Raw genomic sequence first — 57671 nt, forward strand, 5'->3', positions numbered from 1 at the left:
GTTAGTGTACAATGGGAAGGGATTTATGGAGCTTCTCTACGTCCTACTACTGGAAATTGGTATGTTGGTACTGTAACCTTAAATCAAACTTGCGCTAATTATGACAGCTGGAGTTCAAGCATTGTTGTTAAAAATGATCCTGCTAATCTTGGCGCGGCTCCAACAAACAAATTCAATGTTTTAGGATATGACGGAACCATCTCTGGATCAAACTATGGCTTAGGATATTATTCTTATGATATTTCAACACATATTATGACTCCTTCTAAAGCAATCGTAATTTGGAAAAGCGATGAAACTGGTCTTAATTCAGAATCAGTTACAGATCCTGCATTAGCAACAGAAGCTTATTTAGTTAAAGTTACCAGCGTTACTCCTGGATCTTCAAGCAGTGCAATAAGCTACACTTGGACTCAGGTAAAATAATAATTAAAACCAAAAAAAACATGGGATTACAAAATGAATAAACAAAAATGCAATAAAAGCTGACCGGCGATCGATTGCATTATAAACTTGCTTCAAATTATTACCCCATGACTGTAAAAACGGCTTTAATTACCGCAGGTATTGAAAACACAGACATTTTAAAAAATATAAAAGTCCATAATCAATAGATGGCAAAATTAACAAAATAAAAAATCATTTAAAAATTAAATAACCAATTCAATCATGCATAAAAAAATGAAAACCAATAGCTTTTTAATTGGAATGCTTTTTTTATCAGTATTTTTTTTCTCGTGCGATACCGAATATATTGATAAAGTAAATACAATTCCAGGCGATGTTATTCAGGTGCCGGGCTATACTCATATAGAATCTTTTACTTTAAAGGATACTGAAAACAATACGATCCAAGCAGCCATAACCGAAGAGAATATTATAGTGACTTGGAGTAATCATATCGTGATGCCGAAAAAAATCAAACCTGAAATCATTTTAGGAACCGAAGCCGTAATTACGCCGGCATCAGGAACAGAAATTCCGTTTAAAGACGGCGAAGTTTATACGGTAACTTCTAAAGCGGGAACAACAAAAAAATACACTTTAAAAATAGATTTAAGACAAAAAGAACCTACAGCGTGGAATTTCGAATATGGAAGTACTTTGATTAAAAGTTCACTGCTAAGCATGACCAATCCGGCAAGAGGAGGTTCTAATTCTATAGATAATTTGTGGCTGAAAAAAGAACAGACACGTGTTTTTCTTGTAGCGGCAACAGATCAAAAAACGGAATATACCGCTGAAACAGTTTACGTAGGAACTGGAACTGGTGTTCAGCCCTTTGCTAATTATGGTGCCTATTATTTCCTTCCAGATAATATCCCTGCGGGAATGTATGAACTGCGTATTAAAAACGGAGCTTATACCATACAAAATGCCAGCGTAGAAAACAGATACAAAATGGAAGTAGTTGAACCAACTACATTTAAGGTAGAACTATATGGTACTGCATCTGAAAAACAAGCTGGCGATACATTCGAAGTACGAGGAGGACTGCTTAATACTGTGACTTCTGTACAGATGTACAACAGCGCTGCTGCAACAGTAATCTATACTTTAGAAGTTGTAAGCGCTACAGCATATAAAGTTGTATTGAAAATTCCTGCGGGAACTCCTGCCGGAACTTATAATAGAATGAGATTTTACAGAGGAACTGCCAGTACACTATCGGCATATACTATTACAGTAAAATAAACAGCAATAAAATAGATTTACGTTAATTACTTTTTAGAAAAAAAAGCGGTGAATAATCCAATTATTCACCGCTTTTTTTAATTCGATCTCGAAAAGTTTTTACTATTTCAAAAATCAATTATTTAATAAATGCTGTATCGCTCAGCGTTTTCATAAAAGCAATCAGGTTCGTTTTTTCGTCTTCGGTAAGTGGGATTCTGTTACCATTATTCTTAAATATCGGATCTAGATTTTCGGCTTCTAAAACACCATTATCAAAATAATCCAAAACCGATTTTAAAGTCGGGAATTGTCCAAAACTTCCGTAAGGCGCTGTATACTCAATATTTCGTAATGTTGGAACTCGAAAACTCATAAAATCGGCTGCAACTCCGGTAACTCTGGCTCTACCTGCTTCGTTCGAATTCGTATTTAAAGGAAATCCGATATTCCTAAAACTTTGATCGGTAAACAATTCTGTACTGTGGCAGCTCGCACATTTCTGCTGAAATATTTCGTAACCTTTTGCTTCGCTCGCTATAAAACTTTCACCTTCTTTTCGTTTTACTTTATCATATTTACTGTTGGCAGAAATCAAAGTATATTCAAACTGTGCAATACTTTTGTAAATTCTTTCGGGCGTAATATTCTGATCTCCAAAAGCTTTTTTAAACAAATCGGCATAAGAAGCATCATTTTGAATTTTACCTATTACTTCCAAAATAGACGAATCCATTTCCTCGTGCGTTATTATAGGTACTAATGGCTGATTTTCTAATTGAAGTTTACTTCCGTCCCAATTATAAAACTTCATAAACATCAAATTCTGAATCGACGGCGTGTTTCGAAGTCCAACTCTTCCTTCAATCCCGATTGCCTGTGTTTTTGCATCTGTAAAAGCATGTTCCTGAATATGACAGCTGGAACACGAAATGGTATTATCGGCACTGAATCTTTTATCCGAAAAGAGTTTTTCGCCCAACTCAACGCCATATTTTGTCGGTTTATTTAAACTAACAAAATCATTGGTTTCAGGAAAATCCGCTGGAATATTTAACGCAATTTCAGGATTATCAATAGCAATTGTCTCCTCATTATCAGCATTACAGGAAGCAAATAACAAGACGAAAAACAACAAACCAATTATTTTTTTCATTTTAAATGAATTTAATTTCTAAAAGAGCCTTCTTTTATAAGCTCAAAAAAATATTCTAACACATAGATCGTGTGTAAGCCCGAAAAATGGATTTCATTTTGATCAATTCACATAGTCAAGTGATAAAAAACTAAATCTATGTGCTAAAATATTTTATACATTTATTTCTAATTTTCTACAGCCGTAACCGAAAACATACCGCTGATATCGTTAGTTCCGTTTCCACCAAGATTATCCACAAATTTTACCATTTGCGCCGCAGTATGAATGTTTGGAGTTGCATTGTCGCTCATGCCTGTTCCTGTAGAAAGCGTAATTGTGTTTACTTTTCCGCTCAGCATTTTATCAAAATCGGCATTGATTTTAATTTTTGGTGCTTTGCTGCCTACAATTGCATTTGTAGTAAGATTTAAAGTAATATCTCTATACGCATTTACACCTTGTGTATAAGCGCCTGCTGTTCCTTCTACCGTACTTCCGGTATGTATAGACATCGTTTTATTATCGGTATCATAAAAACCTTCAACTTTTGTAAAACGATATCCTGTTCCCCATTCCCACATCATTTGAGTATCATTGGCACCAGCCAGTGCATAAAATTTAGGAAATCGAACTTGATCAAGCGTATTCTGCTCTTGTTTGATTCCTAAACCAAATTTTATTTGTTTATAAGTCGCCGAAGGAACGTTACTCAAAACATAACTCAATGTTGCCGTTTTTGACTGATCGATAACCGTTGCACCTTTGTCTAAATCGTTAACATTGTACGGCACTTCGCTCCCGTCTTCTTTTACAAGACGAATGTTGCTGATTACATATTTCAATTCTGAAAAATGATGAACTTGCCCCGAAGCAGAAGTATTGGCTGTAGCCGAAGTAGAAGCTGCGTCTCCCAAAACAATTGTAGTCGTTTTAAAAGTATTATTAAATTCTAATGTTAAATTGTTTGAAGCTGGATTATCATCGTCACTTGAACAAGAAACGAATGCCAAGGCAGCAGTTGCAGCTATAAAGTATTTTTTAAAATTTTGCATTTTTTTTATTTTGTAAATTATCTTTTGATTTTTATTGATTTAAAACTCGTTGGGTATTATTCAAAACGTGTAATTTTCTAACACATAGAAACATAGATTTTTATCTTATAAAAAAGAGAATTGAAAGAAACTTGTTTCTCACACATAGCTATGTGAATTAATTAAAAGTGAAACGCCTTTCTTAAAACTCAGAAAGCTATGCTTCTATGTGTTAAGAATAATTGCACCCGACGGATTAAAACTGATTATAAACAAAATATAAAATGGGCGGCGGTACAAAAATTTCTAATGAAGGTGCAGATTTTCCCCATTCTTTATAAAAAACTTTTTTTGAATAATGAATGATTTTTGAAATTTCTAAAGAAAATTCAAAGCTTTGAATCATATTAATGTCGATTTTTTTTCCAATTCCGGTTAATTCTAAATCGCTGTTTTTATCTGATTTCTCAAGCTCTTTTTTCAAATGACACTGACCGTGGCACTGCATTTTTGGTTTTGCTTTATTGACACAAAACTCTTTTTCTATATTTTTTTGATTCAGTTTAAAGTGTACAATAATCAATGCCTGCTGGAAAGAAACCAGCAGAAAAAGCATTGTCATTGCGATACCAAAAACTTTTCTCATTTTTTAAAAATTGACTTTTAAAGAAGTAAAAATATTGCGTCCCATTCTCGGGATATTTCCCCAGTCAGCATACGTGCTGTAATATTCATTCAGTAAATTCTCAGCTCCCACCTGAATGGTACTTCTTACTTTATTGATTTTGAATGTATAATCGGCAGAAAGATTCCAAATTGTATACGCCGGAGTTTGGTCTTCTCCGTATTCTGGACTGTAATTAATTTGTTCAAAATCGCCATTTACAGAAGTCTGGATTCCGAAGTTTTTATGCATAAAATGAAGCGAAGTCAAATAACTTAATGGACGTATAAAAGGTAAATTTCCGCCCTTATCATCTGTTCCTCTTGCATACGTAAGCGTTCCGCTCCAGTGCAAATGCTGTAGAATGTCATAAGAAGTATTTAAAGACATATTAAAAAGTGTCGCATGATCTAACGAAGTATATCCTTTTACCCCAATCGACTGATAATTCATCGGACTTCCCATGCTTAAAATTTTTCCGATAATGTAATTTTGGATATAGAAATAATTTACTTTTCCGACAATGCTCAATCTCTCGTTTTTGAAACCTGCGCTTGCGTTCAGCTCCTGCGAAATTTCATTTTTCAAATCAGGATTTCCGATATAGTCATAACGGTCAAAACTGTTGTAGATATAATATCCGTAACCTTCAGAAACAGAAGGCGCTCGCTCGCCATAACCTGTTCCTACAGAAAAATTAAAATGCTCCAAATCCAGCTGATATCCCGCATGCAGACTTGGCAGGATTCTCGTTTTTTCCTGAGGTGCTCCAGGATGGAAAATCCAATTGAACTCTACAAATTTTGAGTAATTATAATTTACGCCCAGCGATCCGCCCAAATTGACTTGGCTTTTTTCTGAAATATCCCAGAAATTATTCATCGAAAGTCCAGCAAAACGAGTTGTAACCCAAGGCCAGCTGTAAGCAAACATGGTTCTTTTACTGCGATCCTGCGGATACATTCTCATCTCAGCAATCGACAGATTATCATAGGCATTCAATTGAATTTCTGACGAATAACGATTCTTTTGTAAATTGGCTTTAGAAACCAATCCGTAAGTCGTGCTCCAACCCGGCATATCCATGTGAACCAGATTTTCAGGACGCGTTGTATCATCCATATAATGTTCAATCGCATTATAATAAATCTTAGTATCTACGGCTTTAAACCAACTTTCTTCAAATAATTGTTTGTACGAAGCCGATGTAATTAAAGCACGCGAAAGCCATAAATCCATAGGAAGAGCAGGAAAACCAACATCTTTCGCCTGATCAAAAATAGCATCAAGACGTACCGAAGACAATTCACTTGTTTTGTAAGCCAATCCAAGCGCTGTATTGAATTTATTGTATTGGGAATGTTTTACCTCATCGTTATTTCCGTCATGATAATTATCGGCAGTTCGGTACGAAATACTGGCGTCGGCAACAAATTTATTACTGGAATAAGAGACATTTCCAAGATTAAAAAACTGTTTGTTGTTAAACTCAAAACCCGTTTGATACGCACCGTTCCATTTTCTCTCTGGGCTAAATGCTGTACTTCTTCTTTTCAAATCGATACTCCCTGCAACCGTTGCACCGTGCAGACTTCCTTCTTGTCCCGATTTTATATCGATAGACGCCAGATTATTACTTTCTACGTAAGACGTTATTGGATCCATTTTATCGGTACAGGCACCAAAAATATGCATCCCGTCGATCGTAACCGTCGAACGTTCAGTTGTCATATTATTTAATAAAGGTTCCCATGCATAGGCGCCTCTTTTAATAAAACTGATATTGGTTGCAGAAGATAAAAATTCATCAACCGAAACCGCCATTTTCATTTCAGTTTCTATTTTTTTCTTCGAAGCATTTTTAACTTTTACTTCTTGTAAATTTTTGATACTGTCGTGATGCGCATGATTATTTTGAGCCGTTACAGACAATCCCAAAAAAAGTAACATTATAATATATTTCATGAGATTAAAATAAAGTATCAATATAAAGTTCGCTTTTCACGCCTTCAATTCCGGGCGTAAAATCGGTCGGAACTACTGTTCCTTTCAAGATTAAACCGTTTTGGTTCAGTAAGATTAGATTCAGTGTCCAGTTTCCGGTCATGGTATAATTGACCACTCCATGATATAAACCGTCTGTTTGCTGTGTTAAATCTTTATTATTGGGCGAAGAATGATTTCCCATAGAAGGTTCCGGCATTCTCGGATCCAGCTTTAAAGTATAGCCCGTAACTGCCGAATATGAAAACTGTGAAGGATCAGGAAAAGTTCCTGCTGCTGCAGTTGGTTTATTGTATTTATAAATTCCCGCAGTCAAAGCATTTTCAGCTACTTTTGGTTTCTGCGGAGTCACTAAAGCTATAAAATACTGTTCGCCGTCTTTTCCTGTAAACGCCGTCATGTTTAGGTTTTTATTGTCTTGTTTTACAACCGAAACATCTTTACTTATTTCATATTTCTGATTATCAACAGTAAAACTGATATATAATTTCCAGCTTGTACTTTCATTCGTAAAAACTGAATAACCCGAAAAATACTTATTTACAGCATCAAACTGCATATTGTATTGGTGCGGACAAGAACTTTTGCTTTCGTCAGCGTTTGTTAGTATCGGCAGAAAAGTAACTTCAGAAGTAGTGATATTTTGATTGGTCTGTGTATTGACGATTTTTAAATGAAGTTCGTTATAGCCTTTATAAAAAGTACCGTTTAACGCCTCAATGCTTATTTTGAAATTGCCCGAGTTTAAAGAAACGGCTTCTTTAAATTCATAAGTTTCAGGAATTTCTAAGCCAATTTCAGCTTCATAATCGGTTTTGTCGAGTGTGCAGGAAACAGCCGCAAATGCGATTGCCATTGCTAAATAATTAAAAAATCTCATTTTAAATGAATAGTTAAAAACTGTGTAAATGCAGTAAAGCAGCGTTTTTGGTTAAAAACCAAAACAACAGTTTACCATGAATTAACCAAGGATATGGGAAAGGGAAAAGATCAAAAATTCAGTTCGCAAAATAGGCGTATGCACCATTTTATTAAATCCTAAAACGTGTGAATACGTCAGTCTACTCCAATAGGATTTGGAATTTGGATTTTAAAAATTGAAAAATTAAAACTTTGACCTATACGAAATAGACCGGAGGGTGAAAAGTAAGATTAGAAGCCCCGATAGGTTTCTTTTCGAACAAAATAGAAGATTTCTCTTTTGTTTCGATTACAGGAATGATAGTAAAATTTATTTCTGTATTGTTTTGAATGTAGACTACCTCTAATTTATCTTTTAGGCTGTCTTGCATTTTTCTTTCGTTATCGGCGTATTTTTTGATGCTTTTTTGAAGTTCACATCGACCGTTACAAGTATTAAAAACAGATTTACGCTGCACACAAATAGTCTGCGCAATTTCTTTCTGATTGATTTTGAATGAAGCATAAACAAACAAGCTGCCAAAAGATGGCGATAAGATTAAAACGGAAAGTACTATGATTAATAACCTTTTCAATTGCTTGTTTTATATTTCGCCACAAAAGTAAAGCATTTTTGTATTTGTTTGAAATAAATTCTGAAAAATTCCAAGTTTCAAATTCCAAAATCCACAAATCCAAATTCCAAAATCCAAAAAATCCAAATTCCAAATTCCAAAAATCCAAAATCCAAAATCCAAAATCTAAAATTTAAAATCTAAAATCTAAAAAAAAAGCTGTTGAAAGATTCAACAGCTTTTTTTTAAACTCGTGTTTGTTTATTTTAAGGAAATCGAATCTAAAAGATTCTCGGCATTTATAAACGCAGTTATGTACTGCTGTACTTCGTTTCGCTGTCCCGCTGCAGTCTCAAAAGTATTGATATGAAATTCATCGTCCTGATCAAGAATATGAATAATCTCAGTATAGCCTTTTGATATCAGGCTTCCTTTTAATTTGATTATAGTGAGCTGTTGGTGCGGATCCAAATCTTTTCTCACTTTTAATTGTATAATTTTTTCCATTGCAAAAGATTTGTTAGTTGGACGATTAATTTTATGTTCAAATATAAATATACAAATCCGTAAAACACTGTACTACAGTGTTAAAAATTTCATGTAAGATGAAAATTCCACAACATATAAATAAAATTATGTAAGGTATTATTTGGATTTTTTCTTAATTTTATTAGAACTTAAACTTTACTATTAATCTAAAAAAAATTATATGTTAGCTAAAAACTCCCACTATTCTGGACAATCGCGTAACGTTGATCGTAACTATCTGCCAAACAACATTCAAGATTCAAAGCCAAAAAATTATTTCTCTCTTAAACTTAGCGATCTCGAAGATCTTTATATGACTGATTATCTAAATTCGGAATACGACGAAAATGACTGGGAGGAGGAAGAAATTGACTCAAATGATATTGACGATGATCTTACCGAGCGTTATGACGAAAATGACAAAGATGTAGATACATTTTCCGACGACGGTTTTAAAATTGACTAAATAAAAAAAACTGATGAGCTAAACCTCATCAGTTTTTTTTTGTTTTATAAGTTATAATCTTCTTCTGGCTTAAAGCTTCCGTCATCGGGATATTTGATAGTGCCTTTTAATTCTTCGATTCTTTTTGGATCAAATTTAGGAACCTGCAATTCGTTATTTTCTTTCCATTTTTTTACGGTTTCAGAAACGGCTTCCGATTTTTCATTGGACAATGGCGTTTCGCGCGCAACATAAAGTGTCTGAGACGGATAAGCTAAAGATGCACCGCTTTTTTCTATAACATCGATCATTCGCAGCAAAATATCTTCCTGCGCTTCTTGCGATATATCAAAATTTGCGGCCTCGATATAAGCATTAATTTCAATTTTTAATGCATCTGTCGTAATACTTGTAAAACGCACATTTGGCGTTGGAAAATTGAGTACAGAAGGATGTGCATACAATAAAGATCGTAGTTCTACCAACAGATATCGAATTTGGTCGGGAGTTGTATCCAGCCTAAAATTAAATATGGGATTTAATATAAAACGATCACGATGCGCAAAATTCTCAATTTTACTAGCCGATAATTGTCCATTCGGAATCGTTACAATAGTTCTTCCTGCAGTTCGCAGTGTCGTAGAACGCATTCCGATAGATTCTACAGTTCCTTTAATATCATCCACTCGACAATAATCTCCAACTCTTAATGGCTGATCTGCAATTAAACTAACACTTCCAACAAAATTTTCTATTGTTTTTTGTGCTCCTAATGCGAGCGCGATACCTCCAATTCCTAATGCGGCAAGTCCAGCTGTAACATCTACTCCGATAATTCCGAGTATCGCAATGATTCCGATAAAAACAATAGCAACTTTGGTCGCTCTGCTCAAGAATAAAATGGCAGAAACAGCAGAGATTCGCCCTCTCCTATTCATTCTGCTTCGGGTAAACATGGTCACAAAATCGGTCATTCTCCAAAGCAGTATTAAAAAAGCTAAGATTCCGATCGTGATTATAATGATACTGAAACGCTGGCGAACTATTATCGAAATTCCCATTCGCTGCGTTAAAGCGACAAATACTATTACAGTAAGATACATTTGCACCGGCAGTGTAAAAGCTTCTATTATGGCCGTACCTTTTTCACTCGCAGCGTTTCTCCATAATTTCTGTATTAGAAAAACAAACAAAAAAATTAAAAACCTCGAGAGTAAATAACAAACAACGGTCATGACGACAACAACTGCCCAATGCCCAATGGGAACATTTCCGAGTTTTTTCTCTATTAAAATATTAGGCAATATTCGATCTAAAAACGTCTTCTCTCCTTTAATATCAGCAGCCATAATTGCTTCTATGGTTTCGGCAGAAAAAAGCCATAAAGCAGGCTGGCTGTCATCGGATTGGTTTTCTAAATAAAGCTGAATCGCTGTTTTGTCGGTAGAAATATTTCCGACAAGATCGACGCCTGTAGATAAATCATCATCTATTCGTCCTAATTCTTTATTACTAATAATAGAAGACGGAGAAAAATTACCACCCTGATCTAAAAGAAGCTGAAAAGTTTTGGCAATTCGTATTCTTTCTGCAGTTTTTCGGTACGAGCGTTTACTTAAAACAAAATACTGGCTGGCACGCAGGTAATTTTGATCTCCAATAGCTTTAATAAATCCGTTAACAGTTCCCTGGGGCGTTCTTCTTCCTAGAGAATCCTCTGGAGTTTTGGCAGGTTCTTCTACAGCAGTTTTTGCAGAGCCTAAAAGCTGCGCTGTTACCGATTCTGGTTTTATCAGCAAGGTCAAGAGTAATATAAAAGACAATAATCGCTTAACAACTAAAATCATACTTACTTATTTTAGTATTTAGTTTTCTAAAAATAAGAAATTATGACCAAAAAGAAACTTCTAATGCGTAAAAAAGAAGTTATATAATTACCATTTTAACAGACATGTAAATTATATAACGCCACTCCGCAATTATATAAGAGTGTTTGTCGAATTAGGATTACATTTCACTCACCAAAAAACATGCTTGAGAAAATTCTCTAAGTCTATTTGCCAGTAATTTGAATAAAACTAAAACCTAAAAGTCACCTTTTCTGTTGTAGCACTTGCAGATTTTAAATCTTAAAAAAATTGTATGTCTGTCATTTGTACTAACAGCAATTATAAGCCGTTTTTTACCTTTTTCAAAAACACAACGAAATTTAAAACAATGGTTTACAAAAACATACTGCAGATTGATGACGACATGGATGACTGCGAATTCTTTATGGATGCGGTACATGCTATATCCAGCGCTTCCTATACGGGAATACAAAACCCTCTCATAGCTCTTCAAAAATTAATCAATATGGAAGTAATTCCCGATGTGATATTTTTAGATCTAAACATGCCTCTTATGTCTGGCTTTGAATTTTTAACCGAAATCAAAAAAAGAGAGAATGTAAAAAATATACCCGTTATCATTTTTTCTACTTCACAATACGATGAAATTAAAATCAAGGCCAAAAATCATGGCGCCAGCGATTATATTTCAAAACCGAACAATTTTGATGAACTAAAGAAAATTTTAACGCACTACATTGCCTAATGAATCTAGATGCATTATTAGACCATTATCATCAATTTTGCTTCTTAAAACAGTTATTGCGCTGCTGTTTTTATTATAAAATCTTATTGTAATTGTAGTCAGACAATGAAATTATCAACACAAATAATAGTAGCGTTTACAATCATAATCTTACTATCTGTTGCAGATTCGTATACCAATTACCGGCTGTCTCTTAAGGTGCAGCACAATTCGCTGTATCTTTCAAAATCAGAAGCAGTTATTCGAAATTCAAACAAAACCCATAGAGCAATTCTGGAAATGCAGAGTGCCGTTCGCGGTTATCTATTAACAAATGACAGTACCTTTTTAGAATCTTATTACACCGGTATCAAAAAAGTCCCTGAGTTTCTAGCTGAACAGCGTCTTCTTATAGATGATGAAATGAAACAGCGTATGATCTTAGATTCTATCAATATTCTTCATACTTACTGGCTGAACTATACTACCGAATTAATTCGTGCCCGAAAGGAAAGTCCAGAAATGTATCAAAATCTATTAGACAACAAACTCAAGAAACACGTTGGAAAAAATATCAATGATGCTATTACACAAAAATTCAAAAGATTTGATAAAATAGAATACAAAACACGAAGACATCACAGCGAAATGCTTTTGGATTCTCTAAACAGAACACGAACCTATTCTTTAATATTTCTTTCGTTAACCATTGTAGTAGGAATCTGCAGTACGACATATATCGTCTTTACAATCACAAATCGTATTAATTCGATGGTTCGTGTGGCCGATACTATATCAAAAGGCCGATTTACAATTGTTGAAGATCATAAAAATGACGAATTAAGCGCTCTTGCTTCGTCTTTAAATATAATGTCACGACGTCTCGAAAAAAACATTCTGGATCTGGAAAACAAAAATGCAGAACTTGAAAAATTTGCTTATGTCGTTTCTCATGATTTAAAAGCCCCGCTTCGAGGTATTTATAATGTTATTACTTGGATCGAAGAAGATCTGTCTGAAGAACTTTCTCCCGCATTAAAAAATTACCTCAACATAATTCCCAAAAGAACCCAGCGTATGGAAGCGCTGATTAATGGTCTTTTAGATTATGCACGTATCAGCCGGAAAACAGCTTCGGAACTTGTTGACACTAATACTCTCGTACACGAAATTACACAGTCTATAGTTCCTCGAAAATTTAAACTTGAAATAATTGATCTGCCTCAAATTTTTACAGAACGCTTAAAACTAGAACAAGTTTTTTCTAATCTGATAAGCAATGCTGTAAAATATGCGAAAACCGAAAATGCTTCGATTATCATAAAATGCGAAACTTTTTTAAATGTCTACGAATTTTCAATAAAAGATAACGGCTTAGGTATCGAAAACGAATATCATCATAAAATTTTTGAAATTTTTCAGACTTTACGCGAAAAAAACGAAGTTGAAAGCACTGGAATTGGATTGGCAATTGTCAAGAAAATTATTGATGATCAAGGAGAAACTATACACGTAAAATCTAAACCCGGAGAAGGAACTGAATTTACTTTTACCTGGCGAAATAATAAAACAACATGAGAAAAGCGAACATTTTATTAATTGAAGACGATGAACTGGATACTATTTCTGTAGAACGTTCCTTAAAAAAACTAGAAATCAAATATATTTTACATACGGCTTACAACGGAATTGAAGCATTAAAATTACTTAGGGATGAAAAAAATCCTCTAAGTCCAGATGTTATTTTTCTTGATATTAACATGCCAAAAATGAACGGAATAGAGTTTTTGAAAATTATCCGAAATGATGCCGATTTAAAAGATTTAAAGGTATTTGTAATGACAACTTCTTCTGAAAGTATTGATAGAACTACAGCCGAAGGATTAGGCATTTCGGGCTATATTATAAAACCGCTCAATTATAACGACAATACCAAAAGATCAGATTCTATGGATGCTTTTGTTCAATTTCATCTGCGTAAAATTTTATTAAATGAAAATACCTGATTTAAGCCATTTCAATCTGTTTTAATCGCACCATACATCACCCCAAAATCCAAAACATAAACCTAAATCAATCCACTGCAAAATGAAAAAGTCAAAACATATCGATAAACCGTCGAAAAACAAGGCGCTTCTAGCAATGCCTGTTGTTACCGACACAAAACCGACTAGTCAAAAAAGCAAAAAAAATCAAAGTGAAGACGGCATTCTTACTGATGCCGAATTTTTGAAGATTTTGATGAAAGTCAAGAATGGTAATTTCTCGCAGCGTTTTCCAACAGATCAAGACGGAATAAAAAGATCGATTTGCGATACATTAAATGAAATTATCGACTTGAATGAACGAATGGTTTTTGAGTTTCAAAAAGTCGGAAAAAGTATTGGTAAGCAAGGAAAACTGACTAATCGAGTTGTTTTGGACGGAGCCCGCGGTTCATGGAGTTCTTGTATTGATTCTGTTAATACCTTGATTTCGGATCTTGTTCACCCAACGATCGAAATTGCACACGTAATTACTTCTGTTGCCAAAGGAAATTTATCGCAGGAAATGCCTTTATCTATTGAAGGAAATCCATTGCAGGGAGAATTTCTTAGAATTGCCAAAGAGGTAAACGGAATGGTAAAACAGCTGAATTTGTTTTCGATGGAGGTTACGCGTGTGGCACGTGAAGTAGGTACAGAAGGAAAATTGGGAGGTCAAGCCAAAGTACGAGGCGTTGGTGGTGTTTGGAAAGATTTGACCGATTCGGTAAACAAAATGGCGTCTAACTTAACCGGACAGGTTCGTAATATTGCCGACGTAACAACGGCGGTGGCAAAAGGCGATTTATCAAAAAAAATTACCGTTGACGTAAAAGGAGAAATTCAGGAATTAAAAAACACCATTAATACAATGGTGGATCAGTTGAACTCGTTCTCTTCTGAGGTAACGCGTGTGGCACGTGAGGTGGGTACAGAAGGAAAACTAGGCGGACAAGCGCAGGTAAAAGGTGTCGGCGGAACTTGGAAGGATTTAACAGATTCTGTAAACCAAATGGCGTCTAACTTAACCGGACAGGTTCGTAACATTGCCGATGTAACAACGGCGGTGGCAAGAGGCGACCTTTCTAAAAAAATTACCGTTGACGTAAAAGGAGAAATCTTAGAATTAAAAGATACAATTAACACGATGGTGGATCAGCTGAACTCGTTTTCTTCTGAGGTAACGCGTGTGGCACGTGAGGTAGGTTCTGAAGGTAAATTGGGAGGACAAGCAAGAGTTCGAGGTGTCGGCGGGGTTTGGAAAGACCTTACCGATTCTGTAAACCAGATGGCATCCAACTTAACAGGACAGGTTCGTAATATTGCCGAAGTAACAACTGCCGTTGCGAAAGGAGATTTATCTAAAAAAATTACCGTAAGTGTTGAAGGAGAAATCCTTGAATTAAAAAACACCATCAATACCATGGTGGATCAGCTGAATTCTTTTGGTGCCGAGGTAACACGTGTGGCGCGTGAAGTAGGTTCTGAAGGAAAACTCGGTGGACAAGCAAAAGTAAAAGGTGTCGGCGGAACTTGGAAAGATTTAACCGATTCTGTTAACCAGATGGCGTCTAATCTAACTGGTCAGGTTCGAAATATTGCCGAAGTAACAACAGCCGTGGCAAATGGCGATTTATCTAAAAAAATTACAGCTGTAGCCGAAGGAGAAATTCTAGAATTAAAGAAAACCATTAATACGATGGTAGATCAGCTGAACTCGTTCTCTTCTGAGGTGACGCGTGTGGCTCTTGAGGTGGGTACAGAAGGAAAACTCGGAGGTCAGGCGAAAGTAAAAGGTGTCGGTGGAACTTGGAAAGATTTGACCGATTCCGTTAATCAAATGGCGTCTAACCTTACGGGACAAGTACGTAATATCGCCGAAGTGACAACAGCCGTAGCAAAAGGAGATTTATCCCGCCAGATTACCGTGGATACCAAAGGAGAAATCTTAGAGCTGAAAAACACGATTAATACCATGGTGGGCCAGCTGAACTCGTTTGCTTCTGAGGTTACCCGTGTGGCGCGTGAGGTGGGTACAGAAGGAAAATTAGGAGGACAAGCACAGGTTGAAGGTGTCGGCGGAACTTGGAAAGATTTGACCGATTCTGTAAACCAAATGGCGTCTAACTTGACTGGTCAGGTGCGTAATATTGCCGAAGTGACGACAGCGGTGGCAAAAGGAGATTTATCGCTCCAAATTACCGTTGACGTAAAAGGAGAAATCTTAGAGTTAAAAAATACAATTAATACCATGGTGGATCAGCTTCGAGGTTTTGCTTCGGAGGTAACAAGGGTTTCGCGTGAAGTTGGTACAGAAGGAAAACTCGGAGGTCAAGCTAATGTGCCAGGAGTTGCAGGAACATGGAAAGATTTGACCGATTCTGTTAACCAAATGGCAGGAAATCTTACCGCGCAAGTACGTAATATCGCCGATGTGGCCATTGCGGTGGCTAATGGAGATATGTCACGAAAAATCACGGTTGACGTACGCGGCGAAATTCTTCAATTAAAAGAAACCTTAAATACAATGGTGGATCAGCTTCGTGAGTTTGCTTCTGAGGTAACTCGTGTGGCTCGTGAGGTAGGAACCGAAGGAAAATTGGGAGGACAAGCAAATGTACCCGGAGTTGCTGGAACTTGGAAAGATTTGACCGATTCTGTTAACCAAATGGCGGGTAACTTAACGACTCAGGTGCGTAACATTGCCGATGTAACCATTGCGGTTGCGAACGGAGATATGTCTAAAAAAATTACTGCCGATGTTCGCGGGGAAATTCTTCAATTAAAAGAAACCGTAAATACCATGGTGGATCAGCTTCGTGCTTTTGCCTCTGAGGTAACTCGTGTGGCGCGTGAGGTAGGAACCGAAGGAAAATTGGGAGGTCAGGCGTTTGTACCTGGAGTTGCAGGAACTTGGAAAGATTTAACGGACTCAGTTAATCAAATGGCATCTAACTTAACAGGTCAGGTTCGTAATATTGCCGATGTAACCAAAGCCGTTGCTAATGGTGACCTTTCTAAACAAATTACCGTAGACGTAAAAGGTGAAATCTTAGATTTGAAAAACACTTTTAATACGATGGTGGAACAGCTGAATTCATTTGCTTCTGAGGTAACGCGTGTGGCGCGTGAGGTAGGAACCGAAGGAAAACTTGGAGGTCAGTCTGAAGTAAAAGGTGTTGCAGGAACATGGAAAGATTTAACGGATTCTGTTAACGTAATGGCCTCGAATTTAACGGGTCAGGTTCGTGGAATTGCAAAAGTCGTAACTTCTGTTGCAAAAGGAAATCTAAAGCAAAAACTATCAATTGATGCTAAAGGTGAAGTTGCTCAATTAACCGATACCATCAACGAAATGATTGATACACTTGCTACCTTCTCCGATCAGGTGACAACGGTAGCACGTGAAGTGGGTGCCGAAGGAAAACTGGGAGGCCAAGCAAACGTTCCAGGTGCTTCTGGAACTTGGAAAAACTTAACGGAAAACGTAAATCAATTAGCCGCAAATCTAACGACCCAAGTACGTGCAATTTCTGAGGTTGCTTCTGCCGTAACGCAGGGAGATTTAACCCGAACTATTGGTGTCGAAGCAAAAGGAGAAGTTGAGGCGCTTAAAGATACGATCAACCAAATGATCTCAAACCTTAAAGCAACAACATTAAGAAATCAGGAACAAGACTGGCTGAAATCGAATTTGGCTAAGTTTACCCAAATGCTTCAAGGACAAAAAGAACTTAATTCGGTTACCAAGAAAATTCTATCCGAACTTGCTGCGGTTGTAACTGCGCAACACGGACTTTTTTATATTTTGGAAGAAGGCGAAGAATTCATGGATTCTAAACTGAATTTAATTGCTTCATACGCTTACATCAAAAGAAAAGATTCTGTTACCCAATACGCAATGGGTGAAGGTCTGATTGGTCAGGTGGCGATAGAAAAAGAACGAATTATTTTGAGTAATGTTCCAAAAGATTACATCCGAATTAATTCTGGATTGGGTGATGCCAGACCAAAAGATGTCATTATTCTTCCAGTACTTTTTGAAGGAAGATTAAAAGCTGTAATTGAGCTTGCTTCTCTGGACACTTTCAGCCAGACGCATCTCGATTTCTTAGAAGGATTAACAGAAAGTATTGGTATCGTTATTAATACAATCGAATCGAATTCAAGAACAGAAGAGCTTTTAGTACAATCTCAATCGCTTGCCAGCGAGTTAAAAAGTCAGCAGGAAGTATTAAAAAACACCAACGAAGAACTAGAAGAAAAAGCTATTTTATTAGCCAACCAAAAAGAAGAAGTAGAGGTTAAAAACCAAGAGGTCGAGGTTGCCCGTAAAGCATTGGAAGAAAAAGCCGATCAGCTGACTTTGACATCCAAATACAAATCGGAATTTTTGGCCAATATGTCGCACGAGTTAAGAACACCGCTTAACAGTTTGCAAATCTTAGCCAGCGAATTAATTGCTAACCGTGACGGTAATTTATCCGAAAAACAAATTCAGTTTGCAAAAACGATAAATGCATGCGGTGATGACCTTATTCAATTAATTAATGATATTCTGGATCTTTCTAAAATTGAGTCTGGTTATATTTCTATTGATTACAATCCGATTACTTTTGACGAAATCAGCCGATTTGTGGCTTCTACTTTCAATCCGATTTCGGAAGCCAAACATCTGAATTTTGAAATTTTAATGGATCAAAATCTTCCGGATGCTATGGAAACAGATTCGCAGCGTTTGAACCAAATTCTAAAAAACCTGCTGTCCAATTCTTTCAAATTTACCGAAAAAGGAGGCGTTAAATTAAATATTTATAAAGCTCAAAATAACTGGAAAACTAAAAACAGCAGTCTTGAAAGTGCTGAAGCTGTGGTGGCTTTTGAAATTTCGGATACTGGAATTGGAATTTCTAAAGAAAAACAAAACATTATTTTCGAAGCTTTCCAACAAGCGGAAGGTTCTACAAGCCGTAAATATGGAGGAACTGGTTTAGGATTATCCATCAGTCGTGGTCTTTCTGATTTATTGGGAGGAAGTATCGAATTGGAAAGCGACACCAATATTGGAAGTAAATTCACATTATTCCTTCCTTTAAAATTTGTTCATCTTCCAGAACTGCAAGACATTAATGTTAATGATGAAACAAATGTTATTCATGCTGGTAAAAGCCGTTTAAAATCGCTTCCGTCTTCGAGTTTCAAAAAATCAGACATGGATTTGTATTTTGCTGATGAAATTGGCGATGATCGTAATGATCTTAAACCGGACGATAAATTAATTTTAATTGCAGAAGACAATGTTACTTTTGCCAAGGTTTTATTAGAAAGAGCGCATCAGCACGGTATTAAAGCCATTGTGACTACACGCGGAAATGATATTGTAGATTACATCAATCAGTTTCAACCGCACGCTATTACGATGGATTTAAATATGCCGGACACCAGCGGCTGGAAAATTCTTGATCGTTTGAAAACCGATTTTACGCTGCGTCATATTCCTGTTTATATTATTTCTGGGGAAGATGAACGCAATAAAGGTTTGAAAAGAGGTGCGAGAAACTTTTTGGTTAAACCTGTAAAAAATGATTTACTTACTTCTCTTTTTAATGACGTACAGCATTTTAAAAACAGACAAGAAAAAAATCTTCTTATTGTTGATGATAATGAAATGGAATTAAAGCGTATTCATGAAGCCGTCAAAGGAGATGATATTCGTATTTCTACAGCCTTAACAGCCAAAGAAGCGGTTGAACTCATAAAAGAAACTTCTTTTGACTGTATTATTCTGGATCTTGTATTGCCAGATGCAGACGGTATGGATTTAATTAGTGATCTTGAAAATAATATTGCTGGTCAGGAAACCGCCATTATTATACATTCTGCAGGAGATTTAAATAAGAAACAACGCAGTAAAATCAACCGATTTGCACATAGTATTATCACCAAAAGTGCTTCGTCAATTGATGAAGTGGTAGATCAGACGGCATTATTCATGCATCGAGTTCATAAAGAACTACCAGAAAGCATGAGAAACAGAATAGAAACTTATTATTTTAAAGAAGATATTTTAATCAATAAAAAAGTGCTTCTTGTAGATGATGATGTTAGAAATTTGTTTGCCTTAACAACAGCACTAGAACCTTTTGGATTGGAAGTTATAAGTGCAGAAAGCGGTCATGAAGCAGTAGAAATTTTAAATCAGAATTTAAAAATTGATATTGTTTTAATGGACATTATGATGCCGGAACTTGATGGTTATGAAACAATGAAAATCATTAGAAAAAATATCAAACACAAAGATTTGACCATTATTGCCGTAACCGCAAAAGCAATGAAAGGAGACAGACAACGCTGTATCGAGTCTGGGGCATCAGATTATATAACCAAACCGGTTAATGTTGAACAACTATCCTCTTTAATGAGAGTATGGTTAAAATAACCGTAGATTATGAAAACTCCCATTGAAAATCCGGTTAAATTATTAATCGTCGATGACAAAAAAGAAAACCTTATGTCGCTCCAAATCATTTTGGCCGACAGAGGTTACGAATTTGTTGAAGCGAACTCTGGAAAAGATGCCCTTCGAATTCTGCTTAAAAGTCAGGATTTTGCTATTATTCTGATGGATGTCCAGATGCCGCTTATGGACGGATTTGAAACCGCCGAAATGATCCGTCAAAGCGATAAATTGAAACAGGTTCCTATCATTTTTTTAACGGCAAATATGAATACAACAGATTATATCTTTAAAGGATATCAAGCTGGTGCGGTTGATTATATGATAAAACCTTTGTCTCCGGAAATACTTCAGGCAAAAGTTATGGTTTTTACAGAATTGTATAAAAAAAATAGGGAACTCAAAATTAAAGAAGAAGAAGCAACTATTCTGAATGCGAAACTGTTAAAAGCCAACGAAGAATTAGAAGCACAATATAATGCTATAGAAAAATACGCCACTGAACTAAAAAAGAAAAATGCTGAATTAGATGCTTTTACACATATTTCGAGTCATGATCTTCAGGAACCTTTAAGAAAGATTCAAACCTTTACCAATATTCTTCTAGCAAAAGAATATGATAATCTAAGTCCAGACGGTCGTATCAAATTTGATCGCATATTGTACGCAACAAATCGAATGCGGGATTTAATAAATGATCTTTTAAATTTTTCGCAGACCAATGTTACAGATCGCGTTTTCGAAAATATTGATCTTAATATTGTAATAGAAAATGTCAAAGAAGCGCTTCGTGAAAATATTAAAGAAAAAAAAGCGCTCATAAAAACCAATATTCATGGCAATGTAACTATTATCCCTTTTCTGTTTATTCAGTTACTTGAAAATCTTATGAATAATGCTTTGAAGTTTTCACAAAAAGAGATTCCGCTGCAAATTGAAATTACAAGCCGAATGGTTAACGGAAAAGATTTAGATGTTCTCAATCTAGCACCTGTAGAAAACTACTGCCATATTATTTTTCAGGATAACGGAATAGGATTTGAACCTGAATACAGCGAAAAAATCTTTGGTGTTTTTCAAAGACTGCACAGCAGAGACGTTTATAACGGAACCGGAATTGGTCTCGCGATCGTCAAAAAAATAGTTGAAAACCATAACGGAATAATTACCGCGTCTGCCAAACCAATGGAAGGAGCTGTTTTCAATATTTATCTTCCGCAATAATAAAAAATAATCTACTGCTGAATATAAGCAGTAGATTGTTTTTATAACTCTAAACTTTCATAGTAGTGATTATATAATTAAATGGTAAAAACCTATAATTACTTCCCTTGTGCTATCGCTAAATTTGTAGTTAACGCTTTTTAATTACAAAAATATTCAAAGTATGGAGGAGTTTTTTCAAGATATAATCAAACATCTAGAGGGTTATTATCAAGGTCTTGTAGATATTACACCCAAAATATTATTAGCCATTTTAATTATACTGCTCTCCTGGTTTATTGCTGCCAAGGTCAAAATGTTTTCTGACCGAAGATTAAAACGAAATATAGACGATCCGCTTTTGGCTTCTTTTATTGCCAACCTTATCAAAGTGGTATTAATAATCATTGGATTCCTCTTTATGTTCCGCGTTATCGGACTCACAGGCGTTGCGCAAAGTGTTCTCGCAGGTGCCGGAATTTCAGCATTTATTATTGGTTTTGCATTAAAAGATATTGGAGAAAATTTTCTAGCTGGTATTTTATTGGCTTTTAAAAGACCTTTTTCTGTCGGCGATATCATCGAAAGTAATGGTGTAAAAGGAAAAGTCGTTGCGCTAAATCTTCGTGATACACAAATTAAAAGCGACAGTAAAAACATTTATATTCCCAATGCTTTACTAATAAAAAATACCCTTACCAATTTTAACAGCGAAGGTTTTCTGCTTCAAGATTTTACCATTGGTCTGGAATATGGAGCCGATTATAAAAAAGCAATTCAAATTATTACCGATGTTATAAAAACCGACAGCGAAATTGAAGACAAAGGTTATTCTAATTCTGCAGTAGTTGCGGGAATTACTGGTGCTGTAGTTCAGATTGTGGTTCGATATTGGGTAAAAACGGATTTGTCTATAACCGATGGAAGACACCGCTCTGAAGTAATTATTAAAGTTACCGAAGCGCTTAATGCTGCAGGATTTGTTGTAAAATAAAAACTGTTATTTATTAGTTATCCGAAATTCATTTTAAACATAAAACAAAACCCTTTAGTAAATCTTACCAAAGGGTTTCTTTAAATCCGGACAACACATCATGCAAATCAGCTTTCAGCAAAAAGTATTCGAAAACATTAAAATCAACTGACTCCCCTTTTCATGAAGCCGAACTTAAATCATCTCTTCTTGTTGTCCTTTTTTTGATTCATTAAAGCTAAAAGTAATCTCACAAAAAAAATTACATAATTAGACTGCTGAAATTATAGGATTACGATTTGGATACCGTTTTATCGTTTTCATCAAAAATTAAAGCATAAAAAAACCAAACTCCAATTGAATTGGAATTTGGTTTTTAAAGATTGAAATCTTGATGTTTTTATTCTAAAACAAAGCTCACACTTACATTTGCAGTAATTTCGATTTCGCCAATAGCAAGAGTTTCATTTGAAGCTCCCATAGAATCAGCTTCTTTCATTCTCATAGCAGCATACATTGGCTGTGGGTGATACACTTGAGAATTGTCTGAAATCGTAAAAGCCTTACCTACTTTCTGTCCTAAAACAGACACATATTCTTCTGCTTTTACTTTAGCATCTTTCATCGCCAATTTTCTAGCTTCAGATTGGTATTGTGCCAATTTAGAAGATTCGAAAGAAACTTTGTCAATACGATTAATTCCTTGTTGCACCAAACCTTCCATCAATTCGTCATATTTAGACAAATCTTTTACTACGATTTCTACAGTCTGAACAGCGTTGTAACTTGTTTTCTTTTTCTCATAATCGTATTGCGGATTAAGAGAAACTTGTTTAGTTTTAAAATCTGCTGTCGGTACATTCATTTTTTTAATGAATTTTAAAACAGCGTCCATTTTTTCGTCGTTTTGTTTTTTAACGTCTTTAGCATTATTCCCTTTTGTTTCAACCGTAGCTGAAATACAAACTTGATCAGGGGCTACTTTTACTTTTCCTTCGCCGTTCACATTGATCAGCGGAATTTGTTTGATTTCCTGGCCGTAAGACATAGTCATAAACATGATTGTTAAAAATAATACTAGTTTTTTCATTTTTGTTAGATTTTAATTATTTGATAAGTGCATTCCAAAAGTTATGCCAGCATTACAATTTTCCTAATTTTGCCATTCCAAAAAGTATTAAAATTGGAACTGCAAGAAGTATTACAATAAATGTCTGGTCAGTAATCAATGAAGGAACTTTGATTAATGTGATTAGATAACCGCCTACAGCACCTCCAAAGTGTGCTGTGTGTCCAATATTATCATTTTTGGCGCGCATTCCATAAATAGAATACAGCAGATATAAAATTCCAAATAAATATCCCGGAATAGGAAGAACAGCATATAACCATAAGTCATTATTAGGTTCTAATAAAATTGAAGCATATAAAATACCGGTTACTGCTCCCGATGCCCCTACTGCTCTATAACTGTAATCATCTTTATGAAAAATCATCGTAAGGAGGCTTCCAAATATTAAACTTCCAAAATAGATCAGCAGAAAAGAAAAATTTCCTAAATGTCTGATAACGGTTGGCGCAAAAAACCACAATGTCAGCATATTAAAAAATAAATGCATCATATCGACATGCAGAAAACCAGAAGACAGCATTCTCATCTGTTCTCCCGAACGAATACTTCCGATATGAAATTCGTATTTTCTAAAAAAATAAAGATCATTAAAACCTTTATAACTAATCAAAACATTTGCAATGATAATGCCTGCCAAAAAAAGATTCATAAAATATAATTATTGTGAATTGTAAATATAATCATTCTAAAACATAAGTATGCAAGAAAGCAAAATATCAATCGCAAAGCATTTTTTAAATATCTTTGTAAAAAAAATTTACATGCAGTTTTTAGTTTATATTTTGGCCTATCCTTTATTATGGCTTATTTCTATACTTCCTTTTCCAATATTTTATGCGTTTTCAGATTTTGTTTATTTTTTAATTTACAGAGTTGTCGGATACCGTAAAAAAGTCGTTCGTGCGAATTTGGCACTTACTTTACCGCATTTAAGCGATTCTGAAAGAAAAGATATCGAAAGGAAATTCTACAAACATATGTGTGATATGTTTTTGGAAATGATTAAAACCATGACTATTTCTGCCGAAGAAATGGAAAAAAGATTTCGTGTAACCAATATCGAATTGGTTCTAGATTATGCTAAAAAAGGAAAAAGCGTCATTCTTGTTGCTTCGCACTATGCAAGTTACGAATGGCTTTTGACTATAAATCCGAAATTAGGTTTTCAAGGAGTTGCTGTTTACAAAAAACTGGCAAATCCCTATTTTGATAAATTAGTCCGCAAGATTCGAACAAAATACAACACAGAAATGATCGAAACCAGAAAAGCAATTCCGACTATGGCACAAAACCAACGTGAAGGAAAATTAAGCCTTTATGGTCTTGCAAGCGATCAGTCGCCAAAATTGGACAGAATTTTTCATTCGATGCCTTTTTTAGGAATTGAAGTTCCTGTACACACAGGCGCTGAAATGCTGGCAAAAAAATACGATTTGGCAGTGATAATGGTAAAAGTAAAAAAGGTAAAAAGAGGTTATTACGAAGCCACATTCCTTTCTCTTGCTGATGATCCGAAAGAATATCCAGATTTTGAAATCACAGAAATGTACCTAAAAGAAGTCGAAAAGCAAATTTTGGAACAACCCGAATTTTATTTGTGGACACATAAAAGATGGAAACACAGAGTTGAAAAATAATACTATAAAAAAATCCAAAAAGACCTAATTGCTTTTTGGATTTTTTTGCTTTTAAGCCATTTTAGGCTATCTACAGATACATTTGATGGGTTTTTGTAATATTTTTTTTGATAAGTTATTAATTGCAAGAACAATATATTTGAGGTTGATAAAATTTACCCAAATCAAATTATCATCTTATGAAAAAAAACCTATCTCTTACATTGCTGTACTTATTTTTTGCAGTAGCTGCTTTCGCTCAAAGCCCAAAACGCGGAATAGCTTACGGACAAAATTCTACAGCTGACTTACTGGCTCTTAAACCCGGAATTTCATGGTGGTACAATTGGGGTTCTCTGCCCGAAAACGAAACCAACGCTAATTACGAATCTATCGGAGTTGAATACGTTCCTATGGCATGGGGAAAAATCAGCGATGCTGAAGTTCAGGCATTTATTAACAAAATAAAACCTGGAGCAAAATATTTACTAGCCTTTAATGAACCTAATTTTAATGACGGCGCAAGATTAACTCCGCAAGAAGCTGTAAATGCCTGGATCAATGTTGAAAAAATTGCAACAGCAAAAAATCTAGAAATTATAAGTGCTTCTCCTGCCTACAACGGCCCCGACAATTATGGCGGTTATAGCGATCCTTTAAAATGGCACGACGAGTTTTTTCGTTTATGCCCAAACTGTAAAGTAGATTATATTGCTTTTCATACCTACGATAATACAGCGGGATCTGTAATTGGTGTTACGAGTCTTTTAAAAAAATACAATCGCCCTATTTGGGTAACCGAATTTGCCAACAGGGTTATTCAGACAGCAGATCAAAAAATAGCTTTTATGAAAGATATTCTGAACAGCTTTGAAAACGATCCTGATATTTACAGATATTCTTGGTTTACAGGAAGAGTTCCTGCCACATGGACGGATATGCTGGAAGGACAATTATTAAGTCCTGCAAGCGGTGTTTTAAAGCCCATCGGAACAGAATATATAAATGTTTCTTACACCAATAAAAAAATGAACATTCCCGGCAGAATTACTGCCAACAAACATTACCGACGAAAAGGAACTACATTAATAACAACAACTGATTCTGGAACTACACAAACAGTTTCTTCTATCAATAATGGAGACTGGAATGAATTCATGCTAAGTGTAGCTAATGCTGGAACTTATAAACTTTCTTTCAGAGTCGCTTCGCAAACCAATTCCGGTAAGTTTGATATTTATGTAAATGATGTTATCGTAAAAACTGATGAAACTTTTCCAGCAACTGGAGGCGCTCAAACTTATACAGATAAAATTGTAAACGGAATTACTTTACCAAAAGGCGAAGTATATTTGAAAATCAAATTCAAATCAGACGATATGAATTTTAATTTTATTGATGTTGAGACAGTAAATTTAGGAGTAGAGGATCATTTTTCAGAGAAAGATGCTTTAACTATTTATCCAAATCCGTTTAAAGAACAATCTGTACTCAACATAAAATCTTCGACTACGGAACCTCTTCATTTAAAAATTTCAGACATGAAAGGTGCAATCTTTTATTCTTCTGATGCCTTTTTTACAAATGAAGATATCAAAATTGGAGATAAACTTTCAAATGGAGTTTATATTGTAACAGTTCAATACGGTTCGTTTAAGAAGTCAGCAAAAATTATTAAAAATTAAAAAACAGCTGTATATACAAAACAAAAATGCCTCTTTTACAGAGGCATTTTATATTTTAAAACTGAAAATTAAATTCCAGCAATCACTTTTATTTCATCAATAATTCGAAGTGCTAATTTATCAGCAGCATCTTGTGAAGGCGCTTCTGTATAAATACGAATAATTGGTTCTGTATTTGATTTTCTTAAGTGAACCCATTCTGTTTCAAAATCGATTTTTACACCATCGATTGTAGAAATATCTTCGTTTTTATACTTCTCCGTCATTTGAGTCAAAATCGCATCAACATCAATTTGCGGCGTCAATTCGATTTTGTTTTTACTCATATAATATTCTGGATAAGAAGCTCTCAAAGCAGCAACAGACATTTTTTTGTTTGCCAAATGTGTCAAAAATAAAGCCACTCCAACCAAACTGTCACGTCCGTAGTGCAATTCTGGGTAAATAATTCCGCCGTTTCCTTCACCGCCAATTACTGCATTATTTTTTTTCATTAATTCAACCACATTCACCTCACCTACTGCACTTGCTTCGTAGTTTCCGTTATGTGCATTGGTAACATCTCTCAAAGCGCGAGAAGATGACATATTTGAAACTGTATTTCCAGGTGTTTTACTTAAAACATAATCAGCAACAGCAACCAAAGTATATTCTTCACCAAACATTTCTCCGTCCTCAGAAATAAAAGCCAAACGATCTACGTCTGGATCAACCACGATTCCTAAATCAGCTTTTTCTTTAACAACCAATTCCGAAATATCGGTTAAATGTTCTTTTAGAGGTTCTGGATTGTGAGGAAAATGTCCGTTTGGCTCGCAATACAATTCTATTACTTCAACTCCCATTAATTCAAGAAGTTTCGGAATGATAATTCCTCCAGAAGAATTTACACCATCAACAACCACTTTAAATTTAGCTTCTTTTACAGCTTCAATATCAACTAATGGTAAATTTAAAACCTCGTCGATATGAATGTCCATATAAGCATCATTCGCAATGATCTCGCCTAAGCTGTCAACATCTGAGAAATCAAAAGCTTCAGCTTCTGCAATTTCGAGAATTTTAGCTCCGTCTGCACCGCTTAAAAATTCCCCTTTAGCATTTAATAATTTTAAAGCATTCCATTGCTTTGGATTATGAGAAGCCGTTAAAATAATTCCTCCGTCTGCTTTTTCTAACGGAACAGCAACTTCTACAGTAGGCGTAGTAGAAAGACCTAGATCAATAACATTGATTCCTAAACCAATCAAAGTATTTACAACCAAATTATGAATCATTGGTCCAGAAATTCTCGCATCACGGCCAATTACAACAGTCAATTTATCTTTAGCAATATTATTTTTTAAGAAAGTTCCGTAAGCCGATGCAAATTTTACCGCATCAACAGGAGTTAGATTATCTCCTACTTTTCCACCGATCGTTCCACGGATTCCAGAAATAGATTTTATTAAAGTCATTTTTGTGAGTATAGGTTATTTTACTACAAATATAGAAAAGTTGCCGAGATTCTTAGATGCCAAGCTTTAATAAAAAAGCAGCTAAGACGCTAAGGTACTAAGATTCTAATCAACTTAGTAGCTTAGTGACTCAGAAGCTTAGAGGCTTAGCGACTTTGCCCTAATATAACAAAACCATTTAAAAAAGTTTTTATACTTTTACAATAATATGCTTCGTTTCTCGACAACTTAGAACCTTAGCAGCTTAAAAATAAAAAATGAATTTCCTAGCTCACATATATCTTTCTGGAGACAATGATTTGATTAAAATCGGAAATTTTATGGCCGATGGAATCCGTGGAAAACAATTTGCACATTTTCCAGAAGATGTTCAAAAAGGTATTCTTTTACATCGATTTATAGATACTTATACCGATTCTCACGATATTTTTAGACAAAGCACCAAGCGATTGCATGATAAATACCACCATTATGCCGGCGTTATTGTCGATATTGTTTACGATCATTTTCTAGCCAAAAACTGGACAAAATATTCCGATGAAAAACTAGAAGATTTTATCAACCGATTTTACAATTCGCTGCATCAGAATTATGATATTTTGACCGAAAAGACGCAGGGTTTGATGCCGTATATGATCGAAAGAAACTGGCTTTTAACTTATCGAACTGTTGAAGGAATTCAGCAGATTTTAACGCAAATGGATCGAAGGTCAAAAAACACGTCACGCATGCAGTTTGCTGTTGAAGAATTAAAAGAATACTACGACGAATTTGAATCAGAATTCACATCATTTTTTGAAGAATTAAGGAAAAATGCAAACGAGAAATTAATTTCTCTTTAATTATTCCCGAATTCACATTCATTCAACAAAACACTTCATCCAAGTTTAAAATATAAATGTAAACCATTTTAAAAGTTTCATTTTTTATGAAAAAAATCACACTTATTATATCTCTTTTCTATCTAAGTGCTTATTCACAACAGACACAGATAAACCCAACCGGTTTGGTGGTTACAAAAGCAATGGTCGTTTCGGCCCGCGAAGAAGCTTCTAAAATTGGAGCCGACATCATGAAAAAAGGCGGTAATGCTTTTGATGCTATGGTTGGTACAGAATTGGCTTTGGCAGTTGCTTTTCCATTCGCAGGAAATATCGGCGGCGGCGGTTTTATGGTTTACAGAAAAGCAAATGGCGAAGTGGGATCTATAGATTATCGTGAAAAAGCACCTTTGGCAGCCACAAAAGATATGTTTTTGGATGAAAATGGAAATGTTATAAAAGGAAAAAGTACCGAAACGGCTTTAGCAATTGGCGTTCCGGGAACTATTGCAGGTGTTTTTGCCGTTCACAAAAAATACGGAACCATGAAAATGTCCGAAATTTTGAAACCAGTTATTGCTCTTGCCGAAAGAGGTGTTGTGGTTACTCAAAAACAAGAAAAAAGTTTAAAAAGTTATCACGAAAGCATTGTAAAAATTAACGGAGAAAACTCGCTTCTCTCTGGAAATTTCAAAGAAAATGATACCATAAAATATCTAGCTTTAGCTAAAACCCTAAAGAGAATTCAGAAAAAAGGACGAAATGAATTTTATAAAGGAGAAACAGCAAAAATCCTTGTAAACTACCTGAAACAAAAAGGCGGTATTATTACTATGGAAGATTTGGCTAAATACGAAGCCAAATGGAGAAAGCCTTTACAATTTACCTACAAAGGTTTAAAAATTACTTCGATGGCGCCTCCAAGCAGCGGCGGGATTTGTCTGGCACAAATTTTAAAAATGCTCGAACCTTACGATTTAGCTAAAATGGGTCACAATACAGATGAAGCCATCCAGGTAATTGTTGAAGCAGAAAGAAGAGCTTATGCCGATAGAAGTTATTTTCTAGGTGATCCCGATTTTGTAAAAATTCCATTAAAAGAGCTTTTAAACGAAAATTATTTAAGAGACAGAATGTCGAGTTTTAATCCTGAAAAAGCAAGTTTATCTTCTGAAATAAAAGAAGGAAAAGTGACTTATAACGAAAGTACAGAAACGACACATTATTCTATAGTAGATCAATTTGGAAATGCCATTGCGGCGACCACCACCTTAAACGACGGTTACGGTTCTAAATATTACTGTGACGAATTGGGTTTCTTTTTAAACAATGAAATGGATGATTTTAGTGCTAAACCAGGTTCTCCAAATATGTTTGGTTTGGTCGGAAATGAAGCCAATAGTATTGCGCCGCAAAAAAGAATGTTGAGTTCTATGACGCCAACAATTGTAGAAAAAGACGGAAAACTTTTTATGGTTGTGGGAACTCCCGGCGGTTCAACTATCATTACTTCCGTTTTGCAGACCATTTTAAATGTTTACGAATACAAATTCAGTATGCAGGAAGCGGTAAATGCTCCTCGTTTTCATCATCAATGGCTGCCAGATTTAATTACTTTTGAACCAAATACTTTCGAGGCAAAAACAATAGATAAGCTTAAAGCTAAAAAATATCTAATTAACGAAAAACCAACTCCAATTATCGGAAAAGTCGATGCAATTTTGGTTTTACCAGACAACAAATTAGAAGGCGGTGCCGATTTTAGAGGTGATGACAAAGCTGTCGGTTTTTAAGAGTTTCACTTATTTTATTTTTTTATACAACATTATAACCTAATTTTGTAAACCCGATAATTTTATGACAGAATGCTAAAAAAATATTTCAGAAGACTCGAAAGCATAATTGCCTTGGCACAATCATTAATGACTCCAAAGCAGTTTATTTTTTTATCAAGCGTTTTAATCGGAATATCCTGTTCTCTTGCTGTAATCGTTTTAAAAACTTTTGCTCACAGCGTTTTTTCTTTTGCCACTTACATTAACGGAATCCTTAAATTAAGTTTCATCAACAGTATTCTGCCAATCATCGGAATTGTACTGACCGTTTTTGTGGTTAAAAAAGTTCTTAATGGGAGCATTCAAAAAGGAACTTCTCAAATCTTATATGCGGTTGCAAAAAAAGCGAGTATAATCCCGAAAAAGCAGATGTATGCTCAAATTGTAACCAGTTCGTTAACAGTTGGCTTAGGAGGATCCGCAGGTTTAGAAAGTCCGATTGTAATTACGGGTGCCGCATTTGGATCTAATTTTGCTCAAAATTATAAATTACAATACAAAGACCGAACTTTATTAATTGGCTGCGGTGTTGCTGCCGGAATTGCGGCGGCTTTTAATGCGCCAATTGCTGGAGTTCTTTTTGCTATCGAAGTTTTGCTGGTAGATGTCAGTATTTCTGCCTTTACTCCTATTATGATTTCTGCAGCTACTGGCGCTTTAGTTTCTGCCATTGTTTTAGACGAAAGCATTCTTTTAAGCTTCAAAAAACAAGAGACTTTTGATTATCATAATATTCCGTTTTACGTTACTTTAGGAGTTCTTACAGGACTTGTTGCAATTTATTATTCCAGAAATTTTCAGCGAGTAGAGCATTATTTTTCCAAACAGCAAATTGGTCCGTACAAGAAAGCATTAATTGGTTCATCACTTTTAGCCTTATTAATTTTTGTATTTCCGACTTTGTTTGGTGAAGGTTATGAAAGCATCAAAACATTATCAGAATCCGATCCTGGGAAAATTTTAGACAACACACTTTTTGCCGATTTTAGAAACAATCATTGGGTTTTACTGCTTTTTGTAGGTGCCACGATGATGGTAAAAGTATTTGCTTCTGGTTTAACTATCGGAAGCGGAGGAAATGGAGGAAATTTTGCTCCTTCTCTATTCTTAGGTTCGTATTTAGGATATTTCTTTTCTAAACTTATAACGCTAATCGGAATTTCAAAACTGCCGATAAGCAATTTTACAATGGTCGGAATGGCTGGAATTTTGAGTGGTTTATTTCATGCGCCGCTTACTGCAATATTCTTAATTGCAGAAATTACAGGAGGTTACGGACTTATGATTCCGCTTATGATTGTATCTTCTATAAGTTTTGCAATTTCTAAACGTTATGAAAAATATTCGCTTGACGTAAAAGGACTTGCTAAAAAAGGACATGCTTTTACCAGCAATAAAGATTCTAATATCTTATCAACTTTAGATATTGATTCTATCATTCAATGTGATTATTTGACGGTGCATCCAGATGAAAATTTAAGCAAATTGGTTGATCTTATTTCGCATTCTAATCAGGTTGTTTTTCCTGTTGTTAATAATGAAAAAGATCTAGTTGGGATTGTCCATTTTAACGATGTAAGAGAAATAATTTTCAACTCTTATCGTGTAAAATACACTCAAATTAATGACGTAATGAAAACTCCAGTTTCCACAATTTCTTCTTATGACAGCATGGAAATCGTAATGAGTAGATTTGAAAAATCGAAATCGGCATTTCTTCCTGTTTTACGAAATGAAAAATATTACGGCATCATTTCTAAATCTATAGCACTTGAAGCTTATAGAACAAAATTGCGTTCGATGACTATTGAATAAAGATTTTCATGGTTTTAAATTAATAGATATATTCATACAGATTATATACTATATTTGGTTGTGCTTTATAACCCAAAAATAAAACCAAAAAATCAACAAAATGAAAAACTACTTAATTCTCATTATTTTTCTTGCCGGATTTAAAAATGTTCAGGCACAGGATACCTCTAAACTTGATAGCCAGAAAATCATGGAGGAACTTGCAGATGCAGCTTGTAAATGCATTGATTCAATTCCAACTTCAAACAGAGTAAAAGATTCTATTACTGCAGATATACATTCCTGTATAAGTGATAAAGTAGGAGCTTATCAAATGGGCGAAAAATTTTCAAACTTAGATTTATCAAAAGCACTAGAAAATGCAGAGGGGAAAAAAGAAATAAATATCAATATGAATTTTGACCCCAATTCAAAGGAGTTCAAAGAGTCATATTATAAAATAGAGCGCTATCTCATGAAAAATTGCAGCGCTTTGAAAAGAAAAATTGCCACTAATGATAAAGAAAGTAAAAATTCAGTTTCTGAAAACGAAGAAGCATTAAAATTTTATCAATTAGGAATTGACGAATCAGGAAAAGAAAACTATAAAGAAGCTATAGAATATTACAAAAAGGCAGTAAAAATTGATCCAAATTTTGCATTTGCTTACGATAATATGGGAATTTGCTACAGAAGATTAGAGCAGTATGATCTTGCAATCGAGTCTTATGAAAAATCTCTAAAAATTGATCCAAATGGATTAATGCCACTCCAAAATATTGCCGTTGCTTACCAGTATAAAAGGCAATATAAAAAAGCAGTAAAGACGTATGAGAAACTTTCAAAGATTCAATCTGAAAATCCAGAAGTTTATTACGGAATCGGTCAGATGTATGCGTTTTATCTGAATGATACTGAAAAAGGGTTAGAAAACATGTGCAAGGCTTATACCCTTTACATACAACAAAAATCTCCTTACAGAACTGATGCTGAAAAAATAATTCAGATGATTTATGAGCAGATGAAAAAAGACGGTAAAGAAGAAGTTTTTAATAAAATTTTGACCGCAAATAATATTAGCCAAAATTAAATCTTTCATTTTTTTTTCACCTTACCCAAAACTTCCATTAAAAGAAAAAAATACTCTTAACATCGGATAAGTTAAAAATTTAACTCATCCGATATTAATACCTATCTTTGCGTATGTGGAATATTGATTTAACATACCGCTCAGAATTTGAATCAACCTTTGAAAGATTGTATCAAAAAAGACAGAATCTGCAGAACAGCAGACCACTGCCCAATATCGCTTTGAACAAAATTCGTGAAAGTTTATCGTTAGAATGGACATACAATTCTAACGGTATCGAAGGAAATACAATGAGTTTACAAGAAACTCAAATGGTAATTCAAGAAGGCATTACCATTAAAGGAAAATCACTTCGCGAACATTTTGAAACACACAATCATGATAAAGCAATTGACTATTTATACAAAATCGTAAATGATGATTATAAATTACGTAGTATTGACATTCTATCGATTCATGGATTGGTATTAAGATCTATCGAAGATGATTTTGCTGGAAGAATCCGCAACGGAGGCGTTCGAATTTCTGGCGCTAATTTTATACCGCCGAATGCAAACAAGGTTTCCGATTACTTAGATGAATTAATTGATTTTATCAACACTAATCCGTTGGCCCTTAACGATATTGAGCTTGCCACAATTTACCACCATAAATTAGTGTGGATACATCCATTTTTTGATGGAAATGGCCGAACTGTTCGCTTGAGTATGAATTTAATTTTGATGCGTTCTGGTTTTCCGCCGGCCATTATCCTAAAAAACGATCGTAAAAAATATTACGAAGCATTAAACCAAGCTAATAATGGTAATTATCAAAAACTAACTCTTTTGATGTGTCAGGCATTAGAAAGAACTTTGAATATTTATCTTAACGCTATGCCGGGCTATGACAATGATTTTCAGAAAATTTCGGATATTGTCAGTGAGCCAGAAACACCTTATGGTCAGGAATATGTTAGCTTATTAGCTCGAACTGGCAAAATAGATGCTTACAAAGAAGGTCGAAATTGGTACACAACCAAAGAAGCCATCGAAAATTATATGCATAATAGACAAAGAAAACGCTGATCATATCTCAGCTTATTTTGTTACTAATTGTAACATAAAGTTTTGCTATCGAGCACTAAAAGAATAAATCAAAGTGGTAACTTTGCGTTTTGCTCAAAATTATGTTAGAAAAAGACAACACTATCGAAGTTCTCGGCGCAAGAGTTCACAATCTAAAAAATATCGACATTTCTATACCTAGAGAAAAACTAGTTGTAATTACTGGTTTATCGGGCTCTGGGAAATCATCTTTGGCATTTGACACCATTTATGCCGAAGGTCAGCGTCGTTATGTCGAAACTTTTTCGGCCTATGCAAGACAATTTCTTGGTGGATTGGAACGTCCCGATGTAGATAAAATAGACGGACTTTCGCCTGTAATTGCGATTGAACAAAAAACGACCAGTAAAAGTCCGCGTTCTACCGTTGGGACTATTACAGAAATTTACGATTTCCTTCGTCTTCTTTATGCACGTGGCGCAGACGCATACAGTTACAATACAGGCGAAAAAATGGTTTCGTATTCTGATGAGCAAATCAGAGAATTAATTATAAAAGATTTTAACGGAAAACGTATCAATATTCTGGCTCCTGTAATTAAAGCCAGAAAAGGACATTATGCTGAATTATTTCAGCAGATTACCAAACAAGGTTTTCTAAAAGTCCGTGTAAATGGCGAAGTTCAAGATCTGGTTTCTGGAATGAAACTAGACCGTTACAAAACTCACGATATCGAAATTGTAGTCGACAGAATGTTGATTGAAGATACACCAGACAATCAAAAAAGATTGGCAGAAAGTATCAATACGGCGATGCATCACGGCGAAGATGTTTTAATGGTTTTAGATCAGGATTCTAATGAAGTACGTTATTTCAGTAGAAATTTAATGTGTCCTTCAACCGGAATATCTTACCAAAATCCAGAGCCGAATTTATTCTCGTTCAACTCTCCAAAAGGTGCGTGCCCGCATTGTAACGGACTGGGAACTGTTCATGAAATTAACGTCAAAAAGATTATTCCGAATCCGAAACTATCGATAAAAGCAGGAGGTTTTGCACCGCTTGGGGAATATAAATCATCTTGGATTTTTAAGCAGTTAGAAACAATTGGTGAAAAATTTGGTTTTAAAATCACCGATCCAATCGAGAAAATTCCAGAAGAAGCTATGAATATGATTCTTCATGGCGGAAAAGATAAATTTACTGTAAGCTCAAAAGATTTGGGCGTTACGCGCGATTATAAAATTGATTTTGAAGGAATTTCTCATTTCATCAAAAATCAATATGACGAAAGTGCTACAACAAGCATCAAACGCTGGGCAAAAGATTTTATGGATGAAATTCCATGTCCTGTTTGCGAAGGCTCTCGTTTAAAAAAAGAAGCTTTATTTTTTAGAGTGAATGGAAAAAATATCACTGAATTGTGTGATATGGATATTTCAGATCTAACGGCTTGGTTTCTGGATTTAGAAAATCATTTGACTGACAAACAGCTTTTAATTGCATCTGAAGTTGTAAAAGAAATCAAAGATCGTCTGAACTTTTTAATGAATGTTGGTTTGAATTATCTGGCTTTAAGCCGAAGTTCAAAATCACTTTCTGGTGGTGAAGCACAGCGTATACGTCTGGCAACACAAATTGGTTCGCAATTGGTTGGCGTTTTATATATTCTAGATGAGCCAAGTATTGGTTTACACCAGAGAGATAACGAAAAATTGATTCATTCGTTAGAACAATTACGCGATATTGGAAACTCTGTCATTGTGGTTGAACACGACAAAGACATGATAGAAACCGCTGATTATGTAATAGATATTGGTCCAAAAGCTGGAAAATACGGCGGAGAAATTATCAGCATCGGAACTCCAAAAGAAACTCTGGCATCAAATACGATTACTGCTCAATATTTGAATGGTAAAATGAAATTTGATATTCCGAAAGAGCGACGTAAAGGAAATGGCAAATTTTTAAAATTAACGGGTGCAACAGGAAACAATCTAAAAAATGTTTCAATTGAGATTCCGCTGGGACAAATGACTTGCGTTACGGGAGTTTCTGGAAGCGGGAAATCGACTTTAATTAACGAAACCCTCTACCCGATTCTAAACGCCTATTATTTTAACGGAGTAAAAAAACCGCAACCTTACAAGAAAATTGAAGGTTTAGAACATATTGATAAAGTAATTGATATTGATCAAAGTCCGATTGGTAGAACACCGCGTTCAAATCCAGCGACTTATACAGAAGTTTTTACAGAAATTAGAAACCTGTTTACTATGACTTCCGAAAGTATGATTCGAGGTTATAAAGCAGGGCGTTTCAGCTTTAATGTAAAAGGCGGAAGATGCGAAACTTGCGAAGGTTCTGGTGTAAGAACTATCGAAATGAACTTTCTTCCAGACGTTTATGTTGAATGTGAAACTTGTCAAGGAAAACGTTTTAATAGAGAAACTTTAGAAATTAGATATAAAGGAAAATCAATTTCTGATGTTTTGGATATGACGGTTGACGAAGCGGTTCCGTTTTTTGAAAATATTCCAAAGATTTATAGAAAAATCAAAACGATTCAAGATGTTGGTTTGGGTTATATTACGCTTGGGCAGCAAAGTACAACACTTTCTGGCGGTGAAGCGCAACGTATAAAACTAGCAGGAGAATTATCAAAAAAAGATACTGGAAATACGTTTTATATTCTGGACGAACCTACAACTGGTCTGCACTTTGAAGATATTCGCGTTTTAATGGAAGTGATCAATAAATTAGTTGATAAAGGAAATACAATCTTAATTATCGAACATAATATGGACGTAATTAAACTTGCGGATTATATTATCGACATTGGTCCTGAAGGCGGAAAAGGCGGCGGACAATTGGTTGCCAAAGGTACTCCTGAAGAGGTTGCCAAGAATAAAAAAAGTTATACGGCTAAGTTTTTGAAAAAAGAATTGGAGTAATACTTTAAAATCATGAAGAACTTTTTTTTCGTTTTAATACTTGTAAGCCAAACTATATTAAGTCAGCAAATAGAGATTTTTAACTATCCCAAAAATCAATATCGGGTTGAAACAAAAAATTTCAAAATCAATCCAACACCAAATTATCAGTTTCTTAATGAAGCCTATTTCCCTATTACCGTAAAAGACTTAGATCTAAAAAATAGAAAATCCATTAAAAACATTAGTTGTTATTACAATGACAATGAAGCAAAAACTTATTATCTAGAATTTACTTTCGAAGGTAAAATAGCTCTGACTGAGGATTTTTATCGAAATGAAAAGTTTCTTTTCAATTATTCTAAAGAAGTAATTACTAGACAACGATATGAAATTGAGAGTGACAAATCAGAAAGATTATATTCCATAGATAGTATTATTTATGATCACAATCAAAATATCATAAGAAAGTCATTAACTAATTATAATTTAAAACAAATAATTTCAGAAATACACATTGAAAATTACGAATATTTTGAAAAAAATAAATTAGCAAAAATGTATCAATACAGCATCGTAGAAAACATGCCATATCTTGCTGGAGATTTATTTATTTATGAGCATACAATAGATCGAGTTACAGAAAAAATTTATCATTTTGAAAGCAATAATCATAATACGAAAGAATTAAAAAAGGATTCAATAACAATTAATCCTAATTTCAGGAAAAATGTTTATTACTTAAACAAAAAAGGGGAAATTTCAAAATTTGATCATTTTTACACAGATAAAAGCATAGATAAATCAACTAATCTAAAATATGACAATTTCAGTAAAATTACTTCAATTACTGCTACTCATCTTGATGAACCTGATACGCAAACTTTTAAATTTGACATCAACAATAATCTTATTGAATTGACTTATGATAAAGCAATCCGAAAATGTAAATACGACAAAAATAATAATCTCATATCTGATATCTTAACAGATAAGGAGAGTAATCAAAATATTTTCGCCTTAGAGCAAAGCTATCAGTACGACACAAACAATAACTGGACTTCGATTGTAATTTTTAAAAATGGATCTTTCGATACAAAAATGACCCGAAAAATAAATTATTACTAAAACAGTATTTTTAATCTCACAAATTATTGATATTGAGAACAAATAGATATCGCATATTTTATCTATCCACTTTTACAATCTAATAATTACGTATTTCTATAACAATTCTAGAAAAAAGCGTTAATTTAGTGTCCGCTTTTTGAAAAATTCAAAGTTTAAAAAAGATTTTTCGATTGAACCAATTGTTTATTCGAAACCTATTGCCCTAGCCCTGATGGAAGGGAAAATCCTTTTGTGTCTCGTTTTTTTCTAACGAGACACAAAAGATTGGAAGGAACAGCAGGAAATGGCTCCTTATACCAATCAAAAACATAATGAAACAAAATAATAAATTAAAATACCTAAAATGAGATTAGAAGATTTTGATAATGATGAAGATAAAGTAATTCAGGATCGTTTGAAACAAAAGACGTGGAATGAAATTAGAACCAATGACAGCTGGGCAATCTTTAAGATTATGTCTGAGTTTGTAAATGGTTACGAAGCAATGGGACGTATTGGGCCTTGTGTTTCTATTTTTGGTTCTGCCAGAACTAAACCAGATGATAAATATTATTTACTGGCTGAAAAAATAGCTTATAAAATTAGTAAAGCGGGTTACGGCGTAATTACGGGAGGAGGTCCGGGAATTATGGAAGCTGGTAACAAAGGTGCACATTTGGGAGGCGGAACTTCGGTTGGTTTGAATATCGAACTTCCGTTTGAACAGCATTTTAATCCTTATATCGATCATGATAAAAACCTGAATTTTGACTACTTCTTTGTGAGAAAAGTGATGTTTGTTAAGTATTCGCAAGGTTTTGTGGTGATGCCTGGAGGATTTGGAACTTTGGACGAAATGTTTGAAGCGATCACTTTAATTCAGACTAAGAAAATTGGAAAATTCCCAATTATTTTGGTTGGCGTTGAATTCTGGTCTGGATTGATCGAATGGGTAAAAACGGTCTTGGTTGAAAAAATGCATACTGTAAGCCCAGAAGATTTGAATTTATTTAAAATCGTAGACACAGAAGATGAAGTTGTTGATGTTTTGGATAAATTCTATAAAAAATACGATTTAAGCCCAAATTTCTAAAATTTTAAAACCATATATGTGATATAAGAAATTATAAGTTTACTGGGAAAGTCCCTAATATGAAATGAACTTACATGACTTATATGGTTAAATTTTATTAAATACCATAAAAATTAAGAGCTGTTTTTTTAAACAGCTTTTTTTATATTATTTTTACAAAAATCCTAAATCATTTTCAACTCCAAATATCCAAAATTGTAAGCCATTCTTGAAATCATTTTATAAAATTATAACCTACTTTTTAGTTTTATTTTTTTCGATAAAACTTACAGCGCAACATCAAACTAAGATGGAAGTGGCGGTGAATGTTGAGCTTAAAACACTAAACGTAAAACAGGATATTATTTTTCATAATACTTCGAATGATTCTTTGGATTCGATTGTTTTGAATGATTGGAATAATGCGTTTGCAGACAAAAATACGCCGCTGGCAAAACGCTTTTCGGATGAATTTTATAGAGGTTTTCATTTGGCGAAAGCAGCAGATCGCGGAAATACCACGATTCTAAATCTTACAGATACTGATTTCACAGCGTTAGAATGGGAACGCACTGATAAAAATCCTGATTACATTATTGTTCGATTGAATCAAAAATTGGCTCCCAATGAGAAAATCAATCTGCATCTGACGTATATTTCTAAGATTCCAAATGAGAAATTTACGCATTACGGCTTTGATCAAAAAGGCGGTATGGCATTGAAAAACTGGTTCTTGACGCCTGCTCGTTTTGAGAATCATTCTTTTATAAAATACAACAACTTTAATTTGGATGATATTGCTAATGGAACTTCTGATTATGAAGTTGAAATAAAAGTTCCAAATCAATATACTATTGCAACGGATTTAAATTCGGTTTCAAAAAACGTATCGAATTCAGATTTTACTATTTATTCTTTTATTGGAAACAACAGATCTGATTTCGGCCTTTATATAGAAAAACAAAACAATTTCAGAAGCTATAATAATGGCAGATTGGAAGTTTTGACGGATTTAAAAAACAAGAAACTAGATGAGTTTCAAAAGGCTATAATTATTAACCGCGTTACTTCATTTGCCGAAAATTTCATTGGTCAATATCCGTATGAAAAAATCACGGTTTCGCAGGCTGATTATGATCGAAATCCATTTTATGGATTAAATCAGCTGCCTTCTTTTATAAGCCCGTTTCCTGATGATTTCATGTTTGAAATTACTTTTCTAAAGACTTTTTTAAGCAATTATCTTAAAACAAGCCTTAAACTAGATCCAAGAAAAGACAATTGGGTTTATGACGGAATCCAGATTTATGTGATGATGAAATATATGGAGGAAAATCATCTGGATAAAAAAATGCTTGGACGACTTTCTGACATGAAATTGTTTAAAAGCTACAACATTACAAATCTGACTTTTAACGAACAATACAGCTATTATTATATGCTGATGGCTCGTAAAAATCTGGATCAGCCTCTTGGCGATCCTAAAAACACCTTAATTAAATTTAACGAACAAATTGCGAGCAAATACCGCGCTGGTTTAAGTTTGAGTTACTTGGATGATTATTTGAATCAAAATATTGTTCCCGAAAGTATTCAGCAATTTTATAATCTCAATAAAAACGCACAAACGAATCGTTATGATTTTGAGAAAATTTTGATCCAAAACAGTCCCAAAAATATTGATTGGTTTTTTAAAACTATCATTGATTCGCGCGACATTATTGATTACAAATTTACACACGTTTCTAGAACAGCAGACAGCATAAAATTCTCGATTAAAAACAAAACAGGCATTTATGCACCGATTCCGATTTACGGAGTTAAAAAGAACAATGTCGTTTTTAAGGAATGGATAGAACCTAAAAACCTAGATTCTGTTTATGAATTTTCTAGAAAAAAGGCGGACAAAATCGTGATTAATTACGATAATGAAGTGCCTGAGTTTAACCAAAGAAACAACTGGAAATCTTTAAAACATGTTTCCTTAAATCGTCCGATTAAATTCAATTTTGCTAAAGATCTTGAAGATCCTTATTACAATCAAATATTATATCTTCCGACGATTTATTATAATTATTATGACGGAATTACGCCGGGAATTCGTTTTAGTAATAAAACCATATTAGATAAACCTTTTATTTTTGATGTTAATCCTGCTTATTCTATAAAAGCTGGAACTTTGTCTGGTTCTTCTGCGTTTTCTTGGAGCGAATATTATAGAAATAGTCTGTTGTATAACGTTCGTTATTCGATCAGTCAAAATTATTTTCATTATGCACCAGATGCTACATACTTGAGATTGAATCCGATGGTGCAGTTCCGCATACGCGAAAGAGACTTTAGAGACAATAAAAAACAACTCATTTTATTGAGACAAGTTATTGTAAATCGTGAAGCCAGCGATTTTATTACCGATAATTCAAAACCTAATTATTCGGTTTTCGATCTTCGTTATTCTAACACCAAAACAGAACTTATTAATCATTTTAATGTGATGGGAGATTTGCAGTTTTCGAGCGGATTTTCTAAGGTTTCAGGAGAAATAGAATACAGACATTTATTTGAAAATAACCGAAAACTAAATCTTAGGTTTTTTGCAGGAACCTTTATTAAAAACACAACAAATTCAGATTATTTTAGTTTTGGTTTAGACAGACCTACTGATTATTTGTATGATTATAATCTTTTTGGAAGATCTGAAAGTTCTGGTTTTTTCAGCCAGCAGTATGTAATTGCAGAAGGTGGTTTTAAGTCGCAGTTAAAGCCCGCATTTGCCAATCAATGGATGACAACATTAAATGCTAGTTATGCTGTTTGGAACTGGATTGAGCTTTATGGAGATATTGGTTTCTTAAAAAGAAAGCATCAAAATGAATTTTTTGCTTATGATACTGGAGTACGTTTGAATTTGGTTCCTGATTATTTTGAACTTTATTTCCCTGTTTATTCAAATAATGGATGGGAAATATCGCAGCCAAAATACAATGAAAAAGTTAGATTTATTATCACTTTTTCTCCCAAAACATTAGTCACTCTTTTTACCCGAAAATGGTTTTAATTAAATAAATTTTAATCAAAAACATAAATTATTAATAACAAAAATAGAAAAACAATAAAAATAACATAAATAAAATACGTAGTTTTTTCGTTTTAAATACAAATAATTAAATTATATTTATTTTAAAGAATTATGATTATTGATTGTTTTTAAGTAATTTCGCGTCATAAATATGACCCTTTACGATTATGATAAAAGAAATGAACAATACTACTTTGACATTTGAAGATTTCAAAACTGCGGTATTGAATGACTACAGAATAGCGGTTACAAGTCGCGAATGTAGTCTTCTAGGTCGAAAAGAAGTATTAACCGGAAAGGCAAAATTTGGAATTTTTGGTGATGGTAAGGAAGTACCACAGTTAGCAATGGCTAAGGCTTTTAAAAACGGTGATTTCCGATCTGGATACTACAGAGACCAAACTTTTATGATGGCTATCGGCGAACTTAACGCCAAACAGTTTTTTGCTGGTTTATATGGTCATACAGATCTAGACTTTGATCCGATGTCTGCGGGAAGACAAATGGGCGGACACTTTGTAACCCACAGTTTAAACGAAGACGGTTCTTGGAAAGATTTGACAAAACAAAAAAATTCAAGCTCAGATATATCGCCTACTGCAGGACAAATGCCTAGATTATTAGGTTTGGCACAGGCTTCTAAAATTTACAGAAACGTTGACGGAATTACTATTAAGGATAAATTTTCTGTAAACGGAGACGAAGTTGCTTGGGGAACTATTGGTAATGCCAGTACTTCTGAAGGTTTATTTTTTGAAACTATAAATGCTGCAGGAGTTTTACAAGTACCAATGGTAATGAGTATTTGGGATGATGAATACGGAATTTCTGTTCACGCGAAACACCAGACTACTAAAGAAAATATATCTGAAATTTTAAAAGGATATCAGCGCGATGAAGATTCTAAAGGTTATGAAATCATTAGAGTTAAAGGCTGGGATTACGCAGAGTTAATTTCGACTTATGAAAGAGCCGGCGCTATTGCACGTGAAGAACACGTGCCGGTTTTAATTCATGTTAACGAATTGACGCAGCCACAAGGTCACTCTACTTCTGGTTCTCACGAAAGATACAAAAGCGCAGAAAGATTGGCTTGGGAAAGAGATTTTGACTGTATTCGCCAAATGCGTTTATGGATGATTGCGATTAATATTGCTTCTCCAGAAGAACTGGCAGAACTTGATTTCCAATTGAAAAAAGATGTTCTTGAAGCTAAAAAAGAAGCTTGGAACGACTTTATTAATCCGATTATTGAAGACCAGAAAAACCTTCTGGTTTTATTGGAGCAGATTGCAGAAGCAAGTATCAATCATAAAGAAAGAATTAAAAAGTTAATTTCCGAGTTAGCTGCTATAAAAGCGCCTCTGAAAAAAGAAATATTAGTTTACGCTAGAAAAATTCTTCGTTTTATTGAAGTTCCAAACAGTAAAGAACTTTTATCAAAATGGATAACAAAATTCCTGAACGAAACTCAAGAAAAATTCAGCAGTAATCAACATTCAGAATCAGCACAGAATGTATTTTCTGTTGAAAAAGTACTTCCAAAATATGCAGAAAATGCAATACCAGATTTGGACGGAAGAATGATTCTTCGTGATAATTTTGATGCTTTATTTGCAAAATATCCTGAAACTTTAATTTTTGGTGAAGATGTTGGAAACATTGGAGACGTAAATCAAGGTCTTGAAGGAATGCAGGAAAAATACGGAGAACTTCGTGTTGCCGATGTTGGAATTCGTGAAGCGACTATTATCGGTCAGGGAATCGGAATGGCTTTGAGAGGTTTACGCCCGATTGCCGAAATTCAATATTTAGATTATTTATTGTATGCTATTCAAATCATGAGTGATGATTTGGCTACACTTCAATATAGAACAGTTGGAAAACAAAAAGCGCCGCTAATCATTAGAACTCGTGGACACCGTTTGGAAGGTATCTGGCATTCTGGTTCTCCAATGGGAATGATTATCAATGCGATTCGTGGTATTCACGTTTTGGTTCCGAGAGATATGACACAAGCGGCAGGTTTCTATAACACGCTTCTTGAATGTGATGAACCGGCTTTGATTATTGAATGTCTTAACGGTTACCGTCTAAAAGAAAAAACTCCTCTTAATTTTGGTGAATTTAAAACACCAATCGGAGTTGTTGAAACTTTAAGAGAAGGTACCGATATTACATTAGTTTCTTATGGTTCGACTTTAAGATTGGTGCAGCAAGCCGCTAACGAATTGGCAGAACAAGGAATTGACTGCGAAGTTATTGATATTCAATCTCTGCTTCCGTTTGACATAAATAAAGATATTGTAAAAAGTATTGCCAAAACAAATCGTCTTTTAGTAATTGACGAAGATGTTCCTGGAGGTGCATCAGCATATATTCTACAACAAATTTTAGAAGAGCAAGACGCTTACAAATACTTAGACAGCAAACCACAAACTTTAGCTGCAAAAGCACACAGACCTGCATACGGAACTGATGGCGATTATTTCTCTAAACCTTCTGCTGAAGATATTTACGAGAAAATTTACAGCATGATGAATGAAGTTAATCCTTCTAAATTTCCTGCTCTGTATTAGAGATTTTAGATTTTAGATTTTACCATAATAAAAAAAAGCTCCAAAGGAGCTTTTTTTTATTTCATTATACAAAGTTGTCATTTCGACGGAAGGAGAAATCTCCGCAAGTAGCTCGACAAAGATTGACGATTCACTTTATGGAGTTTCTTGTGGAGATCCCTCGTTCCTCGGGATGACAAGATTGTGAATAGTACTAACGCTGAAACTTTGCAACTTTGTAACTCTGCACCTCTGTAACTCTGCACCTCTGTAACTTTGCAACTTTGCAACTTAAAAAACTAAATATCTCTCAACATAGCTCTCGCCTTCTCTAAATCCTCGGCTGTATCAATACCAATACTCACATGCTTAGTTTCGACCATTTTAATACGTTTTCCGAATTCTAAATAGCGAAGCTGTTCCAATTTCTCAGAAGCTTCTAAAGTTTTCATAGGAAGGCTGTAAAAGTCTAATAAAGCCTGTTTTCTAAAAGCATAAATCCCGATATGCTGAAAATAACGAACTCCAACATTTCTCTCTCTCGGATATGGAATTACAGATCTTGAAAAATACAATGCAAACTGCGACTGATCGACCACCACTTTCACATTATTCGGATTGTTGATTTCGTCTTCGTTTTTAATTTCACGCATTAACGAAGCTAAATCTACTTTCTTTTCTGGATCGTTTTTAAAAACAGATAAAACTTGCGCTAAAGGTTCAGCTTCTGTAAAAGGTTCGTCACCTTGTACATTTACTACAATATCAACATCAAGGTCCGCAATGGCTTCGGCAATTCGGTCGCTTCCAGATTCGTGCTCTTTGATGCTCATAATGGCTTTTCCGCCATTTGAAATAATTTCATTAAAAATTAAATCAGAATCGGTTACTACAAAAACATCTTGGAATAAGTTTGTCGAAACCGCAGCTTCATACGTTCTTAAAATTACTGATTTACCTCCTAAATCCTGCATTAGTTTTGCAGGAAAACGTGTTGAAGCATATCGTGCCGGAATTACCGCTATTATTTTCATTTTTTATATCTTTTTATTTTTTTTAGCGAATCTTTGCGAAAAATCTTTGCGCTGCTTTGTGAAATTATAACACAGAGATTCGCAAAGATTTGCACTGAGATTCACAGAGTTTTTTTTACATAATTTTTACCGAAGTCATACTTAAAGAACCTGCCAATAATTTGTCGTTAAACAAACTCAAATCATCAGTTTTGTCTTTTAAGCCTAAAGTATACAATAATGGCAAATAATGTTCTGGCGTTGGAACAGCCAACTGAACTGCTTTATTTAATTTTTCAAAATTGACTAAAGATTGAAAATCGCCATTTAACAAATGATTGTTTACGGTTTGACGCGCTTCAATTGCCCAGTCATAACCATAATTATCTTTATCAAAATTCCTGAAATCAACCATTCGAAGATTGTGAACAATATTACCGCTTCCGATAATCAAAACCCCTTTGTAACGTAAAGCTTGAAGTTTTTGTGCCAATTCAAAATGATATTGTCCTGATTTGGTATAATCGATACTTAATTGAATCACGGGAACATCTGCATCCGGATATAAATGTTTAATGACGCTCCAAGCACCATGATCCAATCCCCAATGTTCGTCTAATTCGACCATAACTGGATCTAGGATTTTCTGTGTTTCAACTGCAAGTTGCGGACTTCCTTTTGCAGGATATTGCACATCAAAAAGTGCCTGCGGGAAACCTCCAAAATCATGAATCGTTCTCGGCATTTCCATTGAAGTAACTTTTGTTCCTTTTGTATACCAATGCGCCGAAACACATAAAATAGCGTTTGGCTGCGGTAATGTTTTAGCCAAATCACGAAAACCAGCCACAAACTGATTTTCTTCAATAGCATTCATCGGACTGCCGTGTCCTAAAAAAAGAACAGGCATTTTATCGGTATTCGAAAACGAAGACGAAATCGAATGTAAGTCGTTTAGTGTTGTCATTATAAAAAATATTTAAACACAAATTTCACAGATTTACACTAATTTAAATTAAAAAAATTGGTGCTGATTCGTGAATTTAGTGTTTTTATTCCTCAAAACTCTCGTCTTTAAAGCCTATCAAATATAACTTATTTTTGGCACGTGTCATTGCTGTATAAAGCCATCTGATGTAATCGCGGTCAATTCCGTTTGGGAGGTACGGTTGTTCTATAAAAACGGTGTTCCACTGCCCTCCTTGCGATTTATGACACGTTATGGCGTAGGAGAATTTAACTTGTAAACCGTTAAAATATTCGTTTTCTTTTACTTTTTGCAATCTCTTGTATTTCGTTGTTTCCTCTTCATAATCCTTCATAACTTCTTCGTACAAACGATTCGATTCTTCATAGGTTAAAGAAGGAGATTCGCTCGTTAAAGTATCTAAAATCAAAACGGTTTCAAAAGGTTTTTGATTTGGATAATCGACCATTCTGATTTTTACTTTCGCGAATTTAAATCCGTATAATTCTTTGATTCCGAACATTTCTAAAACTTCGATAATATCTCCGTTGGCAATAAATCCGGCTTCGTCGGTTTCTTTCAGCCAGAAATAATTGTTTTTTACAACCATCAGAAAATCGCCGACAGAAAGTTCACTTTCTTTAAATAAAATGCGGCTTCGAATCTGTTCGTTATATTGATTGGCTCTTTTGTTAGAACGCACAATAAACGCCGTATCTTCAATACTCCAATCGCTGTACGCTGTATTTATAGCATCTTGAATGTCGTAACCGTCTGTTAAACGAACGATATCTTTAAACTTTTTTACGTTGAATTTAAATTCTGTAATAAAACTCTCTTTCAGTAATTCACGCAATTCAGTTGCATTGAATAAAATTCCAGAACTTTCTTCCTGACGCATTACTTCATCTAGTTCGATATGATCAATTTCTTTATCATAATGCACTCCTAAAGTCTGAATATCGAGCGCTGGACTTATATCTAAATTTACGGGCGGCAACTGTGCTGTATCTCCTAAAAGAATCATTTTACAGTTATTTCCAGAATACACATAATTAATCAAATCATCGAGAAGAGAACCGCTGTCTAAATTGCTGTCCGAAATCATCGAAGCTTCATCGACAATAAAAACAGTATTTTTATGTTTGTTGACTTGTTTCGTAAATGCTACACCGCCTCCAGAAGATTTCTTCGGAAAATAGATCTTTTTATGAATCGTAAATGCTGAATTATTCGAATAATTCGCAATTACTTTTGCCGCGCGTCCTGTTGGGGCCAGCAAAACATATTTTTTATTAATGTCTCCCAGATTATTTACAATGGTCGAAATCAAGGTTGTTTTTCCTGTACCCGCATAACCTTTCAATACAAAAATGGTATCGTTTTTTGGTTCCGTTAAGAAAATAGCGATTTTTTGAAAAAAAATATCCTGTTTGTAAGTGGGTGCAAATGGAAATCGTTTTTGTAAAATACCGTAAAACAGTGCAGAATTCATAGAGTAATATTGAAACACAAAGTTCGGCTTTTTTAATGGCAATTTCAACTTTAAATAATTTAAACATATTTAAATATTTTAAACCATATAAGTGATATAAGGTATTTAAGTTGAGACTAAATTGTTCGCTGATAAAACGGATTCGCTATCACGAAGACACGGATTTAGGCTGATTTTTTTTAAACTCTTAAAACTAAAATTCGTTTTTTTCTGCGTTTTCGCGATAGCGAATCCGTTCATCAGCGTCTAAAACTTCAGCATCAAAACTTTTTAAATGAACTTATATCACTTATATGGTTCAAAAAACACCATAACCAAACCTTTTCTTAACCTTGTTTTAAACGCCATTTGAAATTGTTTTTTGAAATTGCAATTATAATTGTTCCTTTTTAATTTGTAAGTTTGTGGCGCCTAAAATTCTTTCTTGATTTAAACAGGTAACGAATTGTAAATCAACTATGTCATTACACAATACTAACATTACTTCAAAAATTTATAAAAAACTTTCTATTCAGGTTTCTCTAACGGGATTCTCTTATTGCTGTTTTGATACGTTAAATAATCTGATTACTTCTTTTAAAGAAATTCAGTTTGAAACTTCAAATAAAACAGTAAAAATTGAAGATTTATTCACGGAGGCTTTCAAAAACAATCCAGAGTTACGAGATACTTATGATGAAGTAATGGTCATTCACAACAGTAACCTTTCGACTTTTGTTCCAACGGCTTTGTTTGACGAAAATTATTTAGGAAGTTATCTCCAATACAATACAAAAGTTTTTGAAACCGACTTTTTTACTTTCGATACCATTTCAAATTATCAAATGAATGCGGTTTATATTCCGTATGTAAACATCAATAATTTCCTTATTGATAACGTAGGTTCTTTTGATTCTAAACATGCTAACAGCATTTTGGTCGAAAAAATTCTGGATAATTCAAGAAATAACGATGAAAAGAAAATGGTTGTAAATTTCAATCCAGGACATTTCGAAGTTATCGTCGTTCAAAATCAGAAACTATTGTTGTTCAATTCTGTAGAATACAATACGCCAGAAGATTTTATTTACTATATCTTATTTACTGCAGAGCAATTGAGTCTTAATCCAGAGAGTTTTCAATTAGAATTTTTAGGAACTATTTCAGAAAACGATCCTTTTTATGCAATTGCTTACAAATATGTACGTCATATTTCGTTTATGGATGTAACCAAACTGCAAGAAAAGAACAACTATACAACAGCTCAAAATCAAAAACATTATATCTTATTTCAATCATGAGAATCATTTCAGGAAAATACAAAGGGCGCCGCATTTTTCCCCCGAAAAATCTACCTGTAAGACCAACGACTGATATGAGTAAAGAAGCATTATTTAATGTTTTGAATAATCATTTTAGTTTTGACAGCTTAAAGGTTTTGGATTTATTTTCGGGAACCGGAAATATCAGCTACGAATTTGCTTCACGCGGAAGCGCACCCATTACGTCTGTTGACGGCGATTTTGGATGTGTAAAATTTATTAAACAAGTTTCTTCGGAATTTGATTTTGACATTGCCGCTACTAAAAGTGATGTTTTCAAATTTTTAGAAAACTGCAAAACGACTTACGATATCATTTTTGCGGATCCACCTTACGGATTGGATCAGGCAACTTTTGAAAAAATTGTTTTAACTGTCTTTGAAAGAGATTTACTAGAAGACGACGGCATGATGATTATCGAGCATTCTAAATACACAAAACTCGATCATATGAGTAATTTTTCTTTTCAGAAAAGTTACGGTGGTTCTTACTTTAGTTTTTTCGAATTAAATTCTACCGATGATGATGAAGAATTACCTCATGATGATTCTAAAAAAGAAATAGAAGAAGACGAAGGGTAATCTATTGCATCGTAGATGCAGTATTTTTTAGCCACGAATTGCACCAATTTTCGCGAATTTCTTTTAAAATATCAATTGCCTCCAGCTTTAACTGGAGGTTTTTTATTGACATTAGCTTTTTTTTTAATTGAATTTGTATTTTAATTAAAGCCTCTCAAAAAACACTTCTTTTATTCTAAACTCAATATTCTATTTAATTCTGCTTTCATTCTCATCAATACTTTTTTCTTTGTAATCGGATTTTTTGACTTTTCCGAAAGTGTATCGAAGCGAAATTGAGATTTCGCGGGCATCTACCAAATATTTTGATTTAGAATTTACGTCGTTTATTGCCAATTGTTCTGTATAAATGGTACTTCTAAAAACATCATTAAAACTCAACGTACAATTCCAATTCTTATAAGTTTTCGCCAACGACATATCCATAATAAAATTGGCGCCATGTTCGTAAATTCCTTTGTATTGTTTTGTTGCGCCCCACCAGCCTATTACAAATTTGTAACCTTTGGTAAGATCAAATTCGTTGTTCGAATAGTAATAAACGTAAGGTTTTGAAGTCATAAAGACAGCCGCTTTGTCTTGTACTTTTTCTAAGAAAAACACCAGCGAATTTGTTGTTGTCCAGAATTTATAAGTAAAAGGCAATTCAAAATCTAAACTAAATCCAGATTCTCGATTAAAATTAACCTCAGAAATAGTTAAAATATTGGTTTCTTTATTGAAAACAAAACTAGAATACATCGGGTTTTGAACATCATAATAACTCAACTTAACCGTTTTATCGTGATACTGAAAAGTAGTCGAAATTTCATCGACAATCGCGGGATTCAGATTTATACTGCTTCCATAAATAAAATACGGATTTATATAGGTTGAAATCTGACTTAGAGACGAATAATTTGGCCTTACAATACTTTTTGCATAATTCAAACTAATGCTTTTTGTGCTGTCAACAGAAAATGTAAACTGTGCTTTCGGAAATAAATTGGTGTAATTTTTATCTAATGCGGGAGAAATATCCGATTGGAACATTCCTTTTACGTTTGTATTTTCAATTCGTAAACCAAAAGAAAAATCGATCTTTTTTATTTTTCCCGAAAGCTGTGTGTAAGCGGCCGCATTTTGTTCTTTAAAATTATAATTTGAAGTTACATTTTGATTTTCATCATAATTAAAAATAACAGCATCAGATTTCGATTTTGCTTGTAAAAACAAACCTCCGTATTCCCAATTCATTTCGTTTTTAAACTTTTTTTCCAAATCAATTCTTCCAGAAAAAACATCGACATTAAATTTCTGATCACGGTTTTGAGACAATTCAAATTCGGTTTCATTAAAATTATTTTCGACCAAACTCAACAAATGCTGGTTAAAATTAGAATACTGAAAACCAGCAAACAATTTTGTATCGATAAATTTTAGCTTTTTCGAATAATTTACAAACGAGTTCACAAAGTTCTTTTTACTCGAATTATCGCTTAAAGTCAAAACGTTATTTATTTCTTGCTGATTCTTATTGTATGTAAAAGTGTTAATTGGAAAAGTATCGTTTTGAAGTCTGCTGTTCACATTAATCGAAAAATAATCATCATCATTTATTTTATAAAATAATCCGCCTCCAAAAACATATTTATGTCTTTTAGTCGTAGCCGTAACATCGTAATTTGAAATGATCGAAGCCTGCGGAATCTCATAATCGATTCCGTGACTTTCCCACGGATTGAGACGATTGTAATTAAAATTGGCTTTTAGTTCTAATTTGTTCTTTTTGAAATTCGAATTAAAACCTAAATAATTATTATATTTCTTTTTAAACGACGCCATTTCAGAAATTTCGGTCTTGAAACTGTCTTTTTTACTTAATTTTCTTGTAATCAAAATCACGGCACGACCCGAAGCTTCATATTTCGAAGAAGGATTCTGAATGATTTCAATAGTTTTAATATCGGCAGTCGACAAAGCATTTAAATCGTTCATTTCTACTTTCTGGTTGTCAATATAAATAAGCGGATTTCCTTTGCCGACAAGTGTAATCTTTTCTCGATCAGAACTTATTTGCACCAAAGGTAATTTCGCCAATAAATCGACTGGATTCGGAATCGCGCTGTAAATCGAATTCGCAACATCAACTTTTATGTTTCCGTTGTTATTGGTAAATGCTTTTTTATTTTGGGTAATAACAACTTCTTTTAACTCTTTTGAAATGGAATCTTTTGGTGTTTCGTTTTGTGCCTTTCCAATTAAGGAAAACAGAAACAGATAGATAATGATGAAAATTTTTAAGGGCAGGCAAATATTCATTTTGTAAAAGGTTTTGATTATGGTTTTGCAAAAATGAATCGGAAACCACGATTTGAAAGTTAATTGAAGGTTAATCGAGAGTTAATCTGTATTTTCTATCGTAAAAGCTTTATTTTTGAAACGAATTTCAATGGATATGAAACAAAGAATCAATCTCTTAATAACATTTTCAATCATTGCGCTGATTATTTTATCAACTGTGCAATGTTATTTGGTTAAAACCGCTTACGATTACAAAGTGGCGCAGTTTCATACGGAAATCAAAAACGAAATTGCTTTGATTACCAATAATTACAATGATATTGATTCGGCTTTTATTTCTAAAAAAGAAGCGCTTTATAAAAGTCTTTCTGAAAGATATATTCACGGAAAAAACAACAAATCTGAAATTCAGAAAGGAATTATTGAAAATGATTATCGCGATGCCGTTACACAAAGAATCCAACGAAAATTTGAACGGGATCTTCCAAATCTAAAAATCGATTTTGCGATTGTTCTCAACAAATTTATTCTGTATAAAAACGCTCAAAAAAAAGATACTATTTTCTCCGAAAAACCTTTTATTCAGAATAAATTGTACGGAAATCTGGCTTCTTTAAATCAGGCGTTTCTTGTTCGAAATTATGTTGGAACAACCAATACCAATCTTGCTGGACAAGACTATAAATTATTGACGGAAGATTCGATGTATGTTTCGGTTGTCGATTGGGAAATGATTATTTTAAAGCGAATGACTTTTATTCTGATTCTTTCGTTATTATCTATTTTAACCTTAATAAGCCTATTTGTAATTGCGATTAAGGCATTAATTAAACAGAAAAAAGTAAACGAAGTAAAAACCGATTTCATCAACAATATTACGCACGAACTAAAAACGCCTTTGGCAACTTTAGGAATTTCGACTAAAATTTTGGAGCGAAAAGACATTCGTGAAAACGAAGAAAACTTCAATTTAGTTGTGAATACTATTTCGCGTCAAAACACTCGTTTACAAAGTTTGATCGATCAGGTTATGGCGAATTCTTTGGCCGAAAATCAAATCGAACTGCAAAAAGAAAAAGTAAAAGCTGGAAATTTTCTTTTAACGATTATTGAAGATTTTAAAGTTGCGCATCCTAAAATTGATATTCTAACTGATTTTAAGGAAGCAAATACCAATTTGATTTTAGATCCTTTTCATTTAACAACGGCGCTTTTAAATGTGCTGGAAAATGCTGTAAAATATGGTTCTGATAAGATTACAATCAAAACCAATTTATATCAGGATCAGTTTTCAATAAGCATTGAAGACAACGGAATCGGAATCGAAAAAAATAAACAAGCCTTATTGTTTGAAAAATTTTATCGTGTAGAACAAGGAAATCTGCACAATACAAAAGGTTTAGGTTTAGGTTTGTTTTACGTAAATCAAATTATAAAAGCGCATCAGGGTTCTGTTAACGTGATCAGCGATTTAGGAAAAGGTGCTCAGTTTACTATTTTATTAAAAGTTTAATTCCCTTATTTTGAAAAGATTACTTTTAGCCGAAGACGATTTTGATTTTGCTGCGATTCTAAAACAATATTTAGAACTGCATCAATATGAGGTGATTTGGGCAGAAAATGGCGAAATGGCTCTAGATTATTTTAAAAACCAAACTTTTGATATTTGTGTTTTTGATGTAATGATGCCTAAACTAGACGGATTTTCTTTGGCAGAAAAAATCATTGATATTAATCCTGAAACGCCTTTTATTTTCTTGACAGCAAGAAAGTTAAAAGAAGATAAAATCATCGGATTAAAACTTGGTGCGGATGATTATATCGTAAAACCTTTTGAAGCCGATGAACTGATTCTTCGTCTGCAGAATATCTTAAAAAGAATTGAACAAAAGAGAAACTTAAATGGTATTAATACAATTGAAATTGGTTCGTATATTTTTGATAACGAACGTTTAACACTTAGTCATCAAAATCACATTCAACAGCTTACCGAAAAAGAAGCTTCTCTTATTGAGTATTTATATCTAAACCACAATCAGTTATTAAAAAGAGACCAGATTTTAATGTCGGTTTGGAAAAACGACGATTATTTCTCTGGTCGAAGCATGGATGTTTTTATCAGCAGACTTCGAAAATATTTTAACTCAGATCCGAAAATTAGTATCGAAAGTACTCGAAATATTGGACTGGAATTTAAAATAAATAAAAACTGATTTTATTTAAGCCTTTTTACTCCAAAGTAATATTTAAGTTCTATTCCGTAAACACCGTTATTATCGGTTCGTTCGGTTCCTGGATTTAATTTATCAAAAGCATGAGAAACCCTAACGGAACTATAGCTGAGATTCATTGCCAGTGAATTAGAATACCATGTATCAAAGTTAAAAACCACTCCAAATCCGATTCCATAATTATGCTGTGAAATTGATGTACTTCTTTCTTTTGTACCAGTACCTAATTGACTGCTTGTGCTAATTGTTTCTGTGGCACTAATTAACGAATAAATGTATTTTGGGAAAATTTGAAAATAGGCACTTTCACCATAATTGCTCAAAGAAATTTTTGGAGCAAAACTAAAATTCACATTAGAAAAAGTTTTGTCTGATGTATTCACATTAGCGTTCAAATTTGGTTTGTTTTTAAATTTTCCAAACATATAATTGGCTTCAATTTCTGGCAGGAAAAAACCAAATAGTTTATATTCTGCACCTGCAGAAAGACTTACGGCTGGAGATGATTGCAAATCTTTTTCAAAAGAATATAAGTGAACAAAACCTCCCAATCCTACATACGGGCGTAATTCTTGAGCATTTACTGCAAATATAGAAAGCAAAAAAGTGAATAAGATTAAGTAGTTTTTCTTCATAGGTGGTATTTTAATAGCAGCCACAAAAATAGCATTTTAACAATACCGCTGACATTTAATCAAAAAATAATCTTACTAATTTTTGAATCCAATTTAGATGCAAAAAATATAATTTTCTAAACCAATTTTATAACACATTCAAAACAAATGTATTATAAATTTGAGTAACATTAAAACTAAAAGTCATGAACCTAAAACGCTTTTTTGGAGGCTTATTGACAATTCTCGGAATTGTCGGTCTCATATATACCGCGGTTATTTTTGCCGGCACTTCTGGCGCGACACGCGACATTAAATCTCTTATCATTTACGGAATATTAGGAATCGTATTTTTTATGTCTGGAATCAGTTTGGTTCGTACTACTAAAGATGAGTCTTAGAAATTAAGGAACAAAGGTTCAAAGGTTCAGAGGTACACAGTTTTTTAATTGCTTTGTACCTCTGAACCTTTGCCTCTTTGAACCTAAAATAACTACTCCGAAACTCGATCAAGATTCAACTCTGTAAAATCTCTTTCGGTTTTGGAGATTATGATTGTTGCTGTAGTATTTCCTATTAGGTTGGTAATTGCTCTGGCTTCGCTCATAAATTTATCTACGCCCAATAAAAAAGCAAGACCCTCTACAGGAATTTTATGCAAAGCCGTTAAAGTCGATGCCAATACAATAAAACCGCTCCCTGTTACACCTGCTGCGCCTTTTGAAGTAATCATTAAAATTCCGATTACAGTTAAGATTTCGAAGAAACTCAAATGAACATCATACAATTGTGCCAGAAAAATTACTGACATGGAAAGATATATCGAAGTTCCATCGAGATTAAAAGAGTATCCCGTGGGAATTACCAATCCTACAACCGATTTACTGCATCCCATTCTTTCTAACTTTACCATAATACTTGGCAAAGCGGCTTCTGAAGATGAAGTTCCGAGAACGAGTAAAAGTTCTTCTTTAATATATTTTAAGATCGAAAGTATACTGATTTTATAATATTTAAGAATGCTTCCTAAGATTAAAAACACAAAAAGCGCCATTGTCAAATAAACGCAAAGCATTAGTTTTCCAAGCGGAATTAAAGTTGCCAGACCAAACTTTCCGATTGTGTACGCCATTCCGCCAAAGGCTCCAATCGGCGCTAGATACATTACATATTTTAAACCCTTAAAAACGACATTAGAAAAGCGTTCTAAAATCAAAATAGTCTGTTCTCTTTTCTTGTAAAAATTCAACAGAATACCGCAGACAATTGCCGCTAAAAGGACTTGAAGTGTAAAATTGGATAAGAAAAACTTGAGCCACGAAAAATCTTCTGCTGTACTACTGGTATATTTACTTGCATCTTGGAGTGCCAATCCTGCTTTGTCTATTTTACCGGGTTGAAAAATATAGGCAACTGCAACTCCAATCGCTAATGCAATTGTCGAAACCACTTCAAAATAAGTTAATGCTTTTACACCAATTCTTCCCACTTTTTTAAGATTCCCCATTCCAGAAATCCCTAAAACTATTGTCAAGAAAATAATCGGACCAATAAAAAGCTTGATAATATCTACGAAAGTCTCGCCGACAATCTTCATTTTTATGCCATTTTCAGGCGAATAATGTCCGAGTAAAACACCCGCGATTATGGCTATTAAAACCCAAAAAGTAAGATTGGTAAAAACTTGATAATAAATACTTTTGCTGGATTTTGAAACAGCTTTTGGTGTGGTTGAATTCATGAAAGTTAGTTAGATACTTTCGCAAAT

General features: G+C 34.1%; 43 protein-coding genes (1 of these 43 only partly in view). 26 read left to right on the forward strand and 17 right to left on the reverse strand.

Annotated elements, in window-relative coordinates:
* Nucleotides 1-426, forward strand: partial view of a hypothetical protein gene (locus tag ACFSC2_RS05515; RefSeq protein ID WP_379816407.1) — the 3' portion only. It extends 240 nt beyond the left edge of the window; the window shows 426 of its 666 coding nt (coding positions 241-666); its start codon lies beyond the left edge, outside the window; the stop codon is at nucleotides 424-426.
* 255 nt (nucleotides 427-681) lie between these two features.
* Nucleotides 682-1695, forward strand: a complete 1014-nt coding sequence (locus ACFSC2_RS05520; protein WP_379816408.1) for a hypothetical protein — start codon at nucleotides 682-684, stop codon at nucleotides 1693-1695.
* A 118-nt stretch (nucleotides 1696-1813) separates the two neighbouring features.
* On the opposite strand, the gene ACFSC2_RS05525 is transcribed toward ACFSC2_RS05520, so the two are convergent.
* From ACFSC2_RS05525 to ACFSC2_RS05555, 7 genes are all read right to left on the reverse strand, one after another.
* Nucleotides 1814-2830 (reverse strand): cytochrome-c peroxidase, encoded by a 1017-nt coding sequence (locus ACFSC2_RS05525; protein WP_379816410.1) that lies wholly within the window; start codon nucleotides 2828-2830, stop codon nucleotides 1814-1816.
* A 167-nt stretch (nucleotides 2831-2997) separates the two neighbouring features.
* Nucleotides 2998-3864, reverse strand: coding sequence for an MbnP family protein (locus ACFSC2_RS05530; protein WP_379816411.1), 867 nt, complete (start codon nucleotides 3862-3864; stop codon nucleotides 2998-3000).
* A 235-nt stretch (nucleotides 3865-4099) separates the two neighbouring features.
* On the reverse strand, nucleotides 4100-4489 hold the full coding sequence (locus ACFSC2_RS05535) for a hypothetical protein (protein ID WP_379816412.1): 390 nt from the start codon (nucleotides 4487-4489) through the stop codon (nucleotides 4100-4102).
* Nucleotides 4490-4492: 3 nt separating this feature from the next.
* Complete coding sequence (locus ACFSC2_RS05540) at nucleotides 4493-6472, reverse strand: TonB-dependent receptor plug domain-containing protein (protein ID WP_379816413.1); 1980 nt, start codon at nucleotides 6470-6472, stop codon at nucleotides 4493-4495.
* A gap of 4 nt (nucleotides 6473-6476) precedes the next feature.
* A complete protein-coding gene (locus ACFSC2_RS05545) occupies nucleotides 6477-7391 on the reverse strand; it encodes a hypothetical protein (RefSeq protein ID WP_379816414.1) in 915 nt (304 codons plus the stop codon).
* A 238-nt stretch (nucleotides 7392-7629) separates the two neighbouring features.
* A complete protein-coding gene (locus tag ACFSC2_RS05550; RefSeq protein WP_379816415.1) occupies nucleotides 7630-8007 on the reverse strand; it encodes a hypothetical protein in 378 nt (125 codons plus the stop codon).
* A 240-nt stretch (nucleotides 8008-8247) separates the two neighbouring features.
* Entirely contained in the window at nucleotides 8248-8493 is a 246-nt protein-coding gene (locus ACFSC2_RS05555) for a hypothetical protein (RefSeq protein WP_379816416.1), read from the reverse strand.
* A 202-nt stretch (nucleotides 8494-8695) separates the two neighbouring features.
* Here ACFSC2_RS05555 and ACFSC2_RS05560 point away from each other — a divergent pair, with 202 nt between their 5' ends.
* Entirely contained in the window at nucleotides 8696-8980 is a 285-nt protein-coding gene (locus tag ACFSC2_RS05560) for a hypothetical protein (protein ID WP_379816417.1), read from the forward strand.
* Between the two features lie 44 nt (nucleotides 8981-9024).
* On the opposite strand, the gene ACFSC2_RS05565 is transcribed toward ACFSC2_RS05560, so the two are convergent.
* Nucleotides 9025-10806: a mechanosensitive ion channel family protein gene (locus ACFSC2_RS05565; protein WP_379816418.1), complete on the reverse strand. Its 1782-nt coding sequence runs from the start codon at nucleotides 10804-10806 to the stop codon at nucleotides 9025-9027.
* A 295-nt stretch (nucleotides 10807-11101) separates the two neighbouring features.
* Here ACFSC2_RS05565 and ACFSC2_RS05570 point away from each other — a divergent pair, with 295 nt between their 5' ends.
* The 6 genes from ACFSC2_RS05570 (at nucleotide 11102) to ACFSC2_RS05595 (ending at nucleotide 22211) form a co-directional block, all read left to right on the forward strand.
* The gene (locus ACFSC2_RS05570; RefSeq protein ID WP_379816419.1) at nucleotides 11102-11554 is read left to right on the forward strand and encodes a response regulator; all 453 of its coding nucleotides are present in this window, start codon (nucleotides 11102-11104) and stop codon (nucleotides 11552-11554) included.
* A 105-nt stretch (nucleotides 11555-11659) separates the two neighbouring features.
* On the forward strand, nucleotides 11660-13111 hold the full coding sequence (locus tag ACFSC2_RS05575; protein WP_379816420.1) for a sensor histidine kinase: 1452 nt from the start codon (nucleotides 11660-11662) through the stop codon (nucleotides 13109-13111).
* Nucleotides 13108-13539, forward strand: coding sequence for a response regulator (locus ACFSC2_RS05580; RefSeq protein WP_379816421.1), 432 nt, complete (start codon nucleotides 13108-13110; stop codon nucleotides 13537-13539). Before ACFSC2_RS05575 ends, ACFSC2_RS05580 begins: the two co-directional genes overlap by 4 nt.
* 82 nt (nucleotides 13540-13621) lie before the next feature.
* A complete protein-coding gene (locus tag ACFSC2_RS05585) occupies nucleotides 13622-19996 on the forward strand; it encodes a HAMP domain-containing protein (RefSeq protein ID WP_379816422.1) in 6375 nt (2124 codons plus the stop codon).
* Nucleotides 19997-20005: 9 nt separating this feature from the next.
* Nucleotides 20006-21238, forward strand: coding sequence for a sensor histidine kinase (locus tag ACFSC2_RS05590; RefSeq protein ID WP_379816423.1), 1233 nt, complete (start codon nucleotides 20006-20008; stop codon nucleotides 21236-21238).
* Between the two features lie 163 nt (nucleotides 21239-21401).
* Nucleotides 21402-22211 (forward strand): mechanosensitive ion channel family protein, encoded by an 810-nt coding sequence (locus tag ACFSC2_RS05595; RefSeq protein ID WP_379816424.1) that lies wholly within the window; start codon nucleotides 21402-21404, stop codon nucleotides 22209-22211.
* Between the two features lie 379 nt (nucleotides 22212-22590).
* On the opposite strand, the gene ACFSC2_RS05600 is transcribed toward ACFSC2_RS05595, so the two are convergent.
* Both ACFSC2_RS05600 and ACFSC2_RS05605 read right to left on the reverse strand, forming a co-directional pair.
* Nucleotides 22591-23280, reverse strand: a complete 690-nt coding sequence (locus tag ACFSC2_RS05600; protein ID WP_379816425.1) for an SIMPL domain-containing protein — start codon at nucleotides 23278-23280, stop codon at nucleotides 22591-22593.
* A 52-nt stretch (nucleotides 23281-23332) separates the two neighbouring features.
* Nucleotides 23333-23971 carry a rhomboid family intramembrane serine protease gene (locus ACFSC2_RS05605; RefSeq protein WP_379816426.1) on the reverse strand — a complete coding sequence of 213 codons (639 nt, stop codon included), beginning with the start codon at nucleotides 23969-23971 and terminating at the stop codon, nucleotides 23333-23335.
* 112 nt (nucleotides 23972-24083) lie between these two features.
* Here ACFSC2_RS05605 and ACFSC2_RS05610 point away from each other — a divergent pair, with 112 nt between their 5' ends.
* A complete protein-coding gene (locus tag ACFSC2_RS05610; RefSeq protein WP_379816427.1) occupies nucleotides 24084-24959 on the forward strand; it encodes a lysophospholipid acyltransferase family protein in 876 nt (291 codons plus the stop codon).
* A gap of 179 nt (nucleotides 24960-25138) precedes the next feature.
* Entirely contained in the window at nucleotides 25139-26623 is a 1485-nt protein-coding gene (locus ACFSC2_RS05615) for a glycosyl hydrolase (protein ID WP_379816428.1), read from the forward strand.
* A 68-nt stretch (nucleotides 26624-26691) separates the two neighbouring features.
* On the opposite strand, the gene glmM is transcribed toward ACFSC2_RS05615, so the two are convergent.
* Nucleotides 26692-28080, reverse strand: a complete 1389-nt coding sequence (glmM, locus tag ACFSC2_RS05620; protein WP_379816429.1) for a phosphoglucosamine mutase — start codon at nucleotides 28078-28080, stop codon at nucleotides 26692-26694.
* 257 nt (nucleotides 28081-28337) lie between these two features.
* Here glmM and ACFSC2_RS05625 point away from each other — a divergent pair, with 257 nt between their 5' ends.
* The 10 genes from ACFSC2_RS05625 to ACFSC2_RS05670 all read left to right on the forward strand — a co-directional run bounded on the left by ACFSC2_RS05625 (nucleotide 28338) and on the right by ACFSC2_RS05670 (nucleotide 45439).
* Nucleotides 28338-28922 (forward strand): acyl carrier protein phosphodiesterase, encoded by a 585-nt coding sequence (locus tag ACFSC2_RS05625; RefSeq protein ID WP_379816430.1) that lies wholly within the window; start codon nucleotides 28338-28340, stop codon nucleotides 28920-28922.
* Between the two features lie 86 nt (nucleotides 28923-29008).
* The gene (gene ggt / locus ACFSC2_RS05630; protein WP_379816431.1) at nucleotides 29009-30694 is read left to right on the forward strand and encodes a gamma-glutamyltransferase; all 1686 of its coding nucleotides are present in this window, start codon (nucleotides 29009-29011) and stop codon (nucleotides 30692-30694) included.
* A gap of 72 nt (nucleotides 30695-30766) precedes the next feature.
* A complete protein-coding gene (locus tag ACFSC2_RS05635) occupies nucleotides 30767-32551 on the forward strand; it encodes a chloride channel protein (RefSeq protein ID WP_379816432.1) in 1785 nt (594 codons plus the stop codon).
* A 100-nt stretch (nucleotides 32552-32651) separates the two neighbouring features.
* Nucleotides 32652-33620 (forward strand): tetratricopeptide repeat protein, encoded by a 969-nt coding sequence (locus ACFSC2_RS05640; RefSeq protein ID WP_379816433.1) that lies wholly within the window; start codon nucleotides 32652-32654, stop codon nucleotides 33618-33620.
* A 113-nt stretch (nucleotides 33621-33733) separates the two neighbouring features.
* Entirely contained in the window at nucleotides 33734-34687 is a 954-nt protein-coding gene (locus tag ACFSC2_RS05645) for a Fic family protein (protein ID WP_379816434.1), read from the forward strand.
* Nucleotides 34688-34788: 101 nt separating this feature from the next.
* Nucleotides 34789-37620 carry an excinuclease ABC subunit UvrA gene (gene uvrA, locus ACFSC2_RS05650; RefSeq protein ID WP_379816435.1) on the forward strand — a complete coding sequence of 944 codons (2832 nt, stop codon included), beginning with the start codon at nucleotides 34789-34791 and terminating at the stop codon, nucleotides 37618-37620.
* A gap of 12 nt (nucleotides 37621-37632) precedes the next feature.
* Entirely contained in the window at nucleotides 37633-38727 is a 1095-nt protein-coding gene (locus ACFSC2_RS05655) for a hypothetical protein (protein WP_379816436.1), read from the forward strand.
* A 346-nt stretch (nucleotides 38728-39073) separates the two neighbouring features.
* Entirely contained in the window at nucleotides 39074-39802 is a 729-nt protein-coding gene (locus tag ACFSC2_RS05660; RefSeq protein ID WP_057116425.1) for an LOG family protein, read from the forward strand.
* A gap of 289 nt (nucleotides 39803-40091) precedes the next feature.
* Nucleotides 40092-42839: a gluzincin family metallopeptidase gene (locus ACFSC2_RS05665; protein ID WP_379816437.1), complete on the forward strand. Its 2748-nt coding sequence runs from the start codon at nucleotides 40092-40094 to the stop codon at nucleotides 42837-42839.
* A gap of 188 nt (nucleotides 42840-43027) precedes the next feature.
* On the forward strand, nucleotides 43028-45439 hold the full coding sequence (locus tag ACFSC2_RS05670) for an alpha-ketoacid dehydrogenase subunit alpha/beta (protein WP_379816438.1): 2412 nt from the start codon (nucleotides 43028-43030) through the stop codon (nucleotides 45437-45439).
* A gap of 278 nt (nucleotides 45440-45717) precedes the next feature.
* Here the strand turns inward: ACFSC2_RS05670 and kdsB are convergent, their stop codons facing one another.
* The 3 genes from kdsB to ACFSC2_RS05685 form a co-directional block, all read right to left on the reverse strand.
* Nucleotides 45718-46452 (reverse strand): 3-deoxy-manno-octulosonate cytidylyltransferase, encoded by a 735-nt coding sequence (kdsB, locus tag ACFSC2_RS05675; protein ID WP_379816439.1) that lies wholly within the window; start codon nucleotides 46450-46452, stop codon nucleotides 45718-45720.
* A 115-nt stretch (nucleotides 46453-46567) separates the two neighbouring features.
* Entirely contained in the window at nucleotides 46568-47398 is an 831-nt protein-coding gene (ygiD, locus tag ACFSC2_RS05680) for a 4,5-DOPA-extradiol-dioxygenase (RefSeq protein WP_379816440.1), read from the reverse strand.
* Nucleotides 47399-47483: 85 nt separating this feature from the next.
* Entirely contained in the window at nucleotides 47484-48893 is a 1410-nt protein-coding gene (locus ACFSC2_RS05685) for an ATP-dependent DNA helicase (RefSeq protein ID WP_379816441.1), read from the reverse strand.
* Nucleotides 48894-49351: 458 nt separating this feature from the next.
* Between ACFSC2_RS05685 and ACFSC2_RS05690 the strand changes: the two genes are divergently transcribed.
* Together ACFSC2_RS05690 and ACFSC2_RS05695 are read left to right on the forward strand one after the other, a co-directional pair.
* The gene (locus ACFSC2_RS05690; protein ID WP_379816442.1) at nucleotides 49352-50173 is read left to right on the forward strand and encodes a DUF3822 family protein; all 822 of its coding nucleotides are present in this window, start codon (nucleotides 49352-49354) and stop codon (nucleotides 50171-50173) included.
* On the forward strand, nucleotides 50170-50775 hold the full coding sequence (locus tag ACFSC2_RS05695) for an RsmD family RNA methyltransferase (protein ID WP_379816443.1): 606 nt from the start codon (nucleotides 50170-50172) through the stop codon (nucleotides 50773-50775). The genes ACFSC2_RS05690 and ACFSC2_RS05695 overlap by 4 nt, the downstream gene beginning before the upstream one ends.
* Before the next feature lie 189 nt (nucleotides 50776-50964).
* On the opposite strand, the gene ACFSC2_RS05700 is transcribed toward ACFSC2_RS05695, so the two are convergent.
* Entirely contained in the window at nucleotides 50965-53076 is a 2112-nt protein-coding gene (locus ACFSC2_RS05700; protein ID WP_379816444.1) for a TonB-dependent receptor domain-containing protein, read from the reverse strand.
* 115 nt (nucleotides 53077-53191) lie between these two features.
* Between ACFSC2_RS05700 and ACFSC2_RS05705 the strand changes: the two genes are divergently transcribed.
* Together ACFSC2_RS05705 and ACFSC2_RS05710 are read left to right on the forward strand one after the other, a co-directional pair.
* Complete coding sequence (locus tag ACFSC2_RS05705; protein ID WP_379816445.1) at nucleotides 53192-54571, forward strand: sensor histidine kinase; 1380 nt, start codon at nucleotides 53192-53194, stop codon at nucleotides 54569-54571.
* A 10-nt stretch (nucleotides 54572-54581) separates the two neighbouring features.
* A complete protein-coding gene (locus tag ACFSC2_RS05710; RefSeq protein WP_379816446.1) occupies nucleotides 54582-55271 on the forward strand; it encodes a response regulator transcription factor in 690 nt (229 codons plus the stop codon).
* 2 nt (nucleotides 55272-55273) lie between these two features.
* On the opposite strand, the gene ACFSC2_RS05715 is transcribed toward ACFSC2_RS05710, so the two are convergent.
* Nucleotides 55274-55924: a hypothetical protein gene (locus tag ACFSC2_RS05715; RefSeq protein ID WP_379816447.1), complete on the reverse strand. Its 651-nt coding sequence runs from the start codon at nucleotides 55922-55924 to the stop codon at nucleotides 55274-55276.
* A gap of 185 nt (nucleotides 55925-56109) precedes the next feature.
* Here ACFSC2_RS05715 and ACFSC2_RS05720 point away from each other — a divergent pair, with 185 nt between their 5' ends.
* Nucleotides 56110-56304: a hypothetical protein gene (locus tag ACFSC2_RS05720; protein WP_194141286.1), complete on the forward strand. Its 195-nt coding sequence runs from the start codon at nucleotides 56110-56112 to the stop codon at nucleotides 56302-56304.
* Nucleotides 56305-56396: 92 nt separating this feature from the next.
* Here ACFSC2_RS05720 and ACFSC2_RS05725 read toward each other — a convergent pair whose 3' ends face one another.
* Nucleotides 56397-57644: a cation:dicarboxylate symporter family transporter gene (locus ACFSC2_RS05725; RefSeq protein WP_379816448.1), complete on the reverse strand. Its 1248-nt coding sequence runs from the start codon at nucleotides 57642-57644 to the stop codon at nucleotides 56397-56399.
* Nucleotides 57645-57671: the final 27 nt, after the last annotated feature.

It is taken from the genome of Flavobacterium artemisiae, from assembly GCF_042678225.1.
Classification (GTDB): domain Bacteria; phylum Bacteroidota; class Bacteroidia; order Flavobacteriales; family Flavobacteriaceae; genus Flavobacterium; species Flavobacterium artemisiae.

Coding starts and splice junctions, on each gene's coding strand:
- ACFSC2_RS05605 (WP_379816426.1), bottom strand. CDS start 23,971: ATGAATCTTTTTTTGGCAGGCATTATCATTGCAAATGTTTTGATTAGT.
- uvrA (WP_379816435.1), top strand. CDS start 34,789: ATGTTAGAAAAAGACAACACTATCGAAGTTCTCGGCGCAAGAGTTCAC.
- ACFSC2_RS05625 (WP_379816430.1), top strand. CDS start 28,338: ATGAATTTCCTAGCTCACATATATCTTTCTGGAGACAATGATTTGATT.
- ACFSC2_RS05600 (WP_379816425.1), bottom strand. CDS start 23,280: ATGAAAAAACTAGTATTATTTTTAACAATCATGTTTATGACTATGTCT.
- ACFSC2_RS05575 (WP_379816420.1), top strand. CDS start 11,660: ATGAAATTATCAACACAAATAATAGTAGCGTTTACAATCATAATCTTA.
- ACFSC2_RS05695 (WP_379816443.1), top strand. CDS start 50,170: ATGAGAATCATTTCAGGAAAATACAAAGGGCGCCGCATTTTTCCCCCG.
- ACFSC2_RS05635 (WP_379816432.1), top strand. CDS start 30,767: ATGCTAAAAAAATATTTCAGAAGACTCGAAAGCATAATTGCCTTGGCA.
- ACFSC2_RS05580 (WP_379816421.1), top strand. CDS start 13,108: ATGAGAAAAGCGAACATTTTATTAATTGAAGACGATGAACTGGATACT.
- ACFSC2_RS05640 (WP_379816433.1), top strand. CDS start 32,652: ATGAAAAACTACTTAATTCTCATTATTTTTCTTGCCGGATTTAAAAAT.
- ACFSC2_RS05610 (WP_379816427.1), top strand. CDS start 24,084: ATGCAGTTTTTAGTTTATATTTTGGCCTATCCTTTATTATGGCTTATT.
- ACFSC2_RS05645 (WP_379816434.1), top strand. CDS start 33,734: ATGTGGAATATTGATTTAACATACCGCTCAGAATTTGAATCAACCTTT.
- ACFSC2_RS05590 (WP_379816423.1), top strand. CDS start 20,006: ATGAAAACTCCCATTGAAAATCCGGTTAAATTATTAATCGTCGATGAC.
- ACFSC2_RS05560 (WP_379816417.1), top strand. CDS start 8,696: ATGTTAGCTAAAAACTCCCACTATTCTGGACAATCGCGTAACGTTGAT.
- ggt (WP_379816431.1), top strand. CDS start 29,009: ATGAAAAAAATCACACTTATTATATCTCTTTTCTATCTAAGTGCTTAT.
- ACFSC2_RS05585 (WP_379816422.1), top strand. CDS start 13,622: ATGAAAAAGTCAAAACATATCGATAAACCGTCGAAAAACAAGGCGCTT.
- glmM (WP_379816429.1), bottom strand. CDS start 28,080: ATGACTTTAATAAAATCTATTTCTGGAATCCGTGGAACGATCGGTGGA.
- ACFSC2_RS05545 (WP_379816414.1), bottom strand. CDS start 7,391: ATGAGATTTTTTAATTATTTAGCAATGGCAATCGCATTTGCGGCTGTT.
- ACFSC2_RS05665 (WP_379816437.1), top strand. CDS start 40,092: ATGGAAGTGGCGGTGAATGTTGAGCTTAAAACACTAAACGTAAAACAG.
- kdsB (WP_379816439.1), bottom strand. CDS start 46,452: ATGAAAATAATAGCGGTAATTCCGGCACGATATGCTTCAACACGTTTT.
- ACFSC2_RS05535 (WP_379816412.1), bottom strand. CDS start 4,489: ATGAGAAAAGTTTTTGGTATCGCAATGACAATGCTTTTTCTGCTGGTT.
- ygiD (WP_379816440.1), bottom strand. CDS start 47,398: ATGACAACACTAAACGACTTACATTCGATTTCGTCTTCGTTTTCGAAT.
- ACFSC2_RS05525 (WP_379816410.1), bottom strand. CDS start 2,830: ATGAAAAAAATAATTGGTTTGTTGTTTTTCGTCTTGTTATTTGCTTCC.
- ACFSC2_RS05565 (WP_379816418.1), bottom strand. CDS start 10,806: ATGATTTTAGTTGTTAAGCGATTATTGTCTTTTATATTACTCTTGACC.
- ACFSC2_RS05555 (WP_379816416.1), bottom strand. CDS start 8,493: ATGGAAAAAATTATACAATTAAAAGTGAGAAAAGATTTGGATCCGCAC.
- ACFSC2_RS05520 (WP_379816408.1), top strand. CDS start 682: ATGAAAACCAATAGCTTTTTAATTGGAATGCTTTTTTTATCAGTATTT.
- ACFSC2_RS05655 (WP_379816436.1), top strand. CDS start 37,633: ATGAAGAACTTTTTTTTCGTTTTAATACTTGTAAGCCAAACTATATTA.
- ACFSC2_RS05720 (WP_194141286.1), top strand. CDS start 56,110: ATGAACCTAAAACGCTTTTTTGGAGGCTTATTGACAATTCTCGGAATT.
- ACFSC2_RS05570 (WP_379816419.1), top strand. CDS start 11,102: ATGTCTGTCATTTGTACTAACAGCAATTATAAGCCGTTTTTTACCTTT.
- ACFSC2_RS05615 (WP_379816428.1), top strand. CDS start 25,139: ATGAAAAAAAACCTATCTCTTACATTGCTGTACTTATTTTTTGCAGTA.
- ACFSC2_RS05715 (WP_379816447.1), bottom strand. CDS start 55,924: ATGAAGAAAAACTACTTAATCTTATTCACTTTTTTGCTTTCTATATTT.
- ACFSC2_RS05530 (WP_379816411.1), bottom strand. CDS start 3,864: ATGCAAAATTTTAAAAAATACTTTATAGCTGCAACTGCTGCCTTGGCA.
- ACFSC2_RS05725 (WP_379816448.1), bottom strand. CDS start 57,644: ATGAATTCAACCACACCAAAAGCTGTTTCAAAATCCAGCAAAAGTATT.
- ACFSC2_RS05700 (WP_379816444.1), bottom strand. CDS start 53,076: ATGAATATTTGCCTGCCCTTAAAAATTTTCATCATTATCTATCTGTTT.
- ACFSC2_RS05540 (WP_379816413.1), bottom strand. CDS start 6,472: ATGAAATATATTATAATGTTACTTTTTTTGGGATTGTCTGTAACGGCT.
- ACFSC2_RS05690 (WP_379816442.1), top strand. CDS start 49,352: ATGTCATTACACAATACTAACATTACTTCAAAAATTTATAAAAAACTT.
- ACFSC2_RS05660 (WP_057116425.1), top strand. CDS start 39,074: ATGAGATTAGAAGATTTTGATAATGATGAAGATAAAGTAATTCAGGAT.
- ACFSC2_RS05670 (WP_379816438.1), top strand. CDS start 43,028: ATGATAAAAGAAATGAACAATACTACTTTGACATTTGAAGATTTCAAA.
- ACFSC2_RS05685 (WP_379816441.1), bottom strand. CDS start 48,893: ATGAATTCTGCACTGTTTTACGGTATTTTACAAAAACGATTTCCATTT.
- ACFSC2_RS05595 (WP_379816424.1), top strand. CDS start 21,402: ATGGAGGAGTTTTTTCAAGATATAATCAAACATCTAGAGGGTTATTAT.